The following is a 56,572-nucleotide window of genomic DNA, read 5'->3' as shown; positions in this document are numbered from 1 at the left end:
CTGATGCAGGAAGTCCGGGCGACCGACGAAGTACTGCGCGACCACCTCGGCGGTGACTGGGACATCGCACACGCCGAGCCCGCGCTTGATGGGCACAAGGGCCGCGCGGGAGTGGCAGTCGCGAGCCGGCGGCCGATCAAGGAGCAGCGGATCGACGTCGGGCCGGCGCGGTTCGCCGACACCGGGCGCTGGGTCGAAGCGGACGTCGTACTGGATGACGGATCGGTGCTGACCGCGGTCAGTACGTATGTGTTCACCGGCGAGTTCGAGACGCCGCCGCGCCAGGAGGAGAAGTACGCGTTCCTGGACGCCATCACTGCTCGGCTCACCGAGCTGCGGGCCGACGGCCGGCATGTGCTCATGTGCGGCGACCTGAACATCGCCCACCGCGAAGAGGACCTCAAGGCCTGGAAGGCGAACCGCCAGAAGAGCGGCTTCCTGCCCGAGGAACGAGCCTGGATGGATCGCTTGTTCGAGGCCGGCTGGGTCGACCTCGGCCGCCGCTTCGGCGGCGACGGCCCGGGCCCGTACTCCTGGTGGTCGTGGCGCGGCAAGGCCTTCGACAACGACGCCGGCTGGCGCATCGACTACCAGATCGCCTCCCCCGAATTCGCCGCGCTGGCCACCGATTGCGTCATCCACCGCGCCCCGACGTACGCCGAGCGCTGGAGCGACCACGCACCGGTCGTGGCGACGTACTCGATCTGACCGCAGCGCACAGCTCAGCAGGCGGGTAGTCTCGCCCGCATGTCCGAGTTGAACTCTCCCGCACCGCAGCCCCCTCTTGCCGCCAAGAAGCCGATCGAGCGCGTCCATCACGGTGACGTGTTCGTCGACGACTACGAGTGGTTGCGGGACAAGACCAACGACGAGGTGCTCGGCTACCTCCGGGCCGAGAACACCTACACCGAGGCCCGCACCGGCCACCTCGAATCGTTGCGTGAGGCAATCTTTCAGGAGATCTCGGACCGCACGCTGCAGACCGATCTGAGCGTCCCGGCCCGGCGCGGCGAGTACTGGTACTACGCCCGCACGGTCGAAGGCAGCCAGTACGGCATCCACTGCCGGGTGAAGGTGAACGGCGACGAGCCGCCCGCGCTCGACGCGGAGATCGCCGGCGAAGAGGTGCTGCTCGACGGCAACCTGGTCGCGGGTGACTCGGAGTTCTTCTCGCTGGGCACCGTCGACGTCTCGCCCAACGGCCAGCTGCTCGCGTACTCCGTCGACCTCAAGGGTGACGAGCGGTTCACGCTGCGGATCAAGGACCTGAGCACCGGCGAGCTGCTGCCCGACGAACTGCCCGAGGTGCACTACGGCTCGGCGTGGTCGGCCGACGGCTCGACGATCTTCTACACGAAGGTCGACGACGCGTGGCGGCCGTACCAGATCTGGCGGCACACGCTCGGTACGACGGACGACGTACTGGTACTCGAGGAGCCGGACGAGCGGTTCTGGGTCGGCGTCGACCTGACCCGCAACGAGCAGGCGATCATGATCTCGCTCGGCAGCAAGCTGACCAGCGAGGTCTACCTGCTCGACGCCAACGACCCGACCGGCGAGCTGAAGGTCGTCGCTCCGCGCCGTGAGGGCGTCGAGTACGACGTTGAGCACGCCGGCGATCAGCTGCTGATCACGCACAACGCCGATGCCGCGAACTTCTCGCTGGCCACCGCGTCGCTCAACGCCCCGGGCGAGTGGACGACGATCATCGAGGGCGACGACACCAGCCGCCTGCTCGGCGCCGACGCGTTCGCCGATCACGTCATCCTGTACCGCCGCCGGGACGCGCTGACCGAGCTCGCCGTCATGCGCCGTACCGAGGACGGCTTCGGCGCTCCGGAGGCGCTCGAGTTCGACGAGCCGATCTACACCGTCTCCCCCGGCCGCAACGACGAGTGGAACGACACCCGGTACCGGTTCGGCTACACCTCGCTCGTCACACCCGGTACGACGTACGACGTGGACATCGCGACCGGCGAGCGGCGACTGCTGAAGCAACAGCCGGTGCTCGGCGGTGTCGACCTGAGCGCGTACACGCAGTACCGCGAGTGGGCGACCGCCGCCGACGGCACGAAGGTGCCGGTCTCGCTGGTCGCGCGAAAGGACGTCGCCAAGGACGGCAACGCGCCCGTCGTGCTCTACGGATACGGCTCGTACGAGAGCTCGATGGACCCGTGGTTCTCGATCCCGCGGCTGTCGATGCTCGACCGTGGTGTCGTGTTCGCGATCGCGCACGTGCGCGGCGGCGGCGAGCTCGGCCGGCACTGGTACGACAACGGCAAGACGCTGACCAAGCGGAACACGTTCACCGACTTCATCGCCGCGGCCGAGCATCTCGTCAAGGAGGGCTGGACGCGGCCGGAGCGGATCGTCGCGCAGGGTGGCAGCGCGGGCGGTCTGCTGATGGGCGCCGTGGCCAACCTGGCCCCGCAGGCATTCGGCGGCATTGTCGCCGAGGTGCCGTTCGTCGACGCACTGACGACGATTCTCGACCCGTCGCTGCCGCTGACGGTGATCGAGTGGGAGGAATGGGGTAACCCGCTCGAAGACCCCGAGGTCTACCAGTACATGAAGTCCTACTCTCCGTACGAGAACGTCACCGCGCAGCAGTACCCGCGCATCCTCGCGATCACCAGCCTGAACGACACCCGGGTGTTCTACGTCGAGCCGGCGAAATGGGTCGCGAAACTCCGGGCCACCGCGACCGAGCCGGTCGACGTGCTGCTGAAGACCGAGATGGAGGCCGGCCACGGCGGCCGCAGCGGCCGGTACGACGCCTGGCGCGAGGTCGCGTTCACGCTCGCCTGGGAGCTGGACACTCTCGGTCTGGCCTAGTTCCGGAGGAATATCTCCCTGATCCGGTGTGTTGTGCAACACATTCAACACACCGGATCTGCCGTTTTCTGGACGAATTCTCAGCCTTTTCGGCGGCGTGCCTGCCGAAGGGGCTCGGATTGCCGCCCGCGGGTACCGGAATGCCGCGCGAGCGGCGCCGGGAACTCTCAGGGAACGTTCAGGGTGTTTACACACTCGTCGTGGAATCTTGAACCTCACTCGAGCGTTGCTCTCCATGTAACGACGAAGGGAGTTTCGGTGGCTCGCACGACTCGTGTCCGCAGCACGGACGACGGCATCGACGGCAAGGACAGCGTCGGTCTCTACCTCGAAGAGATCGCGCGTACGCCGTTGCTGACGGCTGAAGAAGAGGTCGAGCTCGCTGAGACGGTCGAGGCAGGGCTCCTCGCGGAGCAACTGCTGGCCGAGGGGCGGGTTGGACGGAAGAAGGGCGGAGCGCCCAAATATGCAACCGAGGAGGAGCTGGAGTGGCTGGCCGCAGAGGGCCAGCGCGCACAGCAGCGGTTCGTGACCGCGAACCTCCGCCTGGTGGTGTCGATCGCGCGCCGCTACGGGCGGTCCCAGATGCCGCTGCTGGACCTGGTCCAGGAGGGCAACACGGGCCTGATCCGGGCGGTGGAGAAGTTCGACTACCGCAAGGGATTCAAGTTCTCGACGTACGCGACCTGGTGGGTGCGGCAGGCCATCACCCGCGGTATCGCGCAGCAGGCCCGAGTGGTCCGGCTGCCGGTGCACGTGGTGGAGCAGCTGAACCAGATCGGGTCGGCCCGGCGGACGCTGGAGCGCAAGCTCGGCCGCGAGCCGGAGGTCGAAGAGATCGCGGCGGAACTGGACCTGGACGAGGAACGGGTGAGCGAGCTCATCCGGATCGGCCGGGACCACATCAGCCTGGACAACCCGATCGACGACGAGGGTGAGACCTCGCTGGGTGACCTGATCGCGGCCGAGACCGCGCCGGGCCCCGACCAGCTGGTCGCGGACGCGTCCGACCGGTCAGGCTTGTTCAGCCTGGTCGATCAGCTCGACCCGCGGTCGGCCGACGTGATCCGGCGCCGCTACGGGCTGCACGACGGCCGGCAGGCCAAGCTCGCCGACATCGGCGCCGTGCACGGCATCTCCGCCGAGCGCGTCCGCCAGATCGAGCGCGAGGCCCTGGGCCGGCTGCGTTTGATGGCCGACCCGACGCTGGCCGCGTAAACAACCACCCCGAAACCCCTCCGAAGGACCCCCGAGTTGCCACCGCGGCTCGGGGGCCTTTCTGTTTCAGGAACCGGTCTGGTTCCAGCTGTCGAGCAGCGGGAGCAGCTCGGCCAGCCGGTGCACGGTCGCGTCCGGCGTGCCCTCGGTGTGGCCGATCTGGTGCGCCGGGATCGCACTGTGCGGGATGTGGGCGGCCCGCATGCCGACGTTCTGCGCGCCCCACACGTCGTCGAAGAGCCGGTCACCGACGAACAAGCAGGCCGCGGGATCACTGACCCCGACCGCCTTCATCGCCGCCAGGAACGCCTCCTCGTGCGGCTTGGTGTACGGGATCTCGCTGGTGTAGACCGCGCCGTCCAGCAACTCCAGGACGCCGTCCCGGGCGAAGATCTCTTCGTGCCGCCGGCGCGACCAGATCGTGTTCGACAGGACACCGATCTTGAGTCCGCGCTCGCGCAGGCCGTGCAGCGTCTCGAGCGCGTCCGGCTCGAGCACGGTGTGCGGCTGCCACCCCAACTCGTACGCCGCGTGGGCGGCCTCGGTCATCTCGACCTCGGCGAGCAGACACACCTCCTCCAGCGTGCTGCTCAAATGCTGGTCGCGGGACCGCTTCCAGATCGAGTCCTCGGCCTGCAGCAGGCGCTTCGCCACCTCGTCCGCTCGCTCTTCGTCGATCAGCACCGCCACCGATCGCCACAACGCGGGCAGGTCGACGTCGTGCCAGGTCGCCAGCGTGCCACCCCAGTCGAACAGAACAGCCTCGATCTTCTTCACGCCGGCAACCCTGTCAGACGGCGCCGACAGTTCGCGCGGGATTTTCGCTGACCCGGGCGATTCTCTTCCGGTTGGCCAGCCAGATCACGGAGAACACCACGATCGCGAGCGCCGGGACGTCGGACAGCAGAAGCGTCCACGGCGCGCCGCCCTGCTCGGACCAGTCGTCGAGACCGCCGGTGGCGGCCGGCAACCCGAACGCGAACAGGTTGTTCAGCACGTGCAGCGCGATCGCCGCCTCGATTCCCCCGGTCCGCACGGTGAGCCACGCGGCTGCTCCCGCGAACAGCAGGATGTCGGCCATCGCCCAGCCGGTGTACCCATGCGCCGAGGCGAACGCGATCGCGCTGATCACGATCCCCGGCCAGGGCGACCGGAACAGCACTCGGGCCCAGCGCGCGCGGCCTTCCACTGTGTCGGGTCCGTAGGCGCCGACGGCCTGGAGCAGCCAGCCGCGGAAGATGAACTCCTCGGCGGCCGACTGGAACGGCACCAGCAGCAGGATGATGAGCATCGGTACGACGAAGTTCGCGAAGCCGACCCAGGCGCCGGTGTCGACCACGGTCTCGTCCGGCGGAACGACCTGGTCGACGAGCAGCCCGAACGCCGTACCGGCGACCACATAGGCGAGGGCGGGCAGACAGCACCACGCGAGCCAGCGCCAGCGGACCTTGTTCAGGACCGAGGCGACGCTCCAGGCCGGCCGACGCTGGATGAGCCACGCGGTGAGTGCGACGAGCGGGGTCAGCACGCCCAGCAGCAGCAGGTTCAGTGCGAGGTCTTCGTTGGTGTTGCCGAAGAACGCCGCGTCGGCGCCTTCGAACGTGGGCATTTCACCACCGAGCAGGAGATGGCACACCAACCACACCATGAAGACACCGAAGGTGGCGGCGAACACCCCGCCGCCGAGGGCGAGGCTGCCCACCACGGGACGCCACGCGGCGTGCTTCGGCGTCCGCGCCAGCCGGTGGAACGGCGTACCGACGGGGGCCGGGATGATGCGCGGCTCCTTCGGCACGGGCCACTGCTGCTGGTACGCGATCGGGTATCCAGGCGGCGGCGGATAGCCCGGGTAATGCTGGGGTGGGGGCGGGTACGCCTGCGGCGGCGGGTAGCCCTGGGCGGGCGGCTGCTGCGGAGGCGGCGGGTAGGCCTGCGCCGGCGGGTACTGCCCCGGCGGCGGGGGCGAATCCTGGGGGCGCGGCTCGCCTGGGTGCGGGTGCATGCAAGGACTCTAGAAGATCGCCCCAAGGCGGGCAGACCGGTTCCGGGCTGGAAGGATGGGGCCGACTTGGCCTGGGCGAACGGTAGGAGACCGCTGTGGTGACTGATCCTCTGACCGGACCGGCGGCGACGACGCGGGCTCTCCCGCAGTCGGTGCTGACGCCGCTGACCGGTTCCGCCATCTTCCTGGTGGTGCGGATCGAGGACGGCGGCGAGGAGGTCGCGCGCGACCTCCTGGAGCGAGTCAGCGGACTGACCCGATCGGTCGGCTTCCGGGTCCCGTCCGGCGCGCTGTCGTGCGTGACCAGCATCGGCTCGGACGCCTGGGACCGGCTGTTCAGCGGCCCGCGCCCAGCCGAACTCCACCCGTTCGTCGAACTGCAGGGAGCGACCCACCGGGCGGTCTCGACGCCGGGCGACCTGCTGTTCCACATCCGCGCCGCACACCTCGACCAGTGCTTCGAGCTCGCCGGCCAGATCATGAACGTGCTCGGTGACGCCGCGACCGTCGTCGACGAGGTGCACGGCTTCAAGTACTTCGAGATGCGGGACCTGCTCGGGTTCGTCGACGGCACCGAGAACCCGGCCGGCGAGAAGGCGAAGGACGCCGTACTGATCGGTGCCGAGGACCCGGAGTTCGCGGGCGGCAGCTATGTGATCGTGCAGAAGTACCTGCACGACCTGAAGGCCTGGAACGCGCTCACCACCGAGCAGCAGGAGCACGCGATCGGGCGGACCAAACTCGACGACATCGAGCTGTCCGACGACGCCAAGCCGAGCAACGCGCACATCGTGCTCAACGTCATCGAAGATGCCGACGGCAACGAGTTGCAGATCCTCCGGGACAACATGCCGTTCGGGCAGATCGGGACCGCGGAGTTCGGGACCTACTTCATCGGCTACGCGAAGTCGCCGGCGGTGACCGAGCTGATGCTGCGGCGAATGTTCATCGGCGAGCCCGAGGGCAACCACGACCGGATCCTCGACTTCTCCACCGCGGTCACCGGCACGCTGTTCTTCACCCCGTCCGGCGACTTCCTCGACGACCTGCCGCCGATGCCCTGAAAACTGTGCGTGGCGTAGGCGAGACTGAACTCATGTTGCTCTCCGAGGTGGTTGAGACCTCGGCCGCGCTGGCCGGCACCAGATCGCGGCTGAATAAGGCCGAGTTCATCGCCGCGCTGCTCGCGCGGGCGACCGATCCGGTCGAGACCGAGATCGTGGTGACCTATCTGTCCGGCGAGCTGCGCCAGCGCCGGACAGGAGTCGGCTGGCGGACGCTGATGGACACTCCGTCACCCGCCACCGAGCCGTCACTCACGGTCGAAGCGGTCGACCAGGCCTTCGGTGAGCTCGCGGAGATTTCCGGCGCCGGCTCGCAGGCGCGACGGCGGCAGGGGGTCGACGCGTTGTTCGGCCAGGCCACCGAGGCCGAGCAGAAGTTCATCCGGCTGCTCGTGAGCGGCGAGCTGCGCCAAGGTGCGCTCGACGGTGTGATGGCCGACGCGGTGGCCCGGGCGACCGGGATCCCACTGGCCAAGATTCGCGCCGCCACGATGTTGCGCGGGTCGGCCGCGCCGGTGGCGGTGGCAGCGCTGACCGAGGGTGAGGCGGGGCTCGCGCAGTTCGGCCTGCAGGTCGGCCGCGGCGTCCAGCCGATGCTTGCGCAGTCTGCGACGAGCGTGGCCGAGGCATTCACCAAGACCGGCGGTCCGGCCGCGCTGGAGTGGAAGCTCGACGGCATCCGGATCCAGGTGCATCGCAACGGCGACGAGGTCGTCGTCTACACGCGGACGCTCGACGACATCACCACGCGCGTGCCGGAGGTCGTCACCGCGGTGCTGGAGCTGGACGCTCAACAGGTCGTCCTCGACGGTGAGCTGATCGCGCTGCGGCCGGACGGGCGGCCCGAGCCGTTCCAGGTGACCGGCTCCCGGACAGCCACCCGCGCCGCGACCGGACCCGAGTCCGTCCCGCTCACGCCGTACTTCTTCGACATCCTGCATCAGGACGGGCAAGACCTGCTCGGCCTGGAGAGCACCGAGCGGCACGAGTGGCTGAGCAAACTGATCCCGCCCGAGCGCCGCATCCCCCGGCTGGTGACCGACGATCCGGAGGAGGGTCAGGCCTTCTTCCAGGACGCCGTACGGCGCGGGCACGAAGGCGTGATGGTGAAGTCGCTGACTGTTCCGTACGAGGCGGGTCGACGCGGCTCGGGCTGGGTGAAGGTCAAGCAGACCCACACCCTCGACCTGCTCGTGCTGGCGGCGGAGTGGGGCCACGGTCGCCGTACCGGCTGGCTGTCGAACCTGCACCTCGGTGCCCGGGACGAGACCGCCGGTGAGTTCGTCATGCTCGGCAAGACGTTCAAGGGCCTGACCGACGAGCTGCTGCGTTGGCAGACCGAGCGCTTCCAGGCGCTGGCCGAGCGCGAAGACTCCTACACCGTCTACATCCGGCCCGAGGTTGTAGTCGAGATCGCGTTCGACGGCGTCCAGACCTCGCCGCGGTATCCCGCCGGCATGGCGCTCCGGTTCGCCCGCGTGTTGCGCTACCGCGAGGACAAGACGCCCGATCAGGTCGATACGGTGCAGACCGTGCGTGCCATCCACGAAGGCTCGAGCGATGAGGAAGACCAGCATGAGTGAAGACCCGGACGTGCAGGCACAGCGGCTCGCCCGGGAGTCGCTGGCCCGCGACGACGCGACCGGCTGGTTCGAGAACCTGTACGCCGCTGCCTCCGACGGCACGGCCGTGGTCCCGTGGGACCGCGGCTTCGCCAACCCGATGCTCACTGAGTGGTTCGAAGCTTCGGAGCCGAACGGCTCTGGGAAGACCGCGGTGGTCATCGGCGCCGGCACCGGCTGGGACGCCGAGCTGGTCGCCGACCACGGCTACGCGACCACGGCGTTCGACATCTCCCCCACAGCCGTCGAGACCGCGCAACGCAACCACCCCGACTCGAAGGCGCAGTACGTCGTCGCCAACCTGCTCGACACCCCGGCGGAGTGGCATCGCGCGTTCGACCTCGTGGTCGAGATCTTCACCGTCCAGGCTCTGCCGATCAAGCTGCAGCCGACAGCGGTGGGGAAGGTCGGCGAGCTCGTGCGCCCCGGCGGGACGCTCGTCGTGATCGCCTCACGCCGAGCTGAGGGTCAACCTGATGATGAGGTCGAAGGTCCGCCGTGGCCGCTGACCCGAGCGACCGTCGAGTCGTTCGCCTCCGCTCCGGACCTGCGCCTGATCGCGCTCGACGAGGTACCGGTGCCGACCAGTCCGGCGGCGACCCGGTGGCGGGCGGAGTTCCTCCGCGACTGAGTCGGAGCTGTAACACGGGCGACCTACGATCAGGCCCCGTGGAGTCTCAATCGCCGCCCTTGACCGACACCATCGAGATCGGGCGGCCCGCCCCGGCTCAGCGCCCGCCCGTTCTGCGCCGGTACCAGTTGCCGATCGGGCTCGCGATCGCGTTCGTCGCGCTGTACCTGCTTGCGGTCTGTACGCCGTTCGGCCAGACCTTCGAAGACTCCCTGCTGCGCGGGTACAGCACCGACACGTGGCTCGGCGCGATCCAGTACACGATCGGTCCACCGCCGATCCGGGGCGAGGAACTCACCTTCTTCGTCGGCACCGCGCTGATCGCGCTGGCCGCGCTCGTACGCCGGCGCTGGTGGCTGGCCGCTGCCGGTGTGTTCGTGCCGGTCGCCACCGCGGCCACCACGTTCATCCTGAACCGGTACGCGCTGCTTCGGCCCAACTTCGAGGGCGCTCCGGGCGCGGTGGTCGAGACCAGCTTCCCGAGCGGCCACGTAGCGATCACCGCGGGTCTCGTCGCCGGTGCGATCCTGATCGCCGGTCCGCGAGTACGCCGCTACGTCACGGCGGTCGGCGTCCTCTGGCTCGCCTTTATGGCGGCCGCCGTACAGAATCTCGGCTGGCATCGAGCCAGCGATGCGATCGGTGCAACCTTGCTCGCCTGCATCGCGTACTCGATCGCCGCCCGCTTCAAGCCCGAACACGCTGCACCAAGCACGCTCGGCCTGGTGCCAGTCCTGCTCATCGCGGCTGTGGGAGCGGTGCTGGGCGCAGGCCGGAACGGCTACGTTCTGGAGGGCATCCCGCTCGCGCTGATCGGGATGCTCTGCGCGGTCATCCTCTGGATCACCGTCGGGCAGCGCACCCGAGCTGCCGGTATCGCGATCGCCGCAGCACTCGTGCTGGCACTCATAGCCGCAGGCGGTGTCCATGCGTGGCGGCTCTACTCGCCGGTGCACGTCGCCACCGGACCGGAGCCCGCGCTCATCACCGGCCCGGGGACCGCGGGCAAGGGCATCACCTTCGGGCAGGCCGTGGCGAAGACGAGCATCGACATCTACTTCTGGTTCGACGACGCAAGCGCGGCACACTTCGAAACTCTCAACGGCAGCACCCTGGACTCGCTGCTCCAAGACGGCACCGCGACCGTCACCTACTGGCCGCTGGATCCGAACGAGGCCCGCTCGAAGGTTCCCGGTCTGTTCGCCGTGGCCGCCGCCAACGGCAAGGGCCGCGGCTTCCTCCGCACGTTCTACGGCGACTTCGGCAAGGCCTGGACCGACGATCAGCTCATCCAGCTCGGCGACAAACTCGGCGTACCGCAGGGCAAGTTCGCCGCGGAGCTGAAGGCCGGCAGCTACACCGAGTGGCTCGCGTCAGTCACCGAGGCGTCGAACCAGCACGCCCTCATGCACTCCCCCGCGGTCTTCGTCAACGGCAAGCCACTGCTCACCGACGACGTCACTCCGGCACTGCTGAAGGACGCGATCGGTTAGCGTCGGAGCATGACTTCGACCTGGAGCCGCGTCGCACGACTCGACGTCGACCAGGTGGTGCGGGAGGTCGCCGAGCAGTCCGGCGTACTGCTCGAGGTCGAAGGATTGTGCTCCGGCGGCGAGGTCGGCGCGGCCTTCGTCCGCTGGTACGACGGCCGCCGGGCGGTGCTCAAGTGGCGGCCGGGCACGCGCCTGGCCGACTTCCGAGCCGGTCCCCTCGCGGTGTCCGAGGCCGCCCGGCTGACCGGCTTGCCGGTACCGCGAACGGAGCTCGCGGTCCAGATCGGCACGACCGTCGCGACCGTCCAGGAATTGTTGCCCGGAGCCCCCATCTCCGCCGTGGACGAGGAACTCCTCACGCAGGTGCTCGCCGTCAACGACGAGCTACGGCTCCTCCTCGCCGGGAACTCGACGGTTCCAAGCCTCAACCTCTACCTCAGCTTCGACGGCCCCGGCTTCTGTCTCCACGGTCCGTTGCGCTCACACGACCGCCGTACGGCGCGACTCGACGACTGGATCACCATAGTCGGCGCAGCGCACCCGGAACCGCTCGCCGGCGACGACGCCGTCCACGTCGACTTCCACCCGGGCAACCTGCTGGCGATCGACGGCAAGCTCACGGGCATCATCGACTGGGACGGCGCCGGCCGTGGCGACCATCGACTCGACCTCGTGACGCTGCGCTTCGGGCTGCACGGTGGCGAGCCGGACCCGGCCGTTGTCGCACGGCTGGACGCTCTCCTCGACGAGCTCCCGCCGGACGTACTCCGCCCACTCTGGGCTCACATGAGCCTGCGGATGACCGACTGGGCGATCAGGCACTTCACCCCCGCGGATGTCGAGCACTGGACGGGCCTGGCCGAATCCCGGCTGGACTAGCCCGTAACGTGCTTACGATGGCGCGGTGAAATTCATGCTGGTGCCGGGCGGCTGGCAAGGCGGCTGGGTCTTCGACGAGGTCGGAGCGAAGCTACGCAGCGAGGGTCACGAGGTCGAAGCGGTGACTCTCGCTGGGCTGGAGCAGGACCGGCAAGCGGACGACTGCCCGAACCTCGACACCCACATCGACCAGGTCGCCGAACTCGTCGAGCACCATGGCGGCGGACCGCTGGCGCTCTGCGGCCACAGCTATGCCGGGCTCGTCATCGCCGGCGTCGCGGACCGGCTCGGCGACCGCCTCGATCACCTCGTCTTCATCGACGCGTACGTCCCCGCTGACGGTGATTCGTGCTGGTCGCTGACCAGCGACGCCTTCCGGCAGATGTTCATCGACGGAGTCCGCGGTGACGGCCGTTGGGTGGCGGTGCCGGACGGCCTCGACCCGCGTGCACGACCGCACCCGATGCCCAGCTTCGTCCAGCCGATCAAACTGACTGGCTCCAGCCCGGCCGTGCAGCGGACCTACATCAGTGGCGGCCCTTGGCCGGGCACGCCCTTCGCCGACCTGACCGAACGGCTCCGCGCCGACCCGGCCTGGCAGGTCCACGAGATCCCCGTCGGCCACAACATCGCGCGCCGTGATCCGTCCAGCCTCGCGGCCGTCCTGGCCGCCTTGACCCCTCGGAGTTGAGCTCTCTCATGAAGTTTTTGGTCTCAGTCATCGACGACAAGAGCAATCCGGGCAGCACCGACCGGCAGCCTGTCATCAGCGAGTTCAACGACCGGCTGATCGCCGACGGCTACTGGGTCTTCGCTGGCGGACTCACGGAGACCGAGGCGGCAAAGGTCATCGACAACCGGGGTGAGCAGCCGCTGTTCAGCGACGGGCCGTTCGTGGAGTCGAAGGAGTATCTGGCCGGCTTCTGGGTGTGGGAGGCCCCGAGTCTGGCGGTGGCTCTCGAGCTCGCCACCGAGGCGTCGAAGGCCTGCGACCGGAAGATCGAGGTGCGGCAGATCCAGTGAAACCGCGCTAGAACACTTGTTCGATAATGATGTAGAGTGGCCTCATGGCGGGGCAAGGTGTTGTGGGGCCGACGGCTCTCCGGATGATGCTGGGGAGTCATCTGCGGCGTCTGCGGGAGCGGGCGGGAGTGAGCCGGACCGATGCCGGCTGGGCGATCCGCGCGTCGGAGTCCAAGATCAGCCGGCTCGAGCTCGGCCGCGTCGGCTTCAAGGAGCGCGACGTCGAAGACCTCCTGAGTCTGTACGGCGTGACCGAGGCCCGCGAGCGGGACCGCCTCCTCGAGCTCGCCCGCGAGGCGAACAGTCGCGGCTGGTGGCATCGGTACGGTGACGTGACCCCCGACTGGTTCGACGCATATCTCGGACTCGAAGCCGCCGCGGAGCTGATCCGGACCTACGAGATCCAGTTCGTGCCCGGCCTGCTGCAAACGGCGGAGTACGCCCGGGCCGTGGCGCGGCTGACCGGGGTGACGCGCGCCGACGACGAGGTCGAGCGGGTGGTCGCGCTGCGCACCCGCCGACAACGGGTGCTCGATCGCGACCCGCCACTCAAGCTGTGGGCCGTGGTCGAGGAGGCCGTGCTGCAACGGCCGATCGGCGGCACCGAAGTCCTCAAACACCAACTGAGCGCCCTGCGCGAAGCGGTGCACCGACCGAACATCACCTTGCAGATCATCCCGATCGGCAGCTCCGGCCACGCCGCAACCGGCGGTGCCTTCAGTCTGCTCCGATTCCCCCAGCGGGACCTGCCGGACATCGTCTATCTGGAGCACCTGACCAGCGCCCTCTACCTCGACAAGCGCGACGACATCGAGACGTACACCCAGGCGCTCGACCTGCTCGCCGCCACGAGTCCGCCGCCGCAGCAGACCGACGCTCAGCTCGCCGCGCTGCTCGACCGCCTCAGCAACTGACCCGCTACGACCACTGAGGGCCGTCGGCAACGAGAGCCTGGACATCAGACAGCCGCATGCTCGCGGGATCGAGATCGGTCAGTCCCCAGGTCGCGCCGGCTTCCTCGAATGCTCGTGCATCCATGCCGGGCTCCAGCGCCACCACCACGTCGTACCCCTCGGGCAGAGCTTCCGAGCCGAAGACCTCCCGCAGCCGACCGGTCGCCGCGGCCAGCTCGTCGGCCGACGAGAGATTCACAGGGAAGAAGCCGTCGTACTGCGCCGCGCGCCGGATCGGTTTGAGGTTGCCCGGGAAGCCGGCCACCCAGATCGGCACTTGCCCCTGCGCCGGCCGCGGCAGGAACCGGACGTCGTCCACCAGGTAGTGCTGCCCGCGATGCACGACCGGCTCGCCACTCCACCCGGCCTTCAAGATCGCCAGTGATTCGTCCAACTGCTCGGCGCGGACCCGATCATCGATGATCTCGCCGGTGCGCGAGTACTCCCCCGCGAACCGATCGCTTCCGAGACCCACACCCAAGGTCAGCCGGCCCTGGCTCAGCGCGTCCAGCGTCGCGGCCTCCTTCAGCAACTTCACCGGCCGCCGCCGCGCGACCGGCGTCACCATCGGACCGATCCGCAGCCGTTCGGTGGCACAGGCCACCGCGGCCAGCGTGATCCACGGGTCGGCGACCGCCTGGATCGGCTCGCGCCACCACAGCTGGTCCCACACGAACAGCCCGTCCCACCCGGCCTCCTCGGCCGTCGCCGCGAGCCGAGCAACCACCAGCGGATCTGCCAGCTCGTCGAACAACGGCAACCACACCGCCGCGCGCATCAGTTCGACGCCGTGTGGTCGGCCAGCGCAGCAACGAACTCGTCCCACAACGGCTCCGGAATGCCATGACCAGCCCCGGCCAGCACGACCAGCTTCGCACCAGGTACGGCGTCCCGGATCGCCTCACCGTGCGCGACCGAGAAATACGGATCCTGGTCGCCGTGCACGACCAGCACCGGCATGGTCAGCTCCCCGAAGCCGCCGCCGTACGGGCTGTCGAACGTCATCGCGTAGTGGTTCGTCATCGCCGCTTCATAGTTCTTCGTCCGCGCCATGTCGGCCCGGACCAAGGCCCGCGCCGCGTCTTCGTCGAACAGCCCCGCCGCTTCGGCCTCCATCGACCGCACGACGTACTCCTCAACCGCGGCCGGATCGCCGAAGTCCGGCGTACTGAGTTGGGGCAGGTCACCGGACGGCGGCGGCAGGTCGTCGGCACCGGTCGACGTCGAGACGAACGTCAGCGAGGCGACGCGCGGAGCGTGGTCGACGCCGATGATCAGCCCCGTACCGCCGGACATCGACTGCGCAACGACGTGCGCCTTCTCGATACCGAGCGCGTCGAGCAACCCGACCGCGTCGGCCGCCAGATCACTCATCGCGTACGGCGGCTCTCCGACCGGGTAGGTGGTCGAGCGGCCGGTGTCGCGCTGGTCGTAGCGGATCACGTACCGGCCGCGGGCGGCGAGCTTGGCGCAGAACGCGCTCTCCCACCACAGCATCGAGGCGGACCCACCGTGGATCAGCAGCACGGCCGGATCGCTCGGGTCGCCGAACGTCTCCGCGCACAGCTTCACACCGTTGACCTCGAAGAGCTTCTCTGTCGTCATGCGAACCACGCTAGGCCGCACACCGAATCGCGAACAGCGATTGTTTCCGATCGAAGCAATCGCTGTCCGCGATAGAAGTGTCAGCTCACCGTGAGGACCTTCGACGGCGTCTGTGTGCCCTGGTGGTCAGCGTCCGCCAGCCAGACGACGCGATAGGTGTAGGTCCCCTTCGCGGTCGGCTTGACGACGAACGAGTACTTGCCGTTGGCCGACAGGATTCCCGTCCCGGCCGCGACCCAACTCGTGCCGGACTTCCGCTGCAGATACGCCTTGGTGCCCTGGTGCGGCGGTGTCAGGTAGCCGTAGAAGTTGCTCGTCGCACCGAGCTTGATCGCAGCCGGCGTCAGATACGACGAGATGCCGGGCCGGACCTCGACCAACGCGACTGTGCTGCGCGTGCCGAGCAGACCAGCGGCTCCGTTGTAGCCCCACTGGTACTGCGTCGAAACGCCAGGCTTCTGCACCGAGGTCGCGAGACCGTTCGCGTCCGAGGTCACCGTCGCGATCGCGGCGTAGGTCGTCGCGTTCTTCGCCTTGGCGTAGAGCACGATCGGAGCGCCGGCCAGCGGAGTGCCGTTCAGCTTGGTGACGGTGGTCGAGACGGTGACCGAGCCGCCGTACGTGATCCAGGCCGCGCTCGCAGTCTGGGTGGCCTTCGTCCCGACCAGCAGTACGTCGGCGCCCGGGCTGACCTTGCCCGTGCTGTCCTTCACCCAAGCGCGGAACGCGTAGCTGGCCGAGTTCGCCAGGCGGGTCATCGTGTAGAGGCTCGCCGTTCCGTTGTAGACCGACGTACCGGATGTCACCAGCGGCGGCGGCGTGGAGCCGACGGCCGTGCGGATCATGATCTGGCCGAGGGTGACTCCGGCCGGCTTCGTCCAGCGCAGGGTGGCGGCGGAGGTCGCGCCGGTGACCGAGAAATTCGTCACCGGAGGCGGCGGCGCGGTCAGGTCGGCGTAATTCCGGTCGATCTGCAGGGACACGCCGCCATGCGTCTCGGTGACGTCACCGGCGTACTGGTGGACGCGCTCGTGGTTGGTCCACGTGGTCGCCGGGACGAACCGGCTGGTCCCCACCGGCGTGGAGCCCCAGTGCGCGAACCACAGGTTGTCCGGCCGCGTGTACGCCGTACTCGTGAAGGCGCTCGCGAAGTCGGCGCCGACCGAGCTGGCCGAGCCGTAGACGCCACCCTGGTAGCCACGCGCGTGCAGCTCCTGTGTCCAGCCACTCACATAAGACAGTACGGCGGCCTTGCAGGCAGCCGTCGACGTGTAGTGCTCGATGTCGCTGTAGATCGCACTCCGCGGCGCGAAGCCGAGCCCTTGCGCGGCCACGACCGCGTTGGCCGCGGCGGTCTTGCCCTGGCCGAGCGCCGTCGCCGGGTCGGCCGACATCTTCTTGTCGGCACTGAAGGTCGAGCACGGCGCCTGCAGCCCGATGTCGATGAGCAGGAACTGCCAGCCCTTGCCCGCGTTCGTGGTCACCCAGTCCGGCGTCAGATTCGGCTGATCACACTTCCGGACGCCACCGCTGATGTAGATGCCGACGCCCTGGAAGTCCGGCTTCCAAGCGTCCATGGTGGCTTGCGGCGGCGCGGCGCAGGCGTCGAACGCCTCGCCCTTCAAGGTGCCGGTGGCAACAATCGACGGCGCGACGGCGGCCGGCTGGGCCACCTCGGCGACGCGCGACTTCGACACGACCCGCCCGGTGCCGAGGACGTCGGCCGCGGCGCGCTCCGCCCCTGGTTCGTAGTACGCCGTCGCCAGCACGCCGGCGTCCTGGACGACGCGGCGCAGCAAGCCCGGCGTGGACCGGGTCGCGGTGACGAGCGGTTCGAGAACCAGCCCGTGACTGCGACCGGCGGCATCCGCCGGGCAGTTCGACTGCGCCGTACTGCGGCCGAGATACACGGCCGGCCGGTCGAACCGGACACACGCGGTCGGGTCGGCGGCCAGGTCGACCACCGCCCAGTCGGACGGGACGGTCACCTGATAGCCGCGGTACGAGACGGTGCGGGTCTCCTCCGCGGCGGCCGGGCCGGCCACAGCTACAGTCACGCCGGCAACCACTCCGAGGGCGAGTGCGACCACCCCAGGTCTGAACAACCTCACAACAGCTCCTCACTGATGACTGAATTCCCCCCGAGTCAAGCCGCGGCGGCGGCCGCTGTCGAAGAGCTTCCGGCACTCGACTCGATGCCTGGATGCTATCGGCGTTCGGTAGCCGCCACGCCGCCGTTGCACGAAGTGGCAACTAGCTCGTTAATTCGGCGGGGCCAGGGGTGGGTCGGTGGCCGACCGGGCGGACGATCCGGCCTAGGATTCCGCGGTGACTGATCTCGATCTGTTCGGCGACCTCGACGCGAACGCTCTGCCGGAGCGTCAGCAACGGATCCTGGTGGTGATCCGCGACTGGGTGCAGCGGCACGGATACTCGCCGAGCAGCCGGCAGATCGGTGACGCGGTCGGTCTGCGCTCCTCGTCCTCGGTCTCCAAACACCTGGCCAGTCTGGAGGACAAGGGCTTCCTGCGGCGCAGCGCGTCGGTCTCGCGGCCCATCGACGTCCGGATGTTCCTGCCCGAGGCGGTCAGCCGCGACGAGAACAGCTCGAACGTCCCGGTCCCGGTCGTCGGTGACATCGCCGCCGGTACGCCGATCTCCGCGATCGAGCACGTGGACGACGTCATGCAGCTGCCCCGCGAGCTGACCGGGCGCGGCAACGTCTTCGGCCTCCGAGTCCGCGGTGAGTCGATGATCGACGCGGCCATCTGCGACGGCGACATCGTCGTGGTCCGGCAGCAGCACGAGGCGCACTCCGGGCAGATCGTCGCCGCCATGATCGACGAGGAGGCGACCGTCAAGGTCTACAAGCGCCGCAACGGCCACGTCTTCCTCGAGCCGCGCAACCCCGCCTTCGAGGTCATCGACGGCGACAACGCCGCCATCCTCGGCGTCGTCGTCTCGGTTCTGCGCTCCGTCTAGTCAGCCAGCGGTACGACGGTGTAGCCGCGACCGCGGATCGCCTCGAAGCCACGCTCGCGGATCTCGGCCGACGGGAACACCGCGACCACCTTCTTGGTGACGAGGTCGAACTCCGGCGCCGGCACTCCGAGCTCGCCGAGCACCTTGGTGATCGTCCGCGTGCAGTGGCTGCAGGTCATGTCCGGCACCTCGAACACCTCGGCCGAGGTCGCGGTCACCAGTTCGGCATGCTCGACGACGGACGGCACGACCTCGACGTGATCGAGCAAGCGCACGAACGTCGCCACGAAAGCGTCAGTGACGATGGCGAGCACGCTCGTCCGGCCCTCGTCGTACAGGTGGGGGTTGCGGGCGAGGCAGCGCGGTCGCTGGCCGGGCGCGATCTTGCTGTACTGGGCGGAGCTCGGCAGCGGCTCAAGACTCTCATCCTGCGCATGCGCCAACTGGGCGTCCTTCATCGCGCGCAATGCGACCACGGTGTCGACCGAGTAGCGCACCCGACCGGCGAACGTGACGAACGACGCCGGGATCATGCCGCGCCGATACGTCGACGCTTGAAGTCCCCAGTACCAAGTCGTCGCGACCGCGTCGAAGACACCGCTCTCCGCGAGTCCGCGGGCCAGCGCCGCGGCGTCGCCGTACGGCGTTTGACCGGCGACGAACGCGTGCTGCACCAGCGTCCGGGCCGCCGCGTCGACACCGGTGCGGAAGATCTCCACCGGAGCGCGGTCGGTGGTTGTTGCCGCTAGCAACTTGATCGCGCGCTCCGGGAGCTCCGCCGTACGGCGCTCGAGGCCGGACCGCAGTTGGGCCCACAGTTCGAGCGTGGCCTCGCGAGCGACAACGGGAACGACCGCTCCGAGCGGTCCGGTGTGGGCGACGTTGACGATGCCGAGGCTGTCCCGCCAGGTGATCCGATGCCTCGCCGAAGTGACCAGGTACGGCGGACATGGCGACATCGAGCGGGTCACGTACTCGAGCTGACCCGTGCTGAGGTGACCGCCCAGAACGCGAGCAACCGCTTCCTCGCGGTACTCGATCCGACGCGGCTCCACCACGTCCGCGACATCCTGGAACAGCCCCGGCACGGCGAGCTCGAACAAGATCCGCGCGACCTCGGAGCGATCGTCCGAGAGACGTGGTTCAACGGTCATCGGCGCCTCCCGGGACTCCAACGGCACCACCGAGTCTAGGAACTCCGAGCGGCTCGGGCCGCCTCCCACGGCGTGTCCCCGGCCGGGTGCGGACTAGTGTCGGACGCGTGAGCAGCGCGCAGGCAGACAGCACCCAGCCGAACGGCGGCGAGAGCCTTGTCACCGTGGTCGTCGCCCTGACGGCGAACATCCTGATCGCCCTCGCCAAGAGCGTCGTCGCGGTCATCACCGCCTCTGCGTCGATGGTCGCCGAAGCCGCCCACTCGTGGGCCGACGCCGGCAACGAGGTCTTCCTGCTGATCGGCGAACGTCGCGCCGCCAAACCCGCCGACGCGACCCACCCGCTCGGCTACGGCCGGGTCGGCTACATCTGGTCGATGTTCGCCGCCTTCGGACTGTTCACCGTCGGCGCCGCGGTCTCGGTCTGGCACGGCATCCAGGCGCTCCGCAGCGGCGAGCCCGAAGAAGCGTCGTACACGTGGGCGTACGCCGTACTCGGGGTGTCGTTCGTCCTCGAAGGAATCTCCTTCCTGCAGGCGCTCCGGCAGACCCGCTCGGCGGCGTCGCTGCGACACATCCGGCCGCTGCACTACGTCAAAACCACCTCCAACCCGATCTTGCGCGCGGTCTTCGTCGAAGACCTGGTTGCGCTGATCGGGATCCTGGTGGCAGCCGCCGGCATCGCCTTGCATCAGCTGACCGGCGACGCGGCCTGGGACGCGATCGGTTCGATCATCGTCGGGCTGCTCCTCGGCTTCGTCGCCTTGTTCTTGATCAGCCGGAACATGGACTTCCTCACCGGCGAAGCCGTCAGCCCGACCGCCCACGACCGCGCACTGCACGCACTCCTCGAACACGAGGAGATCGAAGCCGTCAGCTTCCTGCACATGGAGTGGGTGGGTGCCGACCGGATCTTCCTGGTCGCTGCCGTCGATCTCACCGGCAACGCTCCCGAGTCCGACGTGGCCGAGCGACTCAACACCATCGAGGACGCGCTCAACGCCCGCCCGGAGATCGAGCGTGCCCTACTCACCCTCACCCGCCCGGGCGACACGACACGGTTGTTGCCGAGCGCTACGAGTTGAGGGCGCTGGCGGACTTCGACCAGTTGGCGTGGAGTTTGTCGAGGTAGGACTGGGCTTGCGCACCGGGTCGAGCGCCGCGGGCGAAGGCGCGCAGGTTGCCCGCACCGGCGTTGTAGCCGAGGGCAAGTAGTTCGTCGTCCGTGTACTTCGACTCGCGGTTGCCCGGGATCCGGTTCGCGAGGTCGTGGAGGTGCCAGGCGGCAGCTTCGATGGCCAGGTCGGGGTGGTCCGGCAGCTCTTCCCACTGGCGCTTCGGGAAGCGGTCGCGCTTGGTCTGGTCGAAGGCCGCGCGGTGCATGTTCGCGATTCCGAAGGACGCGTCGGGCTTGATCCGCTGCCAGGACCGCTCGAGCTCGGGCGTGTGCGGCTTGTAGTCCTCGTTGTAGAGGATGGCCATCAGCAGTTGCGGGTTCACGCCGGCCTTCTTGGCCGACTTGCGGACCTGTACGGCAAAGTGCGCCGGATCGTAGTCGTCGTACCAGTTGCCGGCCGTCGGCTTCGGCTTGGGCGTCGACCTGGGCGCCGGCGTTGGTTTGGGCGCTGCTGACACCGCCGCTTCCGGGGTGGCCGGCTGCTCGTGCCCACGGGCACTCCAGATGCCGACCACGAGCGCACCGGCGACGACCAGCATCCAACGCTTACCCACTCACCCACCGTAGCCGGTGCCGCCGCGCCGACACCTCTAGACATCTGCCATTGTCGATGTAACATCGAAGATGGCATATCCGAACCGAACGGAGACGACCATGACTGCGACGCACAGCACCGGTGAACGCGTCACCGCGCAGCTTCTGCGCTCGGCGGACACGGTGTCGTACGACCCGCTCGTCGAGGTCGACTGGGACACCCCGCTCGACACCGGACTGCACGGCCTGACGCCGGAGTGGAGCACGCTCTACGGCACGGCGTACTGGCACGAGATGGGCGAGGACCGCCAGCGGGCGCTCACCCGGCAGGAGGCGGCGTCGGTCGCGAGCACCGGGATCTGGTTCGAGATGATCCTGCAGCAGATGATGCTGCGCGACTTCTACGCCAAGGACCCGACCGATCCGGACTTCCAGTGGGCGCTGACCGAGATCGCCGACGAGTGCCGGCACTCGATCATGTTCGCCCGCGGCGCCGCCAAGCTCGAGGCGCCGGCCTACCGGCCGCGCCGGCACGTGATCGAGCTCGGTCGCGCCTTCAAGACCCTCGCCTCGGCCGAGACGGCGTACGCCGCGATCCTGGTCGCCGAGGAAGTCACCGACGTGATGCAGCGGGACTGGATGCGGGACGAGCGCGTCGTCGGTTTCGTGCGGACGATCAGCAACATCCACGTGGTCGAGGAATCGCGGCACATGAAGTTCGCCCGGGAGGAGGTGCGCGAGCAGTTGGCCCAGGCGAGCCGGGCGCGGCGGCTGAAGAGCAGCGTCATCGTCGCCGCCGCGGCGTACTTCATCATCAAGAGCATGGTCAACGGCTCGGTGTACGCCGCTGCTGGACTCGACGTCGAGCGCTGTCTGCGCGAGGCCCGCACCAACGAGCACTACAAGTCGATGCTGCGCTCGAGCTGCGCCGGGCTGATGGAGTTCCTGTCCTCGGTCGGCCTGCTGACCCGGCCGGCCGTCGCCATCTACCGCCGCGCGAACCTGATCTGAGCGGCCGATGCCCTACGCGATCACGCAGTCGTGCTGCAGCGACGCGAGCTGCGTGTCGGTCTGCCCGGTCAACTGCATCCACCCGACACCGCAGGAGCGCGCCTTCGGCAGCACCGAGATGCTGTACGTCGACCCGAACACCTGCATCTCCTGCGGCGCCTGCACCGACGCCTGCCCGGCCGACGCGATCCACCCGATCGAGACGCTGACCGGTCCGCTGCAGCAGTACGCGGCGATCAACGCGGCGTACTTCGAGGACCTCGCACCGGTCACCGACCCAGCACCGAACTTTCACGCCTGGGAACAGCCCGAACCACCGCGTCCGTTGCCCTCGGCCCGGATGCCGTTGCGGGTGGCAATCGTCGGCACCGGCCCGGCCGGCCTGTACGCCGCCGAGGACCTGCTCCTGCACACCGACGCCGAAGTCACCCTGATCGACCGCCTCCCCTCCCCCGGCGGCCTCCTCCGGTACGGCGTCGCTCCGGATCATCTCGCCACCCGCAAGGTGGCCGACCGCTTCGCGCGATTCCACGACCACCCGCGGACCCGTACCGTGCTCGGTATCGAGATCGGGCGGGACCTCACGCACGACGATCTGCTGGCGCACCACAACGCAGTCATCTACGCGGTTGGCAGCGCGACGGACCGCCGCCTCGACATTCCGGGTGAAGACCTCCCTGGCAGCATCCCTGCCCGCCGCTTCGTCAACTGGTACAACGGCCACCCTGAGGTCGATCCGATCGACCTCCCGCCGGGCCGCGTCGTGATCGCGGGCACCGGCAACGTCGCGCTGGATGTCGCCCGCATCCTCACCACCGATCCGGCCGCGCTGAGAAGCACCGAGATCGCTCCGAACGCGCTCTCCGCCCTGGCGACGCACGAAGACCGCGAGGTCGTCCTGCTCGCTCGCCGCGGTCCGGCCGAAGCGTCGTACAGTCTGTCGGAGTTGCTCGAACTCCAGCACCTAGCCGGCGTCGACCTGGTGATCGACGACCACGACACCCGCATCCGCGCCGCCGTCACCACCGCCGCCAACCTCAAAGCGGCAGCCCTCCGCGACACCGCCTTCGAAACCATCGACTGGGCAGCGACCCCCAAACCCGGCCGCCGCATAGTTCTCCGCTTCTACACCAGCGTCGCTGAGCTCATCGGCCCCGACCAAGTCAGCGCAGTTCGCACCACCGATGGCCTGCCCCTCACCACCAGCCTCTTCATCCGCTCCGTCGGCTACCGCGGCACCCCCGTCCCCGGCCTCCCCTTCGACGAAGCAACCGGCGTCATCCCCAACGACGAAGGCCGCGTCACCGACCGCCCCGGCACCTACGTCGTCGGCTGGATCAAGCGCGGCCCTACCGGCGGCATCGGCACCAACCGCACCTGCGCCAAACAAACCGTCGACACCCTCCTCACCGACGCCACCACCGGCGTACTCCCGCCTCCCCCCAGCTCGCACCGCCGCTTCCTCCGCCTAGCCACCAAACACCGCCGCTGAGTCCGAGGTCCGATGCTGTTGGATAGGACCGACGAGAGGGGTTGGTCCTGGTGCGGGCGTTGGACGAGGACATGCTGCGGGTGCTGGTGTCGCATCTGGGGTTCGGCAGCGAGAGCAGTAAAGCCGTGGTGGCGGTGATGCCGTTCCCGGTCGTCCGCGCCACGCTCGACGGGGGTGGTACGACGATCGAGCTGGAACCGCAGCCGGTCGAGCGGGTGCCGGGCTGGTCCGGCGGTCCGTATGTGCGGATCCTGCTCCCGCAAGACCTTGCCGAGGGCAAGTACGTCGTACGGATCCGGTTCGAGGGCGGGGAGACGACGTCGACGCCGTTCGTGGTGGCGCCGGAGCGGATTCAGCGGCAGACGATGTCCGACGTACTGGCGTACTTCAAGGCGATGCGGTCGAGCGGCGAGATCGACCGCAAGGACCGGGCGGCCAAGTTCTGGGGTGATGACTCCGGCGCGACGGTCGATGCGCGCGGCGGATGGCTGGATGCGAGTGGGGACACCAGCAAGTTCCTGTCGCATCTGACCTACACGTCGACGATGAGTCCGCAGCAGATCCCCTTGTGTGCTTGGGCGATGCTGGCCGCGCGCGACGAACTCATCGAGCACCATCCCGGGCTGGTGCGGATGCTGAGCGCACGGCTGCGGGACGAGTCGTTGTGGGGTGCGGACTTCCTGATGCGGTTCCGATCGCCGGAGGGCTACTTCTACACCGGCATCTTCGATGCGCTCACCAAGGAGCTCGAAGAGCGCGTCGTCACGGCACCACTGCAGAACAGCGTGCGCACGAGCCGGTACCAGGCGGGCTATCGGCAAGGCGGTGGACTGGCGATCGCCGCGCTGGCCCGAGCGTCGACCGTGGATGACGACGGCGACTTCACCCGCGCCGAGTACCTGCAAGCGGCCCAAGCAGGCTTCGAGCATCTCGAGAAGCACAACCTGGAATACCTGTTCGACGGCACCGAGTCCGTGCTCGACGACTACACAGCCCTCCTCGCCGCCACCGAGTTGGTCGTCGCGGAAGGCGGTGGAGCAAAGGAGGGGGAAGGCTCGGCGGCGCCTTCGGTCAGCGGCCAGAGCGCAGCCTCCCAAGCGGCCCGCCGCCGGGCGGCCTCCCTGATCGCGCGGTACGTCCAGCCTGACGACGGGCCCGGATGGTTCCGCGCCGACGAGGCCGACCGGCCGTTCTTCCACGCCGCGGAGCCGGGGCTGCCGGTTCTCGCGCTCCTGCGCTTCGCCGACGTATTCGACGACGCAGCCGCACGAGAGACCGCGCTCCGGGCGATGCTCGACATCGTGCGGCGGACCGACGCCGTACCGAATCCGTTCGGCTACCCACGCACGCTCGTCCAGCCGCTCGGCGAGGAACCGCGCGAGTCCTTCTTCTTCCCGCACGCGAACGAGACCGGCTACTGGTGGCAGGGCGAGAACGCCGCGATCGCGTCGCTCTCAGCCGCGGCGAGTGCCTGCGCCCGGGTCGCAGCGCTTCCGGCCGATCTCCGCGGCTTCGCGGATCTGCCACCCGGGACCTACGATCGCCTGATCACCTTCGCCGATGACCAGCTCGCCTGGATCACCGGGCGCAACCCCTTCGACACCTGCATGCTGCAGGGCCGCGGCCGCAACAACCCCGACTACGCGTCGGACTTCCCGAACTTCCCCGGCGGCATCGTCAACGGGATCACCGCCGGTTTCACCGATGAGCAGGACATCGCCTTCCTCCCGTCCGACGCGCCGGACGGCGACGAGTGGCGGTGGGCGGAACAGTGGATTCCGCACACCGCCTGGTTTCTGCTCGCCACCGCCTCGGCGCGGTGAACTCGGTCAGGTGACGATCTTGCCCGGGTTGAGGTTGCGGCCCGGGTCGACGACACCGAAGATGCCACCCACCATCTGTACGCCGGCCTCGGAGATGTCGTCGGCCAGCCAGCGCGAGTGCTCGGTGCCCACCGCGTGGTGGTGCGACAAGGTGCCATTGGCGTCAATGAACGCCTGCTGCACGGCTGACTTCACCACGTCGTACTGCGCGATCGGGTCGCCCTCGGACTGCTTGAACGCGAAGGTGAAGTACAGGCAGGCGCCGCTGTGGTACGAGTGCGAGAGGTGGCACATGATCCACCCCTTCACCCCGAGCTGCGCGAACGCCTTGTTGGCCCGCTCGACGGTCGTGTCGTAGAGCGGCAGCAGCTGCGACCACGCCGCCGAGGTCTCGGACACGTCCGCGAGCGCGCCCCGGTCGAGCAGGAAGTCCCGGATGTACGGCGTATCGAACTTCTTCTGGTCGTAGAGCGCGCCCGGGCCCTCTCCGACGCCGATGCCGCCGTGCGCCGCGACGATCTTCTTCACCAGCTTGCGCTGCCGCGCGACGTGCTCAGCGCTGCCTTCGTAGCCGATGAACGACAGGCACATTTGCTCCAGATCCCAGCCCCGCTTACGCAGTACGGCGATCAGCGCGGAGCTCATGAACTTCGAGAAGCCCTTGCTGGTCTTCCGGGTCGCGAACGAGAAAGCGGTCTCCCGTGCGTCCGAGATCCGGGTGATCGACGGCGCCGCGTCACTCGCCGAGATCGCCTGCATGGCGGCGACGCCGCGCTTCCAGTCCGGGAAGAAGTAGCCGAGCACGACCCGCTTCTCCGGCTTGCGGTGCACCTGCACGGTCGCCTCGGTGATCACGCCGAGCCGGCCTTCGCTGCCCAGGATCATCTCGCGCACGCTCGGCCCGGTCGACGTCACCGGCACCGCGCGGGTCGCCAGCGTCCGGCCCGGCTGCACGACGCGCAGCGCGCGGGTGATGTCCGCGATGTCGCCGTACTTGTCGGACTGCATGCCCGACGAACGGGTCGCGATCCAGCCGCCGAGCGAGCTGTGGGTGAAGCTGTCCGGGAAGTGGCCGAGCGTCCAGCCGCGCTCACCGAGCTGCTTCTCCAGATCGGGGCCGAGGACACCGGCCTGGATCCGGGCCAGCCCGGACTGCTCGTCGATCTCCAGCACCTTGTTCAGGCGACCCAGGTCGAGCGACACCACCTGGCGCGTCTCATCGGCCGGCGCCTCCAGGCTGCCGGAGATGTTGCTGCCACCACCGAACGGAATCAGTACGGCGTCCGCCGCCACCACCGCGTCCAGTACGGCGACGATCTGCTCCTCGTCAGCCGGGTACACGACCACGTCGGGGATCCGGCGCAGATCACTCGAGCGGATCCGGAGCAGGTCACGCAGACTCTTGCCGAAGGCATGCACCACCCGGTCCAGATCGGTCCGCACGACGTACTCGGCGCCGAGAACATCAGACAGCGCTTTCTCGAGCTCTCCGGTCAGCCGCGAGGTGGGCACGTCGAGCTCCTCGAACGCCAGCGGCGGCTTCGGGTCGGCGTTCAGGTCGACGTCGACGACCTTCTGCACGAACGGCGCCAGCGACGGCTTGTCGGCGTGGGAGAACGCGACACCGTCGACGCCCCAGCCCCACCACTTCATGTGCTGCACGGTCATGTCAGTCTCCTCAAGATCCAGCAAGCTTGGCGACAACGGGAGCCATCGAGTCCAGGGCGTCGACCGCGATCCCGATCGACGAGAACCCGAACCGCTCACGCCGGGCCAGCAGGTCCTCGACGATCTCGTCGACCGAGCCGAACAGGGCGTGCGGCGTACCGACGGCCTCTTCCGGGGTGAGCCCGAAGCCGGCGGCCAGGTTGTTGGCGGTCTCGGTCCGGTCGAAGCCGACCAGCGCGAGATGGATGCGGGACTGCAGGACGATGTCGTCGAAGCGGTCGCCCGCGGCCTCGCGGATCCACGCGATCTTCTGCTCGGTCGCCGCGACCGTGGCATTCGGGCCGACCGAGGCGTCGATCACGCCCTTCTGCATGTTCATGTTGACCGCGACCACGTCGGCTTCGCGGCCGGCCAGCGACAGGACCCGCTTGCCGCCGCCACCGATCACGATCGGCGGGTGCGGCCGCTGCACGGGCTTCGGTGTCCCTTCCAGACCGCGCACCTGGTAGTGCTTGCCCTCGAAGTGACACGGCTCGGCCGCGAACAACCCCTTCAGTACGGCGAGCGCCTCCTCGAGGCGGTCGATCCGCACCCCCGGCGGGTCCAGCTGGATGCCGGCCCGCTCGTAGTCGGTGTGCAGCCAGCCGGCGCCGAGCCCGAGGTCGAAGCGACCGCCGGAGAGCGCGTCCAGCGTCGCGGCCTCCTTGGCCAGCACGACCGGGTGCCGGTAGTCGTTGCAGAACAGCATCGAGCCGATCCGCAGCGTGCTGGTCGCGTTCGCGGCGGCCATCAAGGCAGCGATCGGCGCGATCTGCTCGTCCAGGTGGTCGGACACCGTCAGGCTGTAGTAGCCGAGGTCCTCGACCTTGCGGGCCAGCGCGGCCCAGGAAACCGCGGTCACCTCGTTCGGCGAGGAACACTGCACCGTGAAACGGAACGGCTTGTCAGCCGGCATCGCGAACTCCTTGGTCGTGAAGGGCGGTCACCGCGGCCTGCATCCGGGCGGCGAACTCGGGCACCGACTCCCCCGGCCGAGGGGTCAGCGGGGCGCCGATCGCGAACCGGACCGGCAGCCGGCCAGGGCGCGGCCAGTTCCGCCCCCGCGGCATCGCATCGTATGCGCCGGTGATGCCGATCGGCAGACAGGGCACCCCTTTACTCACGCACAGTGCGGCCGCGCCCGGCTGGAAAGTGCCCATCCGCCCGTCGCGCGAGCGCGTTCCCTCCGGGAACACGAGCAGGCTGAAGCCGTCGTCCAGCAGCCGGCCCGACGTACCGCGCATGGGCCGGTTCTTGCCGCGGTCGATCGGGAACGCGTTGAACACCAGGCCGGTCAGGATCGCGCGCCGCTTGCTGTCGAAGAAGTAGTCGGCCGCCGCACCGACGGCCAGCCGCCGGGTCAGCGCGAGCGGCAAGAACGTCACCATCAGCGGCGCATCGAGGTGACTGGAGTGGTTCGCGACCACGACGACCGGACCTGTCACCGCCGGGCGGCCGACCACCTCGACCCGGACCAGGTAGCGAACCAGTGGCTTCAGCAACGCGCGCTGAACGACGATCCGCAGCATGCCTGCTAACCGCGACTCGAGCCAGGCCGGCTGACGCTTGGCGGCAGCGACGGGTCCGGGTTCGGAGGCAGGGTCGGGTTCAGGGGCGGAGGCAGGCTCAGCGCTCATCGGCGCCGACACTACCTGCGATCATGTCGCAACTGGAACCCGACGTCGGTTCGTGCCACAGGTGCGCGAGCGCCATCGGTACGCGTTCTCCTTCTCGGGCCTCACAGTCCGCGATCACCCGGTCGAGCGGCGGTGAGCGGGCCGCGACCGGGACAGCGACACCCTACTGACCGCCGGCGAGAGCGAATCGCCGGGCCCGAACGGGTCCCGGTGGGTGACCTGACCGGGGACCGAGCGTAGTATTCTGGCAACACCGAACATCGGCATCGCCTTCTGGGCCGATCGTCACCGTTGCCGGCCGGAGTGGCCGACTCTGCGGTGACCGGCTTGCATGGTGAATCTGCGCCGTCAGTTCCGCCGGAATCCACGATCTCGATCGCTGGCCGGAGCGCCGGATCCGCGCTCCTGGGGGTGGCCCGCACCGGGCCGCTCTGCGACGTGTCGCCGTCGGCGTGGTGACGCGCGGTGCCGCGTTCGCCGTGGACAGTGGTCCGTGGCACGACAGAGGAGGACCCTTGGCCCGACGAGGTCAGCGCCAGTCCGGGGCCGCCAGCGGCTCCGGCCGCCGGCAATCCGGCGAGACCGGCGGCGACGGCGGCGATACCCGCCGCACGTCCGGCGACGCCCGGAAGCAGAGCTCCGGAGGCGGTCGAGGCTCCAGCAGCGGCGGCGGCAGCCGCAGCACGAGCGGCCGGGGGTCTGGCGGCGCGGCTTCCGGCGGTCGCAGCGCCGGCACCGGCCGGCGCCGGCCGGCCAAGGACGCCGAGGGTCTGATCCCGGTCCTGGCCAAGGCCGTCCGCGAGGTCGAGGGCGCCGTCGAGCGGGCCGCGATCAAGCCGTCGACCCGGACCAAGTTCCAGGTCGTCGCGCTGCTCGTCCGCGAGGAGCGCGCCCGGGTCAACACCGACCAGTCGGCCACCGACGCCTATCGGGCCGAGCAGCTGCGCCGCCTCGACGGGGTCGCGACGATCCTGGCGAAGACCGCGGCCCGCGAGCCGAGTCTGCTCCAGCTGCTCGCCGAAGACGCCGTACTGTCCGAGGCCGCGTCGACACTGCGCCGCGAGATGCTCACCGCGGCCGGGATGGAAGCCCCCGAGGAGCCGCCGGCCCCGGAGCCCGAGGTCGCGCCGGAGTCCGCCGTACGGCGGGTTGTGCCGAAGACCGTGGTCGCGCGGCAGCTCGCGAACCCGTTCCTGGCGCCCGACTTCAGCGCACCGCCGGTATCCCGGCCGGTTCGCGCCCGCCGGCTCGCCGGCTGGGAGCTGATCACTCCCCTGCTCCGCTCCTTCGAGTACGCCGCGGCCTCCGCGAGCATGCCGTTGCCGGAGCCGACGAACCTGCGGATCGCCATCAACCAGGAGCTGATGCCGCACCAGTCGCGGCTGATCGCCGCCGCGGCCGCCGGTCACCGCAGCTTCCTGCTGGCCGACGAGCCCGGTCTCGGCAAGACCGCTCAGGCGCTCCTCGCGGCCAAGGCGGCCGACGCGTACCCGCTGCTGGTCGTCGTACCGAACGTCGTCAAGACGAACTGGGCCCGCGAGGCCGACATCTGGACGCCGCAGAAGAAGGCGACCGTCATCCACGGTGACGGCGACTCGATCGACGGCTTCGCCGACATCGTCGTGGTCAACTACGAGGTGCTGGATCGGCACGTCGGCTGGCTCGGCGACCTCGGCTTCCGCGGCATGGTGGTCGACGAGGCGCACTTCATCAAGAACAAGAAGTCGCAGCGCTCCCGCAACGTGCTCGAGCTGTCCGAGCGGATCCGCACCCGGACCACCCGGCCGCTGCTGATGGCGCTGACCGGGACGCCGCTGATCAACTCGATCGAGGACTTCACCGCGATCTGGCAGTTCCTCGGCTGGATCGACGAGAAGGGCCCGCGCGCCGACCTGATGGAGGCGCTCGAGGAGACCGAGCTGGTCCCCGCCGACCCCGGCTTCTACGCCGCCGCCCGGTCGGCCGTGATCAACATGGGCATCGTCCGGCGCCGCAAGGTCGACGTTGCCGCCGACATCCCGGCCCGCCGGATCGCCGACCTCCCGGTCGAGCTCGACGGCGCCGTCGGTCGCTCCATCCGCGAGGCCGAGCGCGAGCTCGCCGAGCGCCTGGTCAAGCGGTACAACACGGCGCTCGAGACCCGCACCTCCGGGGTCACGGTCGAAGGGATCGACCACGAGCTGGTCCGCCGCGTCGCCGGCTGGGAACGCCAGGAGATGGACAACAAGAAGACCGGCGAGAACGTCTTCTCCCTGGTCCGCCGGATCGGTCTGGCCAAGGCCGGCCTGGCCGCGGACTACGCCGCCCAGCTCGCCCAGAGCGTCGGCAAAGTGGTCTTCTTCGCGCGCCACATCGAGGCCATGGACACCGCCGAGGAGCTGTTCGCCGAGCGCGGGATCAAGTTCGCCTCGATCCGCGGCGACCAGACCTCGACCAAGCGGCAGAAGAACATCGACGCCTTCACCAACGACCCGGAGGTCTCGATCGCCGTCTGCTCGCTGCTCGCGGCGGGCGTCGGCCTGAACCTCCAGGTCGCGTCGAACGTCGTCCTGGCCGAGCTGTCCTGGACCAATGCCGAGCAGACCCAGGCGATCGACCGGGTACACCGGATCGGTCAGGAGATGCCGGTCACCGCGTGGCGGATCATCGCCGCGCAGACCATCGACACCCGCATCGCCGACCTGATCGACTCGAAGGCCGGCCTCGCCGCCAAGGCCCTCGACGGCTCCGACGAAGAGGTCGGCTCGTCGGCCGACGTCCAGCTCGAAGCCTTGGTCTCGCTGCTGACCGACGCCCTGTCCTGATCAGGGAGCCCGTCGGTACGACGGCAACGCCTGCACCAACTCGCCGTACACCGTGAGCTGTCGTGGTTCGAGCATGTCTCGCAACCACGGCTGCCCACCGGCGACTCGCAACCAGCCGTCGTGCTCACCCGCCAACGCCTCAGCCGCGACCAGTACGTCGACACCTGCGGCATCCAGCTCGCGGACCCGCCGTACGTCGACGACGATCGTCGAAGCCTTGGTCGTGATGATCCGTCGTAACTCATCGGCGAAGGCGTCCGCCGTCGCCTCGTCGATCGTCCCCGCGACTTTCACCACGACACACCCACCAACCGCCGACCACGTACACACAAAAGGGCCGCTGACATCCACGGGACGACTCATCGCCCGCTCCACCCGGCCGATCATGAAGGCACCCGCATCAGATCTCCTCACACCACACCGCACCTCTATCCGTAGTACCCACTCCCATTCCCCGCTGCGGGGAGTAGCGTCGGCTCATGGAGTTCGATGCCTACACGGTGACGATGCTGAGGTTGCGCCCCGACGCGCCGGTGATGGGCGAAGCCGAGGCCGGCGAGCTGCAGGATCGGCATCTCGCGCACGGTGCGGAGCTGCAGGATCGCGGGATCATCTTGGCTCGCGGACCATTCGTCGATCAGGACGATCCGGAGTTCCGCGGGTTCTCGATCTGGTCGGTGGATCAGGACACGGCACGCGCGTACGCCGAGGCCGATCCCGCCGTACAGATTGGGCGGCTGGCCGTCACCGTGCTGACGTGGATGATGCCGGCGGGCAACCTGCAGTTCGGCAAGGTGCGCGCGCCGCGTTCTAGGGCTGAGGTGTGAGCTCGCCGACGGGTAGGTCGACCGGGACGGTGTTGGTCTTCGGGGCGAGCGGGCAGGTCCAGCGCGGGCTGTAGGCGCAGGACGGGTTGTACGTGAAGTTGAGGTCGAGGGTGAGGGTTCCCGCGGTCAAGTCACCGCCGAGGTCGGCGCCCTTCACGGTGTCGATGAGGTAGCGACCGCCGCCGTACGTGCGCTTGCCCGCGAGGGCGTCCTTGACGGGCACGAACAGGCCGCCGCCGTACGACTCGAGCCACCAGACGTCGAGGTCTCCGACGCCCGGTAGCCGCGCGATGCCGACCCGGCTGAACGGAATCACGCCATCAGTTGCCGAGGGCACCTTCCACTCGACCGGCTCGACGTCGGTGTCGATGGTGACCTCGAAGCGCAGCTCGGGTCGATACGCACCGATCTCCGGACCGCCGTACGTCGCTCGCTCCTCGACCGGCGACGCAGGATGCGTCTTGAGCAGGTCCTCCCGGCCGGTCCGCCAGATCTCGTGCGCCTTGGCCGGATCGCTCTGTGCGCGCACCTCTTCGTAGAGCGCGAACACGTGCCGCCGCCAGTCAGCCGTCTCCAGGGACATCAGACACCCCACATCGCGAGTTCGGCGGCTCGGGGAGCCGCTATGAGTTCGGACGTCGGGTGGTTGAACGTCATCACCGGACGGATCTCAGCGTCGTACGCCGGCCAGCCCGGATCGCCGGTCGTGGCAAACGTGACCCAGACCGCGTGCATGTCGTCCGCGAGCTCCTGCGGCGCGACACCGCCGTACAGCGGAGAGGTCGCCGTACCGAGGGTGTCGAACATGAACGCCAGCTCCAGCGAGTGACACGCACCGAGCCCTTCGAGCGGTGACTTCCACGCGAACTCGTACAGGTACGACGCTCCGTGCGGCCGCTGCGCCAGCGCCAATCGGATCGTCGGGACCGTGAAGATGGAATCGGTGATCACGCCGGACAGGACTTCGCCGGGCGACTGCTCGGGCCTGCTCGCGACGTACGCCGCGGTGATCTCCGGCGGGATGCCCATCCCAGCCAGCGCGTGCGGCAGCACCTCGGCCGTCACCGCCGCGGCAAGACCGGACGGCACGGTGAAGAAGCTGAACTCGTCACTCGTGGTCCCGGCCAGCAGTCCGATCCCCTCGGCCGCACCGGCCGCGATCGCGTCGAGCGGCACCTCGAACAGCAGTTCGTTGTCGATCACCGGCATGACCGGCATGATCCCGCCGCCCACCGCGATCGTGGACGCACCCCAACGCGCGGGATCCGGCTTGGTGCGCATCTCGATCGCCACCAGCCGTTGCGCCTGGATGAGCTCGTCAACGCCAACAGATGCGAGTCCCGCAGCCGACCACTCGACCCCGAGCCGCTTCGCCACCTCGGCCGACACCGCGCCCGCATCGTCGGCGAGCGCAGCCACCCCCGCCGACCCGCTCTGCACGATCGCCCGCCGGAACAACCCTTTCGCCGCCGGGATCGACATCAGTGTCGCAACGCTCATCCCACCCGCCGACTCACCGGCGATCGTCACCCGGTCCGGGTCCCCACCGAACGCCGCGATGTTCTCCTGCACCCACCGCAACGCCGCCACCTGATCCAGCAGTCCGCGATTGCTCGGCGCCCCCGGGATCACGCCGAACCCCTGGATCCCCAGCCGGTAGTTCACCCCGACCAGCACCACGCCATCCCGCGCGAACGCCGTACCGTCGTACTCCGGCACGGCGTTGGACCCGTTCCGAAACGCACCCCCGTGGAACCACACCAACACCGGCAGCCCGCTACCGCCAGGCGTCCACACATTCACGTTGAGCACGTCCGGCCCCGGAATCACCGGGTTCGACAACAACCCGTCGTACGGCGGCTCGTACCCCGGCTGTGGCACCGTCGCCCCCAACACGGTCGCATCCCGAACGCCGTCCCACGAAACCGGCTCCGGCGCCCGATAAGCCTTCTCCCCCACCGGCGCCGCGGCGTACGGAATCCCGAGAAACGCAGTCACCTCTCCCTCGGTCCGACCCTTGACCCGCCCACCGGAAGTCACCGCGATCGTGTCCACCCTCAATCCTTACCACGAAGGGTCTTGAGGAGGGCGACGTCTTCGGCGTTGGTGGGCGTTTCGACGAGCATGGGGATGTGGTCGAGATGGGGGTTGTTGAGGAGGGATGTGAAGGTGTCGAGGCCGAGCGTGCCCTTGCCGATCGACTCGTGGCGGTCGCGGCGAGAGCCGGCGGGGTCGCGGCTGTCGTTGAGGTGCAAGAGGGCCAGTCGGGTGGGGCCCAGGGCCTCGGTCAGGGCGTCGACTGCTTTGACCGGGTCCTCGCCGGCGGCGTGGAGGTGGCAAGTGTCCAGGCAGAGGCCGATGCGGTCGTTGTCTAGGGCAAGCATGTAGTCGATCGTGGTGCCGACGGTCGAGGCCGCGGACTCGCCACCGCCGGCCGTGGGCTCGATCAGCAGTTGTACGTCGTCCCTGTCGGCGATCGGCGAGAGCAGGTCGTGCAACCCTTTGAGCACCGGCGTACGGCGACTTCCGTCGACCAGCGAACCCGCGTGCACGACAACCGTCCGGGCGCCGATCGCGGCTGCCCGGTCCATCGTGAGTTCGAGGGTGGCGAGGGACTGACTCAGGACCTGGTCCGAGGGTGAGCACAGGTTGATCAGATGCGGAGCATGCACGACCACCGGAAGCTGCAGCTCTGCGCAGGCCGTGCGGAACGCCTCGTCGGCGGCCGGGTTCGCCCCCCGCGGCGCCCAGCTTCGGGGATTGCCGCCGAAGAGCTGGATGATCTCGGCACCCATCGTGACCGCCTCCGCCAGGGCGCCCTTCACCAGGCCGCGGCCCACCATGACATGAGAGCCGATCAACGGCACCGGGCGTCACCTTTCGTCGTCACACAGCAGTGGCGCCGGCCCCCACCCCAGGTGAGGACCGGCGCCGTGGCATTGCGGTCAGTCCTTGAAGGCGTCCTTGGCCTTCTCGCCGGCCTGCTTCAGGTCGGCCTTGGTCTTCTCCGCCTGGCCTTCGGCCTGGAGGTCCCGGTCGTCGGTCGCGTCCCCGGTCTTCTCCTTCATCTTGCCCTTGGCCGACTCGGCGGCGTTCTTCAGCTTGTCTCCGACGCTCATGATCACTCCTTCGCGTTTCCGCTAGGCCGCCCCGGTGCCCACCGGGAAACCGTCTATGCGCCGTTACATTCTTGACGTCGTGAAGTAACACTCGTACGGTACCGGGATGATCACGTCGCGTTTCCTCCGCCGGGCGGCCGCGCTCGCGACCGCCGTACCAGTCCTGTTCGCCGGCGCCATCGCGCCGGCCCACGCGAAGAGCGATTTCAGCGTCAAGCCGTTCATGGGCTGGAGCAGCTGGAGCGTGCAGTCGTCCAGCAACCCGGCGTACGGGACCAAGTGGCTGACCGAGGCGAACGTGAAGTCGGCAGCGGACTCGATGGCGAAGAACCTCCGGTCCGCCGGCTACACCAACATCAACCTGGACGCCGGCTGGAACGCCAACTGGAACTGGGAGTTCCGCACCGACGCCAACGGGATCCCCGAGGCCGACCCGGAGCGCTTCCCGAACGGCATCGCCAGCCTCGCCGACTACGTGCACAGCAAGGGCCTCAAGATCGGCCTGTACGGCGGCGCCGGGCTGCAGACCGCGATCTACGACAAGAACGCGCCGATCCTGGGCACGAACTGCACCACACAGGACATCACCGTCTACCCACTGGTCAAGACCAATATGTGGGGCGGCGACTGGAAGATCGACTTCACCAAGCCGTGCGCGCAGGCGTACTTCAACTCGATCGCGAAGCGGTTCGCCTCGTGGGGTGTGGACTTCCTCAAGGTCGATGGTGTGCTGAAGGAAAACATCCCGGACATCGAGGCCTGGTCGAAGGCGATCGACCAGAGCGGCCGCAAGATGTGGCTGACCGCCAGCGCCTGGCCGATCCCGCGCGAGGCCGGCGAAGGCCTGCAGCCCTGGGCCAACAGCGTCCGCGTGGACACCGACGTCGAGTGCTACTGCGACACCGTCGCCACCTGGGCGAGTTCGGTCGACAACCGCTGGGAAGACCTGCCCAACTGGCTCGACGTCGTCCGCCCGAACTACTGGCCGGACCTGGACTCGATGCCGATCAACAACAACTCCGGCGTCGGCATCCAGGACGGCATCACCGAGACCGAACGCCAGTCCGTCATGACGTTCTGGTCGATGGCCTCCTCACCCATGTACGTCGGCGGCGACCTCGCGAACATCGACGCTCGCGCCGTCGCGATCCTGACCAACCGCGAGGTCATCGCCGTCGACCAGGCCGGCGTCATCCCAACCCGCGTCACCGACGGCACCCTGCAGATCTGGAAGAAGCGTCTGCCCAACGGCAAGCTCGCCGTCGCCGTCTACAACCTCGGCTCCGAGACCGCCGACATCCCTGTCACCTGGCAGCAACTCGGCGTCCACGGAAACCGGGCACTGCGTGACCTGGTCGCGCAGAAGAACCTCGGCAAGTTCAACAAGTCCTGGACCGCCAAGTCCGTCCCCGCCCACGGCTCCCGCCTGATCACCATCTCCTGACTTCCTGCCCGTCAATTGAACAGCGCAGCCGCCAGCCCCACCGCGTCGTCCCGGTCGTACGGGTCGGCGTCGTGGGCGTTGGCGATCAATAGCAGGTGCACAGCGCGGTAAATCCGCAGCCGCTCCGGTTCGTAGCCGAACCGACTCACGGTCGCCCGGTCGAACGCTGCCTCGATCTCACGGATCTGCGGCTCCCAGAGCGCATACATCGTCCCGGCACTCGCCGCGTCGTACGCCGGGTCACCTGCCATCGTCATCAAGCCGAAGTCGATGATCGCGGTCGGCCGGCAGTCCGCGTCGACCAGGATGTTTCCCGCGGTCACATCACCGTGGATCATCCCTGAGGTGTTGTCGGGCAGCGCCCGCACCTCCGCCAGCAGTCGCCCGACCTTGCCGTCCAGGTCGTCGATCGCCGGCCGCAGCTTGCCGCCGTACCGGTCGACCCGGCGCTCCGTCAGCTCCGCCAAAGCCTCCGGCCAACTCTGTCCGGGCGCCCGGAACGGCTCCTTCTCATCCAGAACCGCCAGCGCGGGCCGCGTCGTGACCGCAGCCAACTCGCCCAGCACGTCGAGCACACAATCCCGCGCCGCATCGAGTTTCGGCGCGGCGGTGTACAACGGCACGCCCGGCAGCTCGACCTCAACCGTCACGCAGTACGGCGTCCTGTCGTGCACCTCGAGGATCTCCGGCGTACGAATCGTCGGCACGTCGACCGTCGCATAGAACTCCGCCAGCTGGTTGAGCTCCGCCGTACCCGCGTGGAACCAAACCTTCGCGATCTTCCCCGCGCCCAGCCGAAAGACCGCCCCCTGCATCCCGACCGCGAGCAGCTCAGCCTCGGGATAGCCCGGCAGATGGTCCTGCAAATTCATGAGGTCCTCTGCAGCAGGTCGAGGACGCCGAGATACGCAGCCGACTTGGCCTCAGGCGGAGCCAACGATTTCTCCATACCCCTGATAGCCGGCACAACCTCCGGGTGCGACCGCACCACCCCGCCCGCGAAAACAACCGTCGCTCCAGCGGGCAGCCCGGTCAGCTGAATCGCTCGCATCAGCGACTCCCGCACCCGCGCCACGTCCTCAACACCGAGCGGCGTCGGCAACGCATGCCCGCCGATCGCGGCATCGAGGCACCCCTGCCGACCACAGCCCCCGCAGACCCCGGTGCCGAATCCCACCTGGTGCCCGAACTCCACCGCCACCAACTCCCCCGCCGACACCCGAACCGCACCCACACCGGTCCCGATCACGACGTACAACAGCTCGGCGGGAGCGCCCTCGCGCAGCAGCCACTCTCCCAACGCGCCCGCCTCGGCGTCGTTCAGCGACACGTCCGGCCGGCGCGGAAACCCGAGCACATCCCACGCCTCAACGTCCATCCATCCAAGGTGATGCGCGCCCCGAACACGCCCCTCCACCACCCACCCAGGCGCCGCCAACCCATACCGGTACGGCATCTCCGGCCGCACAGCTCCGTCCGCGAACACCACCGAACCGTCGACGAGCGTCGCTGTCTGGACCGACGAGCCGCCAACCTCAACTGCCACAAGCGGTCCGGCTTGCCGCCCCCATCGAGCGCGTAGGAAGTCCGGCAGTTCGCTCATGCCGTCAGGCTAGGCGCGGACCGCACTTCGCCGCTCACTATTTGCCGGACCGCCAACACTCACCAACCTCTGCGGGCTCGAGTCCCCCACGCTCAGCCGGGCGTCCGAAACCGCCCTCGCCGGGAGTTGGTGAGTGGCGCAGGTCCGCATCAACCTCTGCGTCTGACCCGCCCGCGCTTCAGCTCCCGGCGTTCGAGTTCGGTGAGGCCGCCCCAGACGCCGGCGTCCTGGCCGGACTCGAGGGCGGACTCCAGGCAGTCCGCGCGGACCGGACATCGTCGGCACACGCGCTTGGCCGCGTCGATCTGCAGCAGCGACGGTCCCGTCGTACCGATCGGGAAGAACAGCTCGGGGTCCTCGTCCCGGCAGGCGGCGGCCAGGATCCAGCCTTCGCCGCGTACTCGCATCTCCGCTTCGCTGCTGGCCATCGCAGTCTCCTCCATGAGCTCCTGGAGGTAAGACCCCGATGGCTGGCAACCTGTGACCGCCTGCGACCAGAGTCACATCAGCCGAGACAGGCCTGGACGGCTGCCGACAGGCTCGACGCGCGCGGTTCGCCGACGCGGAAGGACCAGCGGTTCATCACGTAGCCGAAGCCGACACCGGCGTCCGGGTCCGCGAAGCCGATGGATCCGCCCGAGCCCGGGTGCCCGAACGCGTTCGGGCCGAGCATCGGCTGCGGCGGACAGGACCGCCAGAAGCCGAGCGACAGATAGAAGGAGCGGTCGGCCGGAAGGTCCAGGCCCGGCGGGAGCCCGTGCATCCGCGTCTTGCCGGTCTGTACTTCGATCATCCGCTCAACCGTCGCCGGATCCAGCAGCCGGATACCGTCCACCTCGCTCACCGTGGCGGCGTACATCCGGGCGATCGAGCGCGCGTCGGCGACCATGTTCGCGGCTGGTACTTCGGCCGCCCGCCACTCGCGCTTGGTGAAGTAGTCCGACGTCGGGTCGAACGCACCACCCAGTACGCCGGCCTTCGCCTGCACCGAGCCCTCACCCCACACCGAGCTCATCCACGCGTTGACCGTGTCCACGTCCAGCCCGGTCGTCTCGAGAATGCCCTGCGTCATCTCCTCCAGCGTGAACGGCGCAGCGAACTCGATCTTCGCGACCTTCTCCTCCTGCTCCTCCGGCAGCCCGATCCACGCCTGCAGACCGAGCGGCCCGGCCACCTCGTCGGCGAAGAAGGTCCCCAGCGACTTGCCCGAGATCCGCCGAACGACCTCACCGACCAGATATCCGTAGGTCATCGCGTGGTAGACGTGCTCGGTCCCCGGCGTCCACAGCGGCTTCTGCACTTCGAGCGCACGAATCACCGGGTCCCAGGCGTACGCCTCCTCGGGCGTCAACGGCGTGTCGATCACCGGCAGCCCCGCCTGGTGCGACAACAGCCAGCGCACCAGGATCTGATCCTTGCCTTCGGCACCGAACTCCGGCCAGTACTTCGCCACCGGCGCGTCCAGATCCAGTTCGCCGCGCTGCGCGAGCAGGTGCGCGCAAATCGCGGTCGCGCCCTTGGTCGTCGAGGCGACCTGCGTGATCGTGTCCTGCTTCCACGGCCGCCCGGCCTCGGTGTCGGCCAGTCCGCCCCACAGGTCGACGACCGGCCGGCCCCCGACGTACACGGCGACCGACGCGCCCGACTCACCAGGGTTCCCGTCGAAGTTGGCGCGGAACGCATCCGCGACCTTGCCCCAGCCGTCCTCAACCTGTCCGTTCACGAGTGTGTTGTTCATGACGACAACATTCGCGGGCACCGCTGACACGACGCTGACACCGCCCAGTCAGTGCAGGGTGTACCCGCCGTCGACGACAACCACCGACCCGGTCATGAAGCTCGACGCCTCCGACGCCAGGAACACGACCGTCGGCGCGATCTCCTCCGGTACGGCGTACCGCTGCATCGGCGCGTCGTCGATCCAGCGCGCCTTGAACCGCGGCTCGTCCACCGGCGCCATCTCGGTCTTCGTGTACCCGGGCGCGACCGCGTTCACCCGGATGTTCAGCGGCGCCCACTCCGCTGCCAGCGACTTCGTCAGCTGATGCACCGCCGCCTTCGACGCGTTGTACGCCGGCTGCCACTGCGGCCGGTTGACGATCTGCGCCGAGATCGATCCGACGTTCACGATCGTCCCACCACCGACCGTCCGGAAGTGCTCGGCCGCGGACTGGCTCAGCTTCCACAACCCACTGACGTTGGTCGCGAAAACCTCGTCCCACTCCTCGTCCGGCACGTCCAACGCCGGCCGATGAAAGCAGACCCCCGCATTGTTCACCAGAATGTCGAACTGCCCGGTCGCCTCCACCGCCGCTGCGATCGCAGCCCGTCCCGACTCCCGATCGTTGACATCCAGCCCGACTCCCACCACCGTCCGCCCGGTCGCCCCCGCCAACTCCGCAGCCGCCACCTTCGAGGCCTCCTCGTCGCGGGCCCCGATCACCACATCCGCGCCGGCCTCCGCCAACCCGGTTGCGAACGCCTTCCCCAGTCCGCGATATCCACCCGTCACCAACGCCGTACGCCCAGCCAGCGAAAACTTCTCCAGGATGCCCATCCCAGCATTGTCTCCACGCGGTGGGGCGGACGGCCTGGAGGTCCGTCAGTCGACGCAGAGGCAGAACGGGTGCCCGGCCGGGTCCAGGAAGACGCGGAACGTCGTACCGGGCTGGTGGTCCGGCTTCGTCGCACCGAGCTTCAACACCTCGGGCTCGGCAGCATCGAGGTCCCGCACCATCACGTCGAGGTGCATCTGCTGCGGCACGTCCTGCCCCGGCCAGGCCGGGGGCTTGAAGTCGTCGACGCGCTGGAAGCAGATGACATTGCTGCCGTCCTCCGGGCGAATCTCGCCCCAGGTGTCGTCGGCCTTCACCGTCCATCCGAGCAGCTCGCCGTAGAACCGCGCCAGCACGCCCGGATCCGGGCAATCCATCACAAAACTGGGATACATCGCGATAGCCATAGCAGCACGGTACCCACGGTTCCGGACGATCTACGTCCGGCTTCGCTCCCGAGCTGCTTCAATATCGGGCACATGTGCCTCGGCCCACTGCCGTACGGCGCGGAGCGGCACCAGCAGCGAACGACCTAGCGGCGTCAGGGCGTACTCGACGCGCGGCGGGTTCTCGTCGTACTCGCGCCGGCTGATCAGCCCGTCCTCCTCCAGCGAGCGCAAGGTCTCGGTCAGCACCTTCGGCGTGATGCCCTGGATGTGCGCCTTCAGTTCGGTGAACCGGCGCGGTCCTTCATCGAGCGCGTTGACCACGAACACCGTCCAGCGCGCGCCGATCCGGTGCAGCACCGTGCGACTCGGGCAGGTCGCTGCCATCACGTTGTACGCCTTGCCCATGCGCTGCTCCCAGTTCCGTTGAAGATACCGGTATCAAATCCATACCGTCGTACCTGATCCTACGAGAAAGAGTGGAACCCATGGAGCGAATCTTGATCATCGGCGGTGCCCGCGGACTCGGCGCCTTTGTTGCGAGGCGCGCAGTCAAGGAGGGGTACGACGTAGTCATCGGCGCACGCGATCTCGCAGCGGCTGAGGTGTTGGCGAACGAGATCGGCGCCACCGCGGTACGCGTCGACCTCCAGGACGAGTCGACCATCGCCGCGGCGGCCGAGCAGTTGCACAACGGAATCGATCACATCGTGACGACCGGCTCGGCGCCGCACGACGTACGGGCGACCGAGCTGGAACGCGACAAACTGCTGGCCGCCTTCACAGCAAAGGTCGTCGGCCCGATGCTGGTCGCCAAGCACTTCGGCCCAATCCTGCGACCGACCGGATCGCTACTGATGTTCTCCGGCGTCGTCGGCTGGCGCCCGGGCCCGGGCTCACTGGTCAAGGGAATCACCAACGGCGCGATCGAGTACGCCGCCCGCCACCTCGCGGCCGACCTCGCTCCAGTGCGCGTCAACGCGATCTCCCCCGGCGTCATCGACTCCGGCGCCTGGGACCGCCTCGGCGACAAGAAGGCCGCCCTACTGAACAAGAGCGCGGCCGGCACCTTCGTCGGACGCCACGGAGAGAGTGAGGACATCGTCGACGCGGTCATGTGGCTGCTCCGCGCCGGCTTCATCACCGGCGAAACCATCCACCTCGAAGGCGGCGCCCGCCACAAGACCGCCTGATGATCAAAGAACCGACCGCAGTACGACGCTCTGTTCGGTGAAGCCGAGCTTCTCGTAGAACGCGCGGGCCGACCCGTTGGCGGTATAGGCGGTGACCGAGACGGCCGCCGCGGCGCGGTCGCGCGCCCAGGCCTCGAAGTCACGGACCAGCATCTGACCGACGCCGGAGGAGCGGACGGATTCGTCGACGTACAGGCTGCGAATCTCGGCGGTCCGTCGGTCGAAGCGAGTCGGTGCCGGCGCACCGAGGTAGCCGACCAGGTGCCCGGCGACCTTGTCGTCGTACCGGGCGACCAGCACGAGGGCCGACTCATTGCTCAGGAGGCGGATGAAGTCTTCCCGGGCATGACGCTCGGGCCAGCGGATGTCGACGAGGGCGTCGTGCTCACCGGCGTCTTCGGTGAAGAGCCCTGTCTCGAGCCGGACCAAGTCGTCGAGATCGTCGGCCTGGGCGATATCGACGTGAATGCTGGGCATCGGTCCAACCTACACAGCCGACGCGGCCGTAACCTGCGCGTCTTCTTCGGTCCACGCTGCCGAAACATGTGCTTCTTACCTTGAGAGCCCACGTCAGCCGTGCGAGGCGGTGAGCCCATGTACGACCACGTTGACCCGTTCATCGGGACCGGTGCCACCGACCTGCCCGCGCCGAAAGGCCTGGCGGGGACGTGGTGGTGGCCCAAGCCGCAGGTCGGCAACACCCACCCGGGTGCGACGCATCCCTTCGGGATGGTGTCGGCCTGCCCGTACTCCGGTGCCTACCCGACCGGCTACGGGCTCCACGACTTCAATACCGAGGGCGTGCCCGACCGGTTGTACGACCGTCCGGTCGCGTCCGGTTTCACGCACTTCCAGCAGTCCGGCACCGGCGCTATCCGCAAGTACTACAACTACTTCCGCGTCACGCCGATGCTCGGTCCGCTCGACGACCTCGGTACGACGTGGGACCTGCTGGACGAGGTCGCCGAACCCGGCTACTACGCGGCGACATTGAGCTCCGGCGTACGGTGCGAGACGACAGTCGGCCCCAAGTCGGCCGTCCACCGCTACACGTTCCCGGCGCATGATGCCGCCCGGATCGTCATCGATGCCTCGATCGGCGGCCTGGCCATTCCGCACGGCCGCACGGTGCCGCTGAAGGCACACCTCGCGATGCTGGAGCCAGGCGTCGCCCAAGGCGAGATCCACGTCGAAGGCGTGCCGCTGGCCGTCCACTTGGAGGTCGACGCCCCCGGCTGGCGGCAGCTGCTCTGGTACGACCGGCGTCTGATGCCCGGTGGCACCCGCCTCGACTTCGACTACATCCGGCCGACCACGCTGCGGCCGTTCGGGCTGATGTTCATGGGTCCGTCGCGCGCCGAGCAGACCGTCGAGGTGCGGCTCGGCTTCTCACTCCGCGGTTGCGACACCGCCCGGGACAACCTGTACGCCGACGTCGGCCGCACCCCCGCCACCTTCGCCGTACGACGCGATCGCACGGCAGCGTCATGGCGCGACCACCTCGGCAAGATCGAGATCAAGTCCTCATCGGACGACCAGGCAACGGTCTTCGGGACAGCGCTCTACCACTCACTCATCAAGCCCTGCTTCGCACCAGACGAGAGCCCGTCGTGGACGACCGAGGGCCCGTACGCGTTCGACATCTGCACCATGTGGGACATCTACCGCACCCAACTTCCGCTGATGACCACGCTGTTCCCGGAGCGTTCGGTCGCGCTGGCCGGCGCGCTGCTCTCGATCTGCGAGCAAGAGGGCAACCTGCCGATCGGCTACCGGATGGCCAAGGGCGCCGACCGATTCTCTCGGCAGGGCAGCGCTCTCGCCCACACCTTCTTCGCCGATCTGTGCCAACTAGATCTGCCCGGTATCGACTGGGACTGGGCGATGGTGCACCTCGAGATGGACCTGCGCCGGACGTACGGCGAGGACTATCTCGTGCACGGTGTCGCGCACCCGATCAGTCACACCCTCGACCTGGCCTACGCCTACCACTGCACCGCGGCGATCGCCCGCAAGCTTCGCGACCGCCCACTGGCCGAGCAGTTGCGCGACCACGCTCAGGGCTGGCGAGCGGCGTACGATCCGGCGACCGGCCTGTTGCGCGACTCGACGTTCTACGAGGGCGGCCGGTGGAACTACTCCTTCCGGTTGTTGCACGACATGCGCGCCCGGATCGCCCTCGCTGGCGGCGACGAGGCGTTCGTGGGACTGCTCGACCGCTTCTTCGGGTACGACGCCGTACCGGTCACGCAGCCCGGAGTCGCGCCGAGCGTCGCGGAGATGGACGCCGGGTACGCCCTGTGCCGCTTCGAGGGACTCAACAACGAACCGGACTACGAGGCGCCCTGGTCCTACCACTACGCGGGACGGCCGGACCGGACCGCTGAAGTGGTGCACGCCGTCATCGCGAACCAGTTCGGCACCGGTCGGGGCGGTTTGCCCGGCAACGACGACTCTGGCGGACTGTCGGCGTGGTACGTGTGGGCGACGCTCGGACTGTTCCCAGTAGCCGGTCAGAACCTGTTCCTGGTCAGCGCTCCCGCCGTCGCCGAGTCCACGATTCATCTTCCGGGCAACGACCTGTCGATCAACACCACCGGCTTCGAGCCGGTCGAGGCAGGCGGACCGGTGTCCTATGTCCAGTCCATCGCGGTGAACGGCAAGACGCTCGAACGCCCCTGGCTCTCCGGCCGCGAACTGCGGCACGTCCGCAACCTGCACATCACGCTCGGCCCGCAGCCCTCCAGCTGGGGCACCCGAATCCGGCCACCATCCACATCCGACGCCGCTGGAGGTGAGGCATGACCACCACCGACTCCCCGTCCGCACGCACACGCCGCCTGGTCCTCGTGGTCCGCGCCGACCCGGTGATCTGCGGGCACTCCGGCGAAGCCCGCTGCCTCGCCGAGGTCGCGCTGACCCGCGGCTTCGACGACGTACGGATCGTGACTTGGCCGCTCGATGCACTGGCGGCGGCCGGCTTGCCTTTGAAACCACTCGACGGCGTACTGCCCTACAGCCCCGGTATCACCGTCGAGCGGCCCGCACCCGTCGGCGACTACCGCGTCCCCGACGGCCGCTATCTCTCCGGTCTCATCGGCCGGCTCATCGAACTTTTCAGCGACGGCGTACCGACGGTCGCGATGTCGCTCTACCTCAGCCCGCACGCGATCGCCGTACACGAGGCTGTGCAGGTAGCCCGCCAACTCGGCCCCGCACGCGTCACCACGATCGCCGAGGCCGTCGGCTCCGACATCACCAACGTCGTCCGCGAATGCGTCAACACCGGCCGCTTCGGCGCCGCCGCCCACATCCTCTCGGTCTACCTGGCCGCCGACCACTGCGTCGCGGTCTCGCAGTACACCAAGGACCTGATCGTGGCCTCAGCCGCCACCCTCGACGCCATGCACGGTACGACGTTCGCCCAGCGCTGCCGCGACCGCATCGCCATCTCCTACCCCGCCGTCGACTCCTGGTCCTACCTGTCGTTGGACGATTCCGCCGTCACCGAAACCCTCACCCGCCGCGGCCTCACCCGCGACGGCTACATCCTCTTCCTCTCCCGCATCGCCTCCGCCAAAGGCGTGGACGACCTAATCGATGCCTACGCCGGCTCCCGCTCCGCGTCGCGCGTCCAGTTGGTTTTGGCAGGCCGAGGCCCGCAAGAAGCCGAAGTCCTCGCCCGCGTCACCGCAGCCGGCCTCACCGACCGAGTGCGCATCTTCACCGATGTCGACGACAGCGAGAAGCCCGCCCTGATGGCCGGCAGCGCCGCCTTCGTCCTCCCCACCCGGGAACAACCCGAGTTTGTCGAAACCTTCGGCATCGCTTTGGTCGAGAAGGCGCTGGCCGGCGGCGGGCCCATCATCACCTGCCCCACCGGCGGCGTCCCCGAAGCCGTCGGCGACACCGCCCAACTAGTCCCCCAACGAGACCCCGCGACCCTCCGCGCAGTCCTCGACGAAGTCATCTGCGACTGGACCCCCGCCCAACGCCTCGAAGCCGAACAACAAGCCCGAGCCCACGCCCTACAGTTCGACCGAGCCAACGTCTTCGACCGCCTGTTCGCCCTGACCGAGCCCGCCGCCGTACCAGTCGCCTGAGAACAGTCGGTGCGCTCAGGCTTCGTTCGCTCGGCAGGTCGGGCAGAGCTTCGGTTTGCGGCCGCGCACCAGCAGCCGCTCGAAACGTGCCTCGCACTGGCCGCAAACGAGGATCTCGAGATCGATGTTGGCGAGTGGAGTGACCGCCTGCTCGGTGTACGCCGGGATCGCAGCCACCTTGGCCTTCGCGGGCACCGGAGCCACAAGCTTCTGCATTGCGCGAGCCCGGCGCTTCTGCAGATCCTCTACGGCATCCTCGCGCGCCGGCGCCGCGCCGTACAGGGCGATGCCGCGCTCGGCCCACCACAGGCACTCCGCCCAGTCCTTCTTCTTCTGCTGCCGAATCGCCATCTGACGATAGGTCTCGAGCAGCGGGACCTTGCCCCACTTCACCAGGAAGCCGTCGCAGATCGTCTCCATCTCGGCGTCGTGTCGCCGGCAGACGTCGTCGAACTCGTCCAGCGCGGAGTCGTACAGATCGCGGCACCGATACAACCGTGACTCCAGTTCGGCGAACTGGAAGTGCCGGTCGATGGGGTCCGGATCGTTCGCCAGCAGCTTCTGCAGCATGGCGATCGCACGGCGATCCCCGTCCGGCAGCTCGTCGTACCAGGACAGGTCGTACGAGTCGTCCTCTGCGTCCGTCAGCCAGGCCTCGCTGAACCCGGTCCGCATGGTTGTCTCACCGAACACCGGCCGGTCGCGTGGCCCTGCCGGCGTCACTCCGAAGTCGGTCGGCCGATGCTCGAGCCAAACGCCAAGCCTGCCCGGCCCGTCGTCGTAGTGCCCACCTCCGACGATCACCCCGGACAGGCCGATGTGCGCACCGTGCGAACGCATGAGCTCATTGAGGCCCGCCGCATACTGCCCCGCCGTCTGCCGATCCAGATATCCGACGAGGTGTCCGTGGATCACGACAGCAATCGCGTTGGGGTCGTACGCATTCTGCGGTTCAGGGACCAATACCGCGTCAACCACCCAGCGCACATTCTGACCGACCCTGGCACCCGAGATACCCCAGAGCGCCTCTTGATAGTGGCTCTCCCCCACCACCTCGAGGTCGTCGTCACCACCCAGCATCCGAACCGGCGATCCCCCACCCGGAGCCACCTGCCCAGTCCCCCGACCTCGTAGCCGATCCATCCACCCCATAGCGTTTCCCCTCGCCTTGCCGAGCACATCGTGACGCGGAGGCTTTTCGTTACGGAGCGCTACGTATCACGCTCGACCCCACCCGCCCCTTCGACGTCTTACGGGTCGACTTCTCAAACGTCTGGGGGCGGGTTCGTGCTCGCGGGGGTGTTGGGCGCTAACTCAGGAAGTCCGTCAGTTCGGCGATGACGGCCTGGGGGTTCTCCTCGGCGAGGAAGTGGCCGGTGCCTGGGACCTTGTGCACCCGTACGTCGGTGCCCTGGCCGGCCCAGACGGTCTTCATGAAGTCGTAGCTGTACTCCGAGGTGAGACCTAGGAACGGCGCAGTGATGCGGTCGTAAGTCGCGAAGTCGACGACATCCTGGTGGAACGCCTGGTACCACGCGTTGCCGGCTCGGATCGCCTGCGGACCGTCGTACGCGTGCGCGTAGATCCGCCGCGACAACTCGTCGATGGCCGAAGGATCCGGCGGGAAGGCGTCCATGAAGTAGTCGACGAGGTACCGCGACCGTCCCCTGATCAACTGCTCCGGCAGCCCCTGCACCTGGTTGAACGCGAACCACCAGAGGCTGAACCCCTGCCCCGGCTTGACCAACAGCCGCTGCTCGTAGAGCGATTCGTCCGGATGGCCGACATCCATCAGCACGACCTTCCGCGTCGCCGCCCGATGGTTGACCGCGAAGCTGTGCGCGACCATCGCGCCGATGTCGTGGCCGACGACGTTCACAGAGTCGTACCCCAGGCGCCGGACGAGTTCATGAACGTCCCGCGCCATCGTCTTCTTGTCGTAGCCGTCAGCCGGCTTGTCCGAGCCGCCCATCCCGCGAAGATCGACCGCGATCACCGTGTATCGCTTGGCCAGTGCCGGCAGGATCTTGTGGAACTCCCACCACGTCTGCGGCCACCCCGGCAACAACACCAGCGGCTCCCCACGGCCGCCGATCACATAGTGCTGCCCCTTCGCGTACTTGCTCCGGAGCCCCAACGACCGCGCCAAAGCCGCATCGGACGGCACTCGACCACCCGCCGTACCCGCACTCGCCGATGCCGGCGTCGCACCCGTCGTAGCCACAGCGGCCGCCCCAGCCCCCAGCGCCAGCAACCGCCTCCGATTGAGATCCATGACCTAGCCCCTTCCCAGCCGCCCGCCACTCGGCACGGCCCTCACCGAGCCGACGCTAAACGGCTGCAGGGCCACAGGAAGCGTATTTTTGCTGGGGTGGAACTCGTCGGAGCGCAGCAGACCCTCAGCCCCGTCCTACGCGCGAAAGCCCTCGACAACCGGCTGCCGGACCCGATCCTCGGCGACCAGTACGCCGAACAGGCCATGCGCCGCCTCGACCCCGACTACGACACCGGCCGATTCGGCACCAGCCAGCTCGGCCTCGCCGCCGTCGTACGGGCCAAGGCCCACGACGACTGGGCCCGGACCTTCCTCGATGCTCATCCCAACGCAGTGGTCCTCCACCTGGGCTGCGGCCTGGACGCCCGCGTCTACCGCGTGGACCCACCCACCACCGTCGACTGGTACGACCTCGACTACCCCTCCGTCATCGAGCTGCGGAAGCAATTCCTCCCGCCCCGAGAGCACTACACCCTCATCCCGTCCAGCGTCACCGACCTGACCTGGCTGACCCGCGTCCCCCACGACCGGCCCGTCTTAGTGATCGCCGAAGGCCTGGTCCCCTACCTCACTGAAGCCGATCTCCACCGACTGCTGACGACGGTCGTCGACACCTTCCCTACTGGCCAGATCCAGTTCGACACCGTGGCAGTCTGGGCCTGGCGCACCTCAAAGTGGAATCCCACACTCCGCAAATACGGCACCCAGTTCCACAGCGGCTTCGATGACCCAGCAACCATCGCCAACTGGCACCCGCGCCTCAACTACATCGACGAGGCCCCGATGAATGACTCACCACTACTGACGACCAAAGCGCCCGCCAACGTACGACGCATCTACCGTCTCCTGAACCTGCTCCCAGGCATGAAGCACTCCACGCGCATCGTGCGGTTCCAGTTCTGACGTCAGTTCGTCGGACTTGGGGATTCGGCGTCGCGGGTGACGAGATCGGGAGTGCCGTGGCCGTCGGCGGGCACCTTCCAGATGTCCGCGCCCTTGCCGTGCTCGTGCGGCAGACCGTAGGCGACGGTCGAGTCGTCGAGCCAGGCGGCCTGGTCGTCGACGCTGCGCGTCTCGGCGAGTGGTGTCTCGGTCAGGTCGGCCAGACGCAGCACCGTGAGGCGCCATGTCCGGTCGGCCAGCATCTTCTTGTAAGCGATGCGGGTGCCGTCCGGCGACAGCGAGGGGCACTCGACGTTGTCCTTGAGGGGGTGCAGGTCGCGCCGGGCGAAGTCGCCGCGCATCAGGCGTCGTTGACCACCGGCCGACATCGTCGCGTAGAAGACATTGTCGTCGCGGGTGAACGTGATGCCCCAGAAGTTCGCCGTCGGCTCGGACGGCTTTCCGTCGACGGTGAAGTCCTCCAGATTCCCGGCGAGTGTCCCCGTGCGACTGTCGAGGATGCCGGAGCGGGTGGAGAAGCGGCCGCCGTTGTACGAGTCGCCGCTGACGAAGACGGTCCAGGAAACCATCCGGCCGGACGGCGAGACCCTGGCTCGGTTCGGGACGCCGTTGAGCGGGATACTGCTCAGCTTCTTCAGCTCGCGATCAAGGACGGTGACTTCGTAGGACTCCGGCTGCTCACGCAGGCAGACGCCGGTTCCGGCGGCGGCGTAGACCCTGGCGCATCGCAGGTCCGACCGCTCGCGGGTGCCGTCGGGACGCTGCAGTGCGAGCGTTCCGGTGGCGGTGTCGCGGACGAGCACTCCCGGCCCGGCGAGACCGACCGGGCCGGTCCCCGCCGCCGGCGCGTCCGTCGCCCGCAGCACGATGTAGCCGACAGCAACCATCGCCAACAGCACGGTTGCGGCCACCGCGGTCAGGATGCGCCACTTCACGGCGTACCGGCCTTGAGCAGGCGGGTCGACGCGACCATTGCGACGGCGACAGCCGCCGCCGCGGCGAGGCAGGCCGGGCCGCTGCCCCATGACTGCCAGGCCAGGCCGAAGAGCACGGACGAGACGAGGTACGCCATGGCTTGACCGGTCTGGACGACCGCCATTCCGGTGGTGCGCAACTCGGCCGGCAGCAGCGGGCCGGCGATAGCCATCAGTACGCCGTCAGTGGCGGCGTAGAAGGCGCCGTACAGGATCACGATTGTCCAAATGGGTGTGCTGGTGGTGGCCAGGAGGACGTAGACGACTAGGAGAGCCGCATAGCCGCCCAAGGCGATCGGGCGTCGGCCGATGCGATCGGCCAGCCGCCCCAACGGCGCAGCCAGCAACAGATATGCCAGCGCGGTGCCGACGGCGAGCAGTGGGAACGCGGTCACCGGCAGGCCGTCGCGGCGCTGCAGGATGAGATACACGAACCCGTCGCCGACCGTGCTCAGGCCCAGGAGCAGCGCAGCGACGCCGACAGATCGGAACTTGCCTCGCCGCAGCAGTCCAAGCGCGGCACGCAGCGACACCGCTTCGGGTGGCAGCTTGTCGCGCCGGTCCCGAACGAACAGCGCGAGCAGTACCAGGCCCAGTACGGCGAAACACAGACTGACCATGAAGACCGCGTCGTACCCGCTGGCCGAGCCGGCCGCAGCGAGGACGCCGACCGCGACGAGCGGTCCGGCGAACGCACCGAGGCTGTCGAGGGCACGATGCGCCCCGAAGGCACTGCCCAAGCGTTCCGGCGGTACCGAGAGTGTGATCATGGCGTCGCGCGGCGCCGTACGGAGGCCCTTTCCCGTCCGATCGAGAGCCAGTACGCCGCCGATCGCGGCCGGCGCCGCGCTGACGAACAGCAATGCCAGCTTGGCCGCTGCCGAGAGCCCATAACCGAGCATGGCAACGAACTTGCGCTTCCGGAAGCGGTCCGCGGCGTACCCACCCGCGATCCGGGTGAGCGCCGTCGCTCCGGTGAACAGGCCGTCCACGAACCCGTACTGCGCAACGCTCAGATGCAGCCCGACGACGAGGTAGGCCGGCAGCACCGAGGTGACCATCTCGGCAGAGACGTCGGTGACGAGGCTGACCAGCCCCAGCGCCAGAACGTTGCCGGTGAGGATGCGCCGGGCCGGGGCGCCCTTGAGGGAGGCCCCGGCGCGGACGCCGGTGAGGTACACGGACCAGCCGGCCTTAGCTCCACACGTCGGTGATCGGCGTGGCGGTGGCGGCGTTGTTGATCGGCGTCAGACCGTACGCGTCCTCGATCGTGCGCAGGACGCTGTAGTGGTTGATCTGCTCCGAATAGCTGCCCCGCTTGACCCGCTCACCGACGAAGAGGGTGGTGATCTGGTTGACGGAACTCTGGTTGTCCTCGTCGAACGTGACGATCAGCAGGCTGTTGTGGGTCTTCGCCCACTGGGCGTAGGCGTCGAGTTTGCTCTTGAGCCAGGTGTCGCCCGTACCGATCGAGCAATCGTGCATGTCGTTGCACATGTCCGGAACCACGAACGAGACCGTGGGCAGTTTGGTGTAGTCGGTGGGGAAACTGCTGAACGCGACGTTGCTGGCCGCGGGGACGTTGCCGAAGTCCACCCAGGGGTTGTGCTTGCGCCGGTACTTGCCGCTGCTGCACCCCGTGTAGCCGGTCGACGGCAGGCCTTCGGAGTACCCCTTGAAGGTGAGACCGGCGGCGATCAACTGACTGCCGAGGTTCACCTCACTGGGGAAACTCTGCGGGCACGCGTCGTCGGAGACGCCCTGCCGCGTCCCGGAGAACAACGCGATGTAGTTCGGCTGGCTCGGATGCGTCCGGGCGAACGACTGCGTGAACTTCGCTCCCTGGGAAGCGAGCGAATTGAAGTACGGCGCCTGCGAGCTGCCGATGATCTGGTTGTAGGCCTTGTTCTCGAACAGCACCACCACCACATGATCCGGCCGCGGAACCGCGGACACGAGCGCCGCCGACGCGGGCGCACCCTCCGCGTGACTCGCCAGCGCCGTCGTACCACCACCGGCGGCCAGAGCCAGCACAAGCCCTGCCGCGACCAGAGGTTTCCTCTTCCACATACAGCACTCCTCCGTGCCGGCACTAGGGGCGGTGAGTCGCCGGCACTGGATCCGTTTCTACCGCCTAGAGCCCAGCCTGGCAAGATACGTAGGATCTCAATCCGCAGAATTCACCTGCCGTATCCGGATTAAGACGATTTCGAGTTCGGAGTGACATACTCGTTGTGGAGAGATCGGATCTCTTCCGCGCCGCCGCGAGGCCAGGTCCAGGCGAAGTACAGGATGAGACCGAGCAGGATCAACTCCAGCGCGATGCCGAGGCCGTAGAAGAACAGCCAGGACTCACCCAGCGCGTTGAATGCCGTGACGGGGACGTACAGCAAAGCCACGACGAGGTTCGTGATGCGGTTCGCCCTGGCCGGCAGCATCGCCGACAACACGACCATGAGAATCGGGATCGCCACGAGGCTCAGCGCCATGGTCGAAAAAGCCTGGGAGAGATCGAACTCGAAGACCTTGCCGTCGAGGATGTCCTCGACGACGCCAGGCGTGAAGAAGTTGAGAATGTCCACGTAGGCGTAGAGAAACATGAAGCTCGTCCACGCTGCAGCGAGCTTGACTCGCACCGGGATCGGCTGGTCATCCAGTGTGGCTCGTGTTCTCATCATGCACTCCGTTGTCGTGGTGAGGACTGATACCTCAACGATCACCGAGCCCAGCAGTGAACACCTCGGCCCAGAGGCCGGAGCTGGCCTGGCCGATAGGACGGTTCACCTCTCGTACTTTCGGCTTCAGCGAAGGGAAGACGTCCAACTCGTCGGAGCGCAGCTGACCCTCAGCCCCGTCCTCAAAGCGAATGCACTCGGACAACCTATGCCGACCCACAGCTCGTCAGCCATCTCAGGGAAGAGCAGGCAGCCGCCAGGTTGCATCGCTTCCGTCGAGACACACCTGCTGTACGTCGGGCGTGACGTCGATGCTGAACTTCTCCCGGGTCGGTCGGCCTAGCTCGTCCCACCGACGATGTGCGTCTTCCATGACGTCCCACACACGCTGCGGACCTGCCTGTGCGACGGTCCCGTCCACAAGGCGCGCCCACGAGCCGTCCGGATGGGTGAAGATCGCGACGCCGGTGTCGCTTCACTGGAACAAGCAAACCGTCTACTCTGCGTAGTTGCCAGCGCACAAATGCCGCATCTGCGCTGCATCATTGACGTAACAGTGAGGCGGCGCCTACGGCGGGGACAGGCGATGGGACACAAGCGCACACGACTGGCTCAGCAGCGGAAGGCTGCTGGGCTTAGTCAAGAGCGCCTAGCCGAAATTCTCGGCGTCGATCGCTCCACCATCGGCCGCTGGGAGGCGGGCGATACCGATCCACAACCGTGGCTGCGCCCGAGGGTCGCAGCGGCGCTCGACCTCAGCACGGACGAACTGCGAGCCGTCCTCGACGGCACACCAGCGCCGCCCGAAGACCCACAGGTGCACGACAGCCTGCCCGGCAGCACGTCATCTCGACTCGGCGCCCCCGAAGCACATGTACTCCTCGACGCGCGCCGACACTACGAGCGCATGTATCGCAATTCCGGCGGCCTGCCGGCGAAGGTACAGCTTGAGCGCTTTCTGAGCGAGCACGCGGCGCCGCTCCTGGCCGGAAGCATTCGCGATAGCCGAAACCGCGACGCCTTACGGGCAATGGGATCCCTCGTCGCGCTGGCCGGCATCTGCTCCTACGACTGCGAACAATACGGAGCGGCCCAGTGGTACTTCCGCCGTGCGCTGCAATTCGCAGATGATGCGGAGGATCTCCCCTTCGGCGCATACATCGACGCGCTGATGGTGAACCAAGCTCTCGCCCTCAGAGACTTCCGCCAAGCAGCGGATCATGTCGAGGAAGCGATTGGTTATGCAGGGAGACAGATTTCGCCTGCATTGGAAGCGGACCTGCGAGCCATGCAGGCCAATGCCTACGCCGCGATGGGCGAACGTCAGCTGACGTACGTTTCGATCACCCACTCGGAGTCGGCTGCACAGCGCATCCGGACCAGCGAGGAACCACCCGAGACAGGCTACGTTCAGCCTGGCCTCATTGAGGCGAAGCTCGGTGAAGCCCTGATCAGCCTCGGCGATCTCAGACCGGCGTTCGCCTACGCCCGGAAGGCCCTTGAGTCCGAAGACCACCCACGAGGTCGCGTCAATCGGCTGGCATCAATGGCCACTCTCGAATTGAAGTCCAATGAAATAGAGCATGCCGCCGCCATAAGCATCGAAATGGCACAGTGCGCCGAAGGAATGGAATCGCGTCGCTTGCATTCAAGGTTCCGTGAACTCCGAATCGGACTCAGCAACAGCAGGGCAGCCGCGGCATCGGACGCTGTTGCCAGACTCGACCGCAGCCTGAATCTCTTCGCATGGTAGGGTTTACTGCCTTGAATTTGATTCCGAGATCTCGACTGAAGGACGTTCCATGGAGTGGAAGAACCTCGGCGAAGAAACGGTTTATGAGAACCCTTGGTTCCGTGTAAATCTCGCCGATGTCGAATTGCCTGACGGTCGACATCTCGCACATTTCCTCATCCGCCAGCGTCCGGTCGCACTGACCGCGGCGGTCAATGACAAGAACGAAGTGCTCCTCCTCTGGAGGCACCGCTTCATCACCGAGACCTGGGGCTGGGAACTTCCCGCCGGCGTCGTCGATGACGGCGAAACCATCAAGGACGCCGCCGCCCGCGAGATGCTCGAAGAGACAGGTTGGCGCGCCGGCCCTCTCGAACTTCTCCTCACGGTCGAACCCGCAAACGGCCTGTCCAACGCCCTGCACCACATCTACTGGGCAGACGGCGCAGAGTACGTCGGCCACCCCGTCGACGACTTCGAATCGGACCGACGCGAGTGGGTCCCCCTGAAGGTCGTCCCTGACCTCGTACGTCGCGGCGAGATCAAGTCCGCCAACACCGTCGCTGCTCTACTACTCCTCCACCGAATGCGCGAGATCTGAGGGAGCCCGGAGCCGCCAGGCACGCTCGCGGAGAGGCCAATCAAGACCGGTCGGAGCTCTACGTCGAATCGCACGGAGGCACCATCGAGAATGCCTCCCCAGAACCAAATGCTTGACCCTACGGTTGGTTACGCCATTGCCTTCGCGTACGAGATGGGCGTCCAACGCCTCCGCCGTGCCGGGTGACGGCACCTTCGCGTCCGCGGTCCCCGAATCTGTCGTCGAACACAGCCTTGAGGTAGCTCGACCAACCGCGCCGAACGCAGCCGACTTAGCGGGTGTCAGCGATCTGGCGCCCACGGAATCTGGCTTGGACGAAGAGCATGACCAAGGTGGTGAGGACTTCGCAGCCTGGCGACCACGACCGAATGACCACGAGTTGAATGGTCCTCCTGATGGCGAATGACAATCCGAGCTAGGGAATAGCAGCCCAAAACCTCGACAAAAGCGATCCGCCCCGCTGGTAGCCGCAGGATCGCCAGCGCCAAGCAGCCTCAGTCGGCGCTGACCATACGGGCGACCAATTCGTCAATGAC

55 protein-coding genes (2 of these 55 cut by a window edge) are annotated in these 56,572 nt (G+C 68.1%); 25 read left to right on the top strand and 30 right to left on the bottom strand.

Annotation, left to right across the window (positions count from 1 at the left end; translation table 11 throughout):
- The 3 genes from xth to ABZS29_RS22425 all read left to right on the top strand — a co-directional run.
- Positions 1-708, top strand: the 3' portion of a protein-coding gene (xth, locus tag ABZS29_RS22435) for an exodeoxyribonuclease III (protein ID WP_355464213.1). The gene continues 96 nt to the left of window position 1, outside the view; only the last 708 of its 804 coding nucleotides appear in the window; its start codon lies beyond the left edge, outside the window; the stop codon is at positions 706-708.
- A 39-nt stretch (positions 709-747) separates the two neighbouring features.
- The gene (locus ABZS29_RS22430; RefSeq protein WP_355464212.1) at positions 748-2,835 is read left to right on the top strand and encodes a S9 family peptidase; all 2,088 of its coding nucleotides are present in this window, start codon (positions 748-750) and stop codon (positions 2,833-2,835) included.
- Between the two features lie 258 nt (positions 2,836-3,093).
- Positions 3,094-4,053, top strand: coding sequence for a sigma-70 family RNA polymerase sigma factor (locus ABZS29_RS22425; RefSeq protein WP_355464211.1), 960 nt, complete (start codon positions 3,094-3,096; stop codon positions 4,051-4,053).
- A 66-nt stretch (positions 4,054-4,119) separates the two neighbouring features.
- On the opposite strand, the gene ABZS29_RS22420 is transcribed toward ABZS29_RS22425, so the two are convergent.
- Entirely contained in the window at positions 4,120-4,830 is a 711-nt protein-coding gene (locus tag ABZS29_RS22420) for an HAD family hydrolase (protein ID WP_355464210.1), read from the bottom strand.
- Positions 4,831-4,843: 13 nt separating this feature from the next.
- A complete protein-coding gene (locus ABZS29_RS22415; protein WP_355464209.1) occupies positions 4,844-6,055 on the bottom strand; it encodes a CPBP family intramembrane glutamic endopeptidase in 1,212 nt (403 codons plus the stop codon).
- 95 nt (positions 6,056-6,150) lie between these two features.
- Here ABZS29_RS22415 and ABZS29_RS22410 point away from each other — a divergent pair, with 95 nt between their 5' ends.
- The 8 genes from ABZS29_RS22410 to ABZS29_RS22375 are packed head-to-tail and all read left to right on the top strand — an operon-like array spanning position 6,151 to position 13,681.
- Entirely contained in the window at positions 6,151-7,119 is a 969-nt protein-coding gene (locus tag ABZS29_RS22410) for a Dyp-type peroxidase (protein ID WP_355464208.1), read from the top strand.
- 32 nt (positions 7,120-7,151) lie between these two features.
- Positions 7,152-8,702, top strand: a complete 1,551-nt coding sequence (locus tag ABZS29_RS22405; RefSeq protein ID WP_355464207.1) for an ATP-dependent DNA ligase — start codon at positions 7,152-7,154, stop codon at positions 8,700-8,702.
- Positions 8,695-9,372, top strand: coding sequence for a class I SAM-dependent methyltransferase (locus ABZS29_RS22400; RefSeq protein WP_355464206.1), 678 nt, complete (start codon positions 8,695-8,697; stop codon positions 9,370-9,372). The genes ABZS29_RS22405 and ABZS29_RS22400 overlap by 8 nt, the downstream gene beginning before the upstream one ends.
- 38 nt (positions 9,373-9,410) lie before the next feature.
- On the top strand, positions 9,411-10,865 hold the full coding sequence (locus ABZS29_RS22395) for a phosphatase PAP2 family protein (protein ID WP_355464205.1): 1,455 nt from the start codon (positions 9,411-9,413) through the stop codon (positions 10,863-10,865).
- 9 nt (positions 10,866-10,874) lie between these two features.
- The gene (locus ABZS29_RS22390) at positions 10,875-11,744 is read left to right on the top strand and encodes a phosphotransferase (RefSeq protein ID WP_355464204.1); all 870 of its coding nucleotides are present in this window, start codon (positions 10,875-10,877) and stop codon (positions 11,742-11,744) included.
- A gap of 34 nt (positions 11,745-11,778) precedes the next feature.
- Positions 11,779-12,435: an alpha/beta hydrolase gene (locus ABZS29_RS22385; RefSeq protein ID WP_355464426.1), complete on the top strand. Its 657-nt coding sequence runs from the start codon at positions 11,779-11,781 to the stop codon at positions 12,433-12,435.
- Positions 12,436-12,443: 8 nt separating this feature from the next.
- Positions 12,444-12,767 (top strand): YciI family protein, encoded by a 324-nt coding sequence (locus ABZS29_RS22380; RefSeq protein WP_355464203.1) that lies wholly within the window; start codon positions 12,444-12,446, stop codon positions 12,765-12,767.
- A gap of 44 nt (positions 12,768-12,811) precedes the next feature.
- Positions 12,812-13,681, top strand: coding sequence for a helix-turn-helix transcriptional regulator (locus ABZS29_RS22375; protein ID WP_355464202.1), 870 nt, complete (start codon positions 12,812-12,814; stop codon positions 13,679-13,681).
- Positions 13,682-13,685: 4 nt separating this feature from the next.
- Here ABZS29_RS22375 and ABZS29_RS22370 read toward each other — a convergent pair whose 3' ends face one another.
- The 3 genes from ABZS29_RS22370 to ABZS29_RS22360 form a co-directional block, all read right to left on the bottom strand.
- The gene (locus ABZS29_RS22370; RefSeq protein WP_355464201.1) at positions 13,686-14,498 is read right to left on the bottom strand and encodes an LLM class flavin-dependent oxidoreductase; all 813 of its coding nucleotides are present in this window, start codon (positions 14,496-14,498) and stop codon (positions 13,686-13,688) included.
- Positions 14,498-15,325 carry an alpha/beta hydrolase gene (locus ABZS29_RS22365; RefSeq protein ID WP_355464200.1) on the bottom strand — a complete coding sequence of 276 codons (828 nt, stop codon included), beginning with the start codon at positions 15,323-15,325 and terminating at the stop codon, positions 14,498-14,500. Before ABZS29_RS22365 ends, ABZS29_RS22370 begins: the two co-directional genes overlap by 1 nt.
- Before the next feature lie 80 nt (positions 15,326-15,405).
- On the bottom strand, positions 15,406-17,436 hold the full coding sequence (locus ABZS29_RS22360; protein WP_355464199.1) for a DUF1906 domain-containing protein: 2,031 nt from the start codon (positions 17,434-17,436) through the stop codon (positions 15,406-15,408).
- A 217-nt stretch (positions 17,437-17,653) separates the two neighbouring features.
- Here ABZS29_RS22360 and lexA point away from each other — a divergent pair, with 217 nt between their 5' ends.
- Complete coding sequence (lexA, locus tag ABZS29_RS22355) at positions 17,654-18,307, top strand: transcriptional repressor LexA (protein WP_355464198.1); 654 nt, start codon at positions 17,654-17,656, stop codon at positions 18,305-18,307.
- On the opposite strand, the gene ABZS29_RS22350 is transcribed toward lexA, so the two are convergent.
- Positions 18,304-19,461, bottom strand: coding sequence for a heavy-metal-associated domain-containing protein (locus tag ABZS29_RS22350; protein WP_355464197.1), 1,158 nt, complete (start codon positions 19,459-19,461; stop codon positions 18,304-18,306). The genes lexA and ABZS29_RS22350 overlap by 4 nt on opposite strands.
- A gap of 107 nt (positions 19,462-19,568) precedes the next feature.
- Here ABZS29_RS22350 and ABZS29_RS22345 point away from each other — a divergent pair, with 107 nt between their 5' ends.
- Positions 19,569-20,546, top strand: coding sequence for a cation diffusion facilitator family transporter (locus ABZS29_RS22345; protein WP_355464196.1), 978 nt, complete (start codon positions 19,569-19,571; stop codon positions 20,544-20,546).
- Here the strand turns inward: ABZS29_RS22345 and ABZS29_RS22340 are convergent.
- Positions 20,536-21,192, bottom strand: coding sequence for a transglycosylase SLT domain-containing protein (locus tag ABZS29_RS22340; protein WP_355464195.1), 657 nt, complete (start codon positions 21,190-21,192; stop codon positions 20,536-20,538). The genes ABZS29_RS22345 and ABZS29_RS22340 overlap by 11 nt on opposite strands.
- A 100-nt stretch (positions 21,193-21,292) precedes the next feature.
- Here ABZS29_RS22340 and ABZS29_RS22335 point away from each other — a divergent pair, with 100 nt between their 5' ends.
- Genes ABZS29_RS22335 through ABZS29_RS22325 form a run of 3 tightly spaced genes read left to right on the top strand, consistent with a single transcriptional unit; the run spans position 21,293 to position 25,498 of the window.
- A complete protein-coding gene (locus ABZS29_RS22335; protein ID WP_355464194.1) occupies positions 21,293-22,183 on the top strand; it encodes a diiron oxygenase in 891 nt (296 codons plus the stop codon).
- 7 nt (positions 22,184-22,190) lie between these two features.
- Positions 22,191-23,675 carry an FAD-dependent oxidoreductase gene (locus tag ABZS29_RS22330; protein WP_355464193.1) on the top strand — a complete coding sequence of 495 codons (1,485 nt, stop codon included), beginning with the start codon at positions 22,191-22,193 and terminating at the stop codon, positions 23,673-23,675.
- Between the two features lie 50 nt (positions 23,676-23,725).
- A complete protein-coding gene (locus tag ABZS29_RS22325; RefSeq protein ID WP_355464192.1) occupies positions 23,726-25,498 on the top strand; it encodes a glycoside hydrolase family 9 protein in 1,773 nt (590 codons plus the stop codon).
- A 6-nt stretch (positions 25,499-25,504) separates the two neighbouring features.
- Here ABZS29_RS22325 and ABZS29_RS22320 read toward each other — a convergent pair whose 3' ends face one another.
- The 3 genes from ABZS29_RS22320 to ABZS29_RS22310 are packed head-to-tail and all read right to left on the bottom strand — an operon-like array spanning position 25,505 to position 28,842.
- A complete protein-coding gene (locus ABZS29_RS22320) occupies positions 25,505-27,166 on the bottom strand; it encodes an FAD-binding oxidoreductase (protein WP_355464191.1) in 1,662 nt (553 codons plus the stop codon).
- A 10-nt stretch (positions 27,167-27,176) separates the two neighbouring features.
- Positions 27,177-28,121: a TIGR03621 family F420-dependent LLM class oxidoreductase gene (locus ABZS29_RS22315; RefSeq protein WP_355464190.1), complete on the bottom strand. Its 945-nt coding sequence runs from the start codon at positions 28,119-28,121 to the stop codon at positions 27,177-27,179.
- Entirely contained in the window at positions 28,111-28,842 is a 732-nt protein-coding gene (locus ABZS29_RS22310; protein ID WP_355464189.1) for a lysophospholipid acyltransferase family protein, read from the bottom strand. Before ABZS29_RS22310 ends, ABZS29_RS22315 begins: the two co-directional genes overlap by 11 nt.
- A 770-nt stretch (positions 28,843-29,612) precedes the next feature.
- Here ABZS29_RS22310 and ABZS29_RS22305 point away from each other — a divergent pair.
- Positions 29,613-31,646 (top strand): DEAD/DEAH box helicase, encoded by a 2,034-nt coding sequence (locus ABZS29_RS22305; RefSeq protein ID WP_355464424.1) that lies wholly within the window; start codon positions 29,613-29,615, stop codon positions 31,644-31,646.
- Here the strand turns inward: ABZS29_RS22305 and ABZS29_RS22300 are convergent, their stop codons facing one another.
- A complete protein-coding gene (locus ABZS29_RS22300; RefSeq protein WP_355464188.1) occupies positions 31,647-31,943 on the bottom strand; it encodes an STAS domain-containing protein in 297 nt (98 codons plus the stop codon).
- 182 nt (positions 31,944-32,125) lie between these two features.
- Here ABZS29_RS22300 and ABZS29_RS22295 point away from each other — a divergent pair, with 182 nt between their 5' ends.
- Entirely contained in the window at positions 32,126-32,473 is a 348-nt protein-coding gene (locus ABZS29_RS22295; RefSeq protein WP_355464187.1) for a YciI family protein, read from the top strand.
- On the opposite strand, the gene ABZS29_RS22290 is transcribed toward ABZS29_RS22295, so the two are convergent.
- The 4 genes from ABZS29_RS22290 to ABZS29_RS22275 form a co-directional block, all read right to left on the bottom strand.
- On the bottom strand, positions 32,457-33,056 hold the full coding sequence (locus ABZS29_RS22290; RefSeq protein WP_355464186.1) for a DUF1684 domain-containing protein: 600 nt from the start codon (positions 33,054-33,056) through the stop codon (positions 32,457-32,459). The two genes, ABZS29_RS22295 and ABZS29_RS22290, sit on opposite strands and share 17 nt — an antisense overlap.
- Positions 33,056-34,528, bottom strand: a complete 1,473-nt coding sequence (locus tag ABZS29_RS22285; protein WP_355464185.1) for a carboxylesterase family protein — start codon at positions 34,526-34,528, stop codon at positions 33,056-33,058. The genes ABZS29_RS22290 and ABZS29_RS22285 overlap by 1 nt, the downstream gene beginning before the upstream one ends.
- A 2-nt stretch (positions 34,529-34,530) precedes the next feature.
- Entirely contained in the window at positions 34,531-35,340 is an 810-nt protein-coding gene (locus ABZS29_RS22280; RefSeq protein WP_355464184.1) for a deoxyribonuclease IV, read from the bottom strand.
- Between the two features lie 78 nt (positions 35,341-35,418).
- The gene (locus tag ABZS29_RS22275) at positions 35,419-35,592 is read right to left on the bottom strand and encodes a CsbD family protein (RefSeq protein WP_355464183.1); all 174 of its coding nucleotides are present in this window, start codon (positions 35,590-35,592) and stop codon (positions 35,419-35,421) included.
- A gap of 106 nt (positions 35,593-35,698) precedes the next feature.
- Here ABZS29_RS22275 and ABZS29_RS22270 point away from each other — a divergent pair, with 106 nt between their 5' ends.
- Complete coding sequence (locus ABZS29_RS22270; protein ID WP_355464182.1) at positions 35,699-37,036, top strand: glycoside hydrolase family 27 protein; 1,338 nt, start codon at positions 35,699-35,701, stop codon at positions 37,034-37,036.
- 11 nt (positions 37,037-37,047) lie between these two features.
- On the opposite strand, the gene ABZS29_RS22265 is transcribed toward ABZS29_RS22270, so the two are convergent.
- From ABZS29_RS22265 to ABZS29_RS22235, 7 genes are all read right to left on the bottom strand, one after another.
- A complete protein-coding gene (locus tag ABZS29_RS22265) occupies positions 37,048-37,908 on the bottom strand; it encodes a phosphotransferase (protein WP_355464181.1) in 861 nt (286 codons plus the stop codon).
- Positions 37,905-38,639, bottom strand: a complete 735-nt coding sequence (locus ABZS29_RS22260; protein WP_355464180.1) for an ROK family protein — start codon at positions 38,637-38,639, stop codon at positions 37,905-37,907. The genes ABZS29_RS22265 and ABZS29_RS22260 overlap by 4 nt, the downstream gene beginning before the upstream one ends.
- A 149-nt stretch (positions 38,640-38,788) precedes the next feature.
- Positions 38,789-39,046, bottom strand: a complete 258-nt coding sequence (locus ABZS29_RS22255; protein ID WP_355464423.1) for a WhiB family transcriptional regulator — start codon at positions 39,044-39,046, stop codon at positions 38,789-38,791.
- 98 nt (positions 39,047-39,144) lie between these two features.
- Positions 39,145-40,377, bottom strand: a complete 1,233-nt coding sequence (locus ABZS29_RS22250; RefSeq protein ID WP_355464179.1) for a serine hydrolase domain-containing protein — start codon at positions 40,375-40,377, stop codon at positions 39,145-39,147.
- A 48-nt stretch (positions 40,378-40,425) separates the two neighbouring features.
- Positions 40,426-41,196 carry a glucose 1-dehydrogenase gene (locus ABZS29_RS22245; protein WP_355464178.1) on the bottom strand — a complete coding sequence of 257 codons (771 nt, stop codon included), beginning with the start codon at positions 41,194-41,196 and terminating at the stop codon, positions 40,426-40,428.
- Between the two features lie 45 nt (positions 41,197-41,241).
- Positions 41,242-41,601 (bottom strand): VOC family protein, encoded by a 360-nt coding sequence (locus tag ABZS29_RS22240; protein ID WP_355464177.1) that lies wholly within the window; start codon positions 41,599-41,601, stop codon positions 41,242-41,244.
- 30 nt (positions 41,602-41,631) lie between these two features.
- Positions 41,632-41,988 carry a helix-turn-helix domain-containing protein gene (locus tag ABZS29_RS22235; RefSeq protein WP_355464176.1) on the bottom strand — a complete coding sequence of 119 codons (357 nt, stop codon included), beginning with the start codon at positions 41,986-41,988 and terminating at the stop codon, positions 41,632-41,634.
- A gap of 80 nt (positions 41,989-42,068) precedes the next feature.
- Here ABZS29_RS22235 and ABZS29_RS22230 point away from each other — a divergent pair, with 80 nt between their 5' ends.
- The gene (locus ABZS29_RS22230) at positions 42,069-42,773 is read left to right on the top strand and encodes an SDR family oxidoreductase (protein WP_355464175.1); all 705 of its coding nucleotides are present in this window, start codon (positions 42,069-42,071) and stop codon (positions 42,771-42,773) included.
- Positions 42,774-42,776: 3 nt separating this feature from the next.
- On the opposite strand, the gene ABZS29_RS22225 is transcribed toward ABZS29_RS22230, so the two are convergent.
- The gene (locus ABZS29_RS22225; protein ID WP_355464174.1) at positions 42,777-43,250 is read right to left on the bottom strand and encodes a GNAT family N-acetyltransferase; all 474 of its coding nucleotides are present in this window, start codon (positions 43,248-43,250) and stop codon (positions 42,777-42,779) included.
- A gap of 117 nt (positions 43,251-43,367) precedes the next feature.
- On the opposite strand from ABZS29_RS22225, the gene ABZS29_RS22220 reads away from it, so the two are divergent.
- On the top strand, positions 43,368-45,578 hold the full coding sequence (locus ABZS29_RS22220) for a glycoside hydrolase domain-containing protein (RefSeq protein WP_355464173.1): 2,211 nt from the start codon (positions 43,368-43,370) through the stop codon (positions 45,576-45,578).
- Positions 45,575-46,876: a glycosyltransferase family 4 protein gene (locus tag ABZS29_RS22215; protein ID WP_355464172.1), complete on the top strand. Its 1,302-nt coding sequence runs from the start codon at positions 45,575-45,577 to the stop codon at positions 46,874-46,876. Before ABZS29_RS22220 ends, ABZS29_RS22215 begins: the two co-directional genes overlap by 4 nt.
- 15 nt (positions 46,877-46,891) lie before the next feature.
- On the opposite strand, the gene ABZS29_RS22210 is transcribed toward ABZS29_RS22215, so the two are convergent.
- Both ABZS29_RS22210 and ABZS29_RS22205 read right to left on the bottom strand, forming a co-directional pair.
- Positions 46,892-47,986, bottom strand: a complete 1,095-nt coding sequence (locus ABZS29_RS22210) for an HIRAN domain-containing protein (protein WP_355464171.1) — start codon at positions 47,984-47,986, stop codon at positions 46,892-46,894.
- A 199-nt stretch (positions 47,987-48,185) separates the two neighbouring features.
- The gene (locus ABZS29_RS22205; RefSeq protein ID WP_355464170.1) at positions 48,186-49,151 is read right to left on the bottom strand and encodes an alpha/beta hydrolase; all 966 of its coding nucleotides are present in this window, start codon (positions 49,149-49,151) and stop codon (positions 48,186-48,188) included.
- Between the two features lie 96 nt (positions 49,152-49,247).
- Between ABZS29_RS22205 and ABZS29_RS22200 the strand changes: the two genes are divergently transcribed.
- Positions 49,248-50,054, top strand: coding sequence for a class I SAM-dependent methyltransferase (locus tag ABZS29_RS22200; RefSeq protein ID WP_355464169.1), 807 nt, complete (start codon positions 49,248-49,250; stop codon positions 50,052-50,054).
- A 2-nt stretch (positions 50,055-50,056) separates the two neighbouring features.
- Here ABZS29_RS22200 and ABZS29_RS22195 read toward each other — a convergent pair whose 3' ends face one another.
- The 4 genes from ABZS29_RS22195 to ABZS29_RS22180 all read right to left on the bottom strand — a co-directional run bounded on the left by ABZS29_RS22195 (position 50,057) and on the right by ABZS29_RS22180 (position 53,703).
- Positions 50,057-50,989 (bottom strand): hypothetical protein, encoded by a 933-nt coding sequence (locus ABZS29_RS22195; protein WP_355464168.1) that lies wholly within the window; start codon positions 50,987-50,989, stop codon positions 50,057-50,059.
- Positions 50,986-52,209 carry an MFS transporter gene (locus tag ABZS29_RS22190; protein ID WP_355464167.1) on the bottom strand — a complete coding sequence of 408 codons (1,224 nt, stop codon included), beginning with the start codon at positions 52,207-52,209 and terminating at the stop codon, positions 50,986-50,988. Before ABZS29_RS22190 ends, ABZS29_RS22195 begins: the two co-directional genes overlap by 4 nt.
- A gap of 13 nt (positions 52,210-52,222) precedes the next feature.
- The gene (locus ABZS29_RS22185) at positions 52,223-53,098 is read right to left on the bottom strand and encodes an alkaline phosphatase family protein (RefSeq protein WP_355464166.1); all 876 of its coding nucleotides are present in this window, start codon (positions 53,096-53,098) and stop codon (positions 52,223-52,225) included.
- A 128-nt stretch (positions 53,099-53,226) separates the two neighbouring features.
- Entirely contained in the window at positions 53,227-53,703 is a 477-nt protein-coding gene (locus ABZS29_RS22180) for a DUF6326 family protein (protein ID WP_355464165.1), read from the bottom strand.
- 586 nt (positions 53,704-54,289) lie between these two features.
- Between ABZS29_RS22180 and ABZS29_RS22175 the strand changes: the two genes are divergently transcribed.
- Both ABZS29_RS22175 and ABZS29_RS22170 read left to right on the top strand, forming a co-directional pair.
- On the top strand, positions 54,290-55,456 hold the full coding sequence (locus ABZS29_RS22175; RefSeq protein WP_355464164.1) for a helix-turn-helix transcriptional regulator: 1,167 nt from the start codon (positions 54,290-54,292) through the stop codon (positions 55,454-55,456).
- Positions 55,457-55,505: 49 nt separating this feature from the next.
- Complete coding sequence (locus ABZS29_RS22170) at positions 55,506-56,036, top strand: NUDIX hydrolase (protein ID WP_355464163.1); 531 nt, start codon at positions 55,506-55,508, stop codon at positions 56,034-56,036.
- A 494-nt stretch (positions 56,037-56,530) separates the two neighbouring features.
- Here ABZS29_RS22170 and ABZS29_RS22165 read toward each other — a convergent pair whose 3' ends face one another.
- Positions 56,531-56,572, bottom strand: the end of a protein-coding gene (locus tag ABZS29_RS22165; protein ID WP_355464162.1) for a hypothetical protein. Its footprint extends 1,293 nt past the window's final position; the window shows 42 of its 1,335 coding nt (coding positions 1,294-1,335); the start codon falls outside the window, past its right edge; its stop codon occupies positions 56,531-56,533.

Origin of the sequence: Kribbella sp. NPDC005582, assembly GCF_040605415.1 — a bacterium.
Taxonomy (GTDB): Bacteria; Actinomycetota; Actinomycetes; order Propionibacteriales; family Kribbellaceae; genus Kribbella.
The sequence above is the reverse complement of the archived record's forward strand: the minus strand, read 5'-3'. Positions and strand labels throughout refer to the sequence as shown.

Excerpts from the sequence above, each read along its gene's own strand:
- ABZS29_RS22430 (WP_355464212.1), top strand. The coding sequence starts at position 748 with ATGTCCGAGTTGAACTCTCCCGCACCGCAGCCCCCTCTTGCCGCCAAG.
- ABZS29_RS22415 (WP_355464209.1), bottom strand. The coding sequence starts at position 6,055 with ATGCACCCGCACCCAGGCGAGCCGCGCCCCCAGGATTCGCCCCCGCCG.
- ABZS29_RS22405 (WP_355464207.1), top strand. The coding sequence starts at position 7,152 with ATGTTGCTCTCCGAGGTGGTTGAGACCTCGGCCGCGCTGGCCGGCACC.
- ABZS29_RS22400 (WP_355464206.1), top strand. The coding sequence starts at position 8,695 with ATGAGTGAAGACCCGGACGTGCAGGCACAGCGGCTCGCCCGGGAGTCG.
- ABZS29_RS22390 (WP_355464204.1), top strand. The coding sequence starts at position 10,875 with ATGACTTCGACCTGGAGCCGCGTCGCACGACTCGACGTCGACCAGGTG.
- ABZS29_RS22385 (WP_355464426.1), top strand. The coding sequence starts at position 11,779 with ATGCTGGTGCCGGGCGGCTGGCAAGGCGGCTGGGTCTTCGACGAGGTC.
- ABZS29_RS22380 (WP_355464203.1), top strand. The coding sequence starts at position 12,444 with ATGAAGTTTTTGGTCTCAGTCATCGACGACAAGAGCAATCCGGGCAGC.
- ABZS29_RS22375 (WP_355464202.1), top strand. The coding sequence starts at position 12,812 with ATGGCGGGGCAAGGTGTTGTGGGGCCGACGGCTCTCCGGATGATGCTG.
- ABZS29_RS22370 (WP_355464201.1), bottom strand. The coding sequence starts at position 14,498 with ATGCGCGCGGCGGTGTGGTTGCCGTTGTTCGACGAGCTGGCAGATCCG.
- ABZS29_RS22365 (WP_355464200.1), bottom strand. The coding sequence starts at position 15,325 with ATGACGACAGAGAAGCTCTTCGAGGTCAACGGTGTGAAGCTGTGCGCG.
- ABZS29_RS22350 (WP_355464197.1), bottom strand. The coding sequence starts at position 19,461 with ATGACCGTTGAACCACGTCTCTCGGACGATCGCTCCGAGGTCGCGCGG.
- ABZS29_RS22335 (WP_355464194.1), top strand. The coding sequence starts at position 21,293 with ATGACTGCGACGCACAGCACCGGTGAACGCGTCACCGCGCAGCTTCTG.
- ABZS29_RS22330 (WP_355464193.1), top strand. The coding sequence starts at position 22,191 with ATGCCCTACGCGATCACGCAGTCGTGCTGCAGCGACGCGAGCTGCGTG.
- ABZS29_RS22320 (WP_355464191.1), bottom strand. The coding sequence starts at position 27,166 with ATGACCGTGCAGCACATGAAGTGGTGGGGCTGGGGCGTCGACGGTGTC.
- ABZS29_RS22315 (WP_355464190.1), bottom strand. The coding sequence starts at position 28,121 with ATGCCGGCTGACAAGCCGTTCCGTTTCACGGTGCAGTGTTCCTCGCCG.
- ABZS29_RS22310 (WP_355464189.1), bottom strand. The coding sequence starts at position 28,842 with ATGAGCGCTGAGCCTGCCTCCGCCCCTGAACCCGACCCTGCCTCCGAA.
- ABZS29_RS22295 (WP_355464187.1), top strand. The coding sequence starts at position 32,126 with ATGGAGTTCGATGCCTACACGGTGACGATGCTGAGGTTGCGCCCCGAC.
- ABZS29_RS22290 (WP_355464186.1), bottom strand. The coding sequence starts at position 33,056 with ATGTCCCTGGAGACGGCTGACTGGCGGCGGCACGTGTTCGCGCTCTAC.
- ABZS29_RS22275 (WP_355464183.1), bottom strand. The coding sequence starts at position 35,592 with ATGAGCGTCGGAGACAAGCTGAAGAACGCCGCCGAGTCGGCCAAGGGC.
- ABZS29_RS22270 (WP_355464182.1), top strand. The coding sequence starts at position 35,699 with ATGATCACGTCGCGTTTCCTCCGCCGGGCGGCCGCGCTCGCGACCGCC.
- ABZS29_RS22265 (WP_355464181.1), bottom strand. The coding sequence starts at position 37,908 with ATGAATTTGCAGGACCATCTGCCGGGCTATCCCGAGGCTGAGCTGCTC.
- ABZS29_RS22260 (WP_355464180.1), bottom strand. The coding sequence starts at position 38,639 with ATGAGCGAACTGCCGGACTTCCTACGCGCTCGATGGGGGCGGCAAGCC.
- ABZS29_RS22255 (WP_355464423.1), bottom strand. The coding sequence starts at position 39,046 with ATGCGAGTACGCGGCGAAGGCTGGATCCTGGCCGCCGCCTGCCGGGAC.
- ABZS29_RS22250 (WP_355464179.1), bottom strand. The coding sequence starts at position 40,377 with ATGAACAACACACTCGTGAACGGACAGGTTGAGGACGGCTGGGGCAAG.
- ABZS29_RS22245 (WP_355464178.1), bottom strand. The coding sequence starts at position 41,196 with ATGGGCATCCTGGAGAAGTTTTCGCTGGCTGGGCGTACGGCGTTGGTG.
- ABZS29_RS22240 (WP_355464177.1), bottom strand. The coding sequence starts at position 41,601 with ATGGCTATCGCGATGTATCCCAGTTTTGTGATGGATTGCCCGGATCCG.
- ABZS29_RS22235 (WP_355464176.1), bottom strand. The coding sequence starts at position 41,988 with ATGGGCAAGGCGTACAACGTGATGGCAGCGACCTGCCCGAGTCGCACG.
- ABZS29_RS22230 (WP_355464175.1), top strand. The coding sequence starts at position 42,069 with ATGGAGCGAATCTTGATCATCGGCGGTGCCCGCGGACTCGGCGCCTTT.
- ABZS29_RS22225 (WP_355464174.1), bottom strand. The coding sequence starts at position 43,250 with ATGCCCAGCATTCACGTCGATATCGCCCAGGCCGACGATCTCGACGAC.
- ABZS29_RS22220 (WP_355464173.1), top strand. The coding sequence starts at position 43,368 with ATGTACGACCACGTTGACCCGTTCATCGGGACCGGTGCCACCGACCTG.
- ABZS29_RS22215 (WP_355464172.1), top strand. The coding sequence starts at position 45,575 with ATGACCACCACCGACTCCCCGTCCGCACGCACACGCCGCCTGGTCCTC.
- ABZS29_RS22205 (WP_355464170.1), bottom strand. The coding sequence starts at position 49,151 with ATGGATCTCAATCGGAGGCGGTTGCTGGCGCTGGGGGCTGGGGCGGCC.
- ABZS29_RS22185 (WP_355464166.1), bottom strand. The coding sequence starts at position 53,098 with ATGTGGAAGAGGAAACCTCTGGTCGCGGCAGGGCTTGTGCTGGCTCTG.
- ABZS29_RS22180 (WP_355464165.1), bottom strand. The coding sequence starts at position 53,703 with ATGAGAACACGAGCCACACTGGATGACCAGCCGATCCCGGTGCGAGTC.
- ABZS29_RS22175 (WP_355464164.1), top strand. The coding sequence starts at position 54,290 with ATGGGACACAAGCGCACACGACTGGCTCAGCAGCGGAAGGCTGCTGGG.
- ABZS29_RS22170 (WP_355464163.1), top strand. The coding sequence starts at position 55,506 with ATGGAGTGGAAGAACCTCGGCGAAGAAACGGTTTATGAGAACCCTTGG.